47 protein-coding genes (2 of these 47 only partly in view) are annotated in these 57,671 nt (G+C 61.9%); 26 read left to right on the forward strand and 21 right to left on the reverse strand.

Annotated elements, in window-relative coordinates; all coding sequences use genetic code 11:
* The 3 genes from QMG46_RS05835 to QMG46_RS05845 form a co-directional block, all read right to left on the reverse strand.
* Positions 1–302: the beginning of an ATP-binding cassette domain-containing protein gene (locus QMG46_RS05835; RefSeq protein ID WP_281851545.1), read on the reverse strand. 502 nt of this gene lie to the left of the window's left edge; only the first 302 of its 804 coding nucleotides appear in the window; the start codon lies at positions 300–302; the stop codon falls past the left edge of the window.
* Positions 303–311: 9 nt separating this feature from the next.
* Positions 312–1,454 (reverse strand): ABC transporter permease, encoded by a 1,143-nt coding sequence (locus QMG46_RS05840; protein ID WP_281851546.1) that lies wholly within the window; start codon positions 1,452–1,454, stop codon positions 312–314.
* A gap of 69 nt (positions 1,455–1,523) precedes the next feature.
* Positions 1,524–2,570 carry a sugar ABC transporter substrate-binding protein gene (locus QMG46_RS05845; RefSeq protein WP_281851547.1) on the reverse strand — a complete coding sequence of 349 codons (1,047 nt, stop codon included), beginning with the start codon at positions 2,568–2,570 and terminating at the stop codon, positions 1,524–1,526.
* Positions 2,571–2,832: 262 nt separating this feature from the next.
* Here QMG46_RS05845 and QMG46_RS05850 point away from each other — a divergent pair, with 262 nt between their 5' ends.
* The 3 genes from QMG46_RS05850 (at position 2,833) to QMG46_RS05860 (ending at position 5,965) form a co-directional block, all read left to right on the forward strand.
* Positions 2,833–3,699, forward strand: coding sequence for a MurR/RpiR family transcriptional regulator (locus tag QMG46_RS05850; protein ID WP_281851548.1), 867 nt, complete (start codon positions 2,833–2,835; stop codon positions 3,697–3,699).
* Positions 3,692–4,693 (forward strand): inositol 2-dehydrogenase, encoded by a 1,002-nt coding sequence (iolG, locus tag QMG46_RS05855; RefSeq protein WP_281851549.1) that lies wholly within the window; start codon positions 3,692–3,694, stop codon positions 4,691–4,693. Before QMG46_RS05850 ends, iolG begins: the two co-directional genes overlap by 8 nt.
* A gap of 249 nt (positions 4,694–4,942) precedes the next feature.
* Complete coding sequence (locus QMG46_RS05860) at positions 4,943–5,965, forward strand: Gfo/Idh/MocA family oxidoreductase (RefSeq protein WP_281851550.1); 1,023 nt, start codon at positions 4,943–4,945, stop codon at positions 5,963–5,965.
* A 48-nt stretch (positions 5,966–6,013) separates the two neighbouring features.
* Here the strand turns inward: QMG46_RS05860 and dbpA are convergent, their stop codons facing one another.
* The 6 genes from dbpA to QMG46_RS05890 all read right to left on the reverse strand — a co-directional run bounded on the left by dbpA (position 6,014) and on the right by QMG46_RS05890 (position 11,890).
* A complete protein-coding gene (dbpA, locus tag QMG46_RS05865) occupies positions 6,014–7,390 on the reverse strand; it encodes an ATP-dependent RNA helicase DbpA (protein WP_281851551.1) in 1,377 nt (458 codons plus the stop codon).
* A gap of 45 nt (positions 7,391–7,435) precedes the next feature.
* A complete protein-coding gene (locus QMG46_RS05870) occupies positions 7,436–8,830 on the reverse strand; it encodes a DUF2867 domain-containing protein (RefSeq protein WP_281851552.1) in 1,395 nt (464 codons plus the stop codon).
* A 20-nt stretch (positions 8,831–8,850) separates the two neighbouring features.
* Positions 8,851–9,171, reverse strand: coding sequence for a metalloregulator ArsR/SmtB family transcription factor (locus tag QMG46_RS05875; protein ID WP_281851553.1), 321 nt, complete (start codon positions 9,169–9,171; stop codon positions 8,851–8,853).
* Between the two features lie 265 nt (positions 9,172–9,436).
* Positions 9,437–10,156, reverse strand: coding sequence for a pseudouridine synthase (locus QMG46_RS05880; RefSeq protein ID WP_281851554.1), 720 nt, complete (start codon positions 10,154–10,156; stop codon positions 9,437–9,439).
* Positions 10,157–10,163: 7 nt separating this feature from the next.
* Positions 10,164–10,937 (reverse strand): ABC transporter permease, encoded by a 774-nt coding sequence (locus QMG46_RS05885; RefSeq protein WP_281851555.1) that lies wholly within the window; start codon positions 10,935–10,937, stop codon positions 10,164–10,166.
* Positions 10,934–11,890 carry an ABC transporter ATP-binding protein gene (locus QMG46_RS05890; RefSeq protein WP_281851556.1) on the reverse strand — a complete coding sequence of 319 codons (957 nt, stop codon included), beginning with the start codon at positions 11,888–11,890 and terminating at the stop codon, positions 10,934–10,936. Before QMG46_RS05890 ends, QMG46_RS05885 begins: the two co-directional genes overlap by 4 nt.
* A gap of 89 nt (positions 11,891–11,979) precedes the next feature.
* Between QMG46_RS05890 and QMG46_RS05895 the strand changes: the two genes are divergently transcribed.
* Positions 11,980–12,726 (forward strand): FAD-binding oxidoreductase, encoded by a 747-nt coding sequence (locus QMG46_RS05895; protein WP_281851557.1) that lies wholly within the window; start codon positions 11,980–11,982, stop codon positions 12,724–12,726.
* Between the two features lie 284 nt (positions 12,727–13,010).
* Complete coding sequence (locus QMG46_RS05900; protein WP_281851558.1) at positions 13,011–13,346, forward strand: hypothetical protein; 336 nt, start codon at positions 13,011–13,013, stop codon at positions 13,344–13,346.
* A 10-nt stretch (positions 13,347–13,356) separates the two neighbouring features.
* Here QMG46_RS05900 and QMG46_RS05905 read toward each other — a convergent pair whose 3' ends face one another.
* The 4 genes from QMG46_RS05905 to QMG46_RS05920 all read right to left on the reverse strand — a co-directional run bounded on the left by QMG46_RS05905 (position 13,357) and on the right by QMG46_RS05920 (position 18,440).
* Positions 13,357–14,313, reverse strand: a complete 957-nt coding sequence (locus QMG46_RS05905) for a fimbrial protein (protein WP_281851559.1) — start codon at positions 14,311–14,313, stop codon at positions 13,357–13,359.
* Complete coding sequence (locus QMG46_RS05910; protein ID WP_281851560.1) at positions 14,310–17,084, reverse strand: fimbria/pilus outer membrane usher protein; 2,775 nt, start codon at positions 17,082–17,084, stop codon at positions 14,310–14,312. Before QMG46_RS05910 ends, QMG46_RS05905 begins: the two co-directional genes overlap by 4 nt.
* A complete protein-coding gene (locus QMG46_RS05915) occupies positions 17,081–17,809 on the reverse strand; it encodes a fimbrial biogenesis chaperone (protein WP_281851561.1) in 729 nt (242 codons plus the stop codon). Before QMG46_RS05915 ends, QMG46_RS05910 begins: the two co-directional genes overlap by 4 nt.
* Before the next feature lie 85 nt (positions 17,810–17,894).
* Complete coding sequence (locus QMG46_RS05920) at positions 17,895–18,440, reverse strand: fimbrial protein (protein WP_281851562.1); 546 nt, start codon at positions 18,438–18,440, stop codon at positions 17,895–17,897.
* A gap of 285 nt (positions 18,441–18,725) precedes the next feature.
* Here QMG46_RS05920 and QMG46_RS05925 point away from each other — a divergent pair, with 285 nt between their 5' ends.
* The 7 genes from QMG46_RS05925 to QMG46_RS05955 all read left to right on the forward strand — a co-directional run bounded on the left by QMG46_RS05925 (position 18,726) and on the right by QMG46_RS05955 (position 25,974).
* Positions 18,726–19,388 carry a hypothetical protein gene (locus tag QMG46_RS05925; protein WP_281851563.1) on the forward strand — a complete coding sequence of 221 codons (663 nt, stop codon included), beginning with the start codon at positions 18,726–18,728 and terminating at the stop codon, positions 19,386–19,388.
* A gap of 19 nt (positions 19,389–19,407) precedes the next feature.
* Positions 19,408–19,605 (forward strand): type II toxin-antitoxin system RelB family anti-toxin, encoded by a 198-nt coding sequence (locus QMG46_RS05930; RefSeq protein ID WP_281851564.1) that lies wholly within the window; start codon positions 19,408–19,410, stop codon positions 19,603–19,605.
* A 7-nt stretch (positions 19,606–19,612) separates the two neighbouring features.
* The gene (locus QMG46_RS05935) at positions 19,613–21,208 is read left to right on the forward strand and encodes an alpha/beta hydrolase (protein ID WP_281851565.1); all 1,596 of its coding nucleotides are present in this window, start codon (positions 19,613–19,615) and stop codon (positions 21,206–21,208) included.
* Positions 21,205–21,939 carry an ABC transporter ATP-binding protein gene (locus QMG46_RS05940; RefSeq protein WP_281851566.1) on the forward strand — a complete coding sequence of 245 codons (735 nt, stop codon included), beginning with the start codon at positions 21,205–21,207 and terminating at the stop codon, positions 21,937–21,939. Before QMG46_RS05935 ends, QMG46_RS05940 begins: the two co-directional genes overlap by 4 nt.
* A complete protein-coding gene (locus tag QMG46_RS05945; RefSeq protein WP_281851567.1) occupies positions 21,936–23,141 on the forward strand; it encodes an ABC transporter permease in 1,206 nt (401 codons plus the stop codon). The genes QMG46_RS05940 and QMG46_RS05945 overlap by 4 nt, the downstream gene beginning before the upstream one ends.
* Positions 23,142–23,331: 190 nt before the next feature.
* On the forward strand, positions 23,332–25,035 hold the full coding sequence (locus QMG46_RS05950; RefSeq protein ID WP_281851568.1) for a DUF8614 domain-containing protein: 1,704 nt from the start codon (positions 23,332–23,334) through the stop codon (positions 25,033–25,035).
* Between the two features lie 162 nt (positions 25,036–25,197).
* The gene (locus QMG46_RS05955) at positions 25,198–25,974 is read left to right on the forward strand and encodes a hypothetical protein (RefSeq protein WP_281851569.1); all 777 of its coding nucleotides are present in this window, start codon (positions 25,198–25,200) and stop codon (positions 25,972–25,974) included.
* On the opposite strand, the gene QMG46_RS05960 is transcribed toward QMG46_RS05955, so the two are convergent.
* Both QMG46_RS05960 and hemH read right to left on the reverse strand, forming a co-directional pair.
* Positions 25,971–26,843, reverse strand: a complete 873-nt coding sequence (locus QMG46_RS05960) for an alpha/beta fold hydrolase (protein ID WP_281851570.1) — start codon at positions 26,841–26,843, stop codon at positions 25,971–25,973. The two genes, QMG46_RS05955 and QMG46_RS05960, sit on opposite strands and share 4 nt — an antisense overlap.
* Positions 26,827–27,945, reverse strand: coding sequence for a ferrochelatase (gene hemH, locus QMG46_RS05965; protein ID WP_281851571.1), 1,119 nt, complete (start codon positions 27,943–27,945; stop codon positions 26,827–26,829). The genes QMG46_RS05960 and hemH overlap by 17 nt, the downstream gene beginning before the upstream one ends.
* A 129-nt stretch (positions 27,946–28,074) precedes the next feature.
* On the opposite strand from hemH, the gene QMG46_RS05970 reads away from it, so the two are divergent.
* From QMG46_RS05970 to tatC, 4 genes are all read left to right on the forward strand, one after another.
* Positions 28,075–28,761, forward strand: a complete 687-nt coding sequence (locus QMG46_RS05970; RefSeq protein WP_281851572.1) for a lipid-binding SYLF domain-containing protein — start codon at positions 28,075–28,077, stop codon at positions 28,759–28,761.
* A gap of 83 nt (positions 28,762–28,844) precedes the next feature.
* On the forward strand, positions 28,845–29,075 hold the full coding sequence (tatA, locus tag QMG46_RS05975; protein WP_281851573.1) for a Sec-independent protein translocase subunit TatA: 231 nt from the start codon (positions 28,845–28,847) through the stop codon (positions 29,073–29,075).
* Between the two features lie 16 nt (positions 29,076–29,091).
* Positions 29,092–29,490, forward strand: coding sequence for a Sec-independent protein translocase protein TatB (gene tatB, locus QMG46_RS05980; RefSeq protein WP_281851574.1), 399 nt, complete (start codon positions 29,092–29,094; stop codon positions 29,488–29,490).
* Positions 29,477–30,238: a twin-arginine translocase subunit TatC gene (gene tatC, locus QMG46_RS05985; RefSeq protein ID WP_281851575.1), complete on the forward strand. Its 762-nt coding sequence runs from the start codon at positions 29,477–29,479 to the stop codon at positions 30,236–30,238. Before tatB ends, tatC begins: the two co-directional genes overlap by 14 nt.
* A 199-nt stretch (positions 30,239–30,437) precedes the next feature.
* On the opposite strand, the gene QMG46_RS05990 is transcribed toward tatC, so the two are convergent.
* Both QMG46_RS05990 and QMG46_RS05995 read right to left on the reverse strand, forming a co-directional pair.
* Positions 30,438–31,781: a S41 family peptidase gene (locus tag QMG46_RS05990; protein ID WP_281851576.1), complete on the reverse strand. Its 1,344-nt coding sequence runs from the start codon at positions 31,779–31,781 to the stop codon at positions 30,438–30,440.
* A 104-nt stretch (positions 31,782–31,885) separates the two neighbouring features.
* Positions 31,886–33,076 (reverse strand): murein hydrolase activator EnvC family protein, encoded by a 1,191-nt coding sequence (locus QMG46_RS05995; RefSeq protein ID WP_281851577.1) that lies wholly within the window; start codon positions 33,074–33,076, stop codon positions 31,886–31,888.
* 95 nt (positions 33,077–33,171) lie between these two features.
* On the opposite strand from QMG46_RS05995, the gene QMG46_RS06000 reads away from it, so the two are divergent.
* The 4 genes from QMG46_RS06000 to QMG46_RS06015 all read left to right on the forward strand — a co-directional run bounded on the left by QMG46_RS06000 (position 33,172) and on the right by QMG46_RS06015 (position 44,842).
* The gene (locus tag QMG46_RS06000) at positions 33,172–35,310 is read left to right on the forward strand and encodes a TonB-dependent receptor family protein (protein ID WP_281851578.1); all 2,139 of its coding nucleotides are present in this window, start codon (positions 33,172–33,174) and stop codon (positions 35,308–35,310) included.
* A gap of 492 nt (positions 35,311–35,802) precedes the next feature.
* The gene (locus QMG46_RS06005; RefSeq protein WP_281851579.1) at positions 35,803–38,589 is read left to right on the forward strand and encodes a TonB-dependent receptor plug domain-containing protein; all 2,787 of its coding nucleotides are present in this window, start codon (positions 35,803–35,805) and stop codon (positions 38,587–38,589) included.
* Between the two features lie 268 nt (positions 38,590–38,857).
* Entirely contained in the window at positions 38,858–43,300 is a 4,443-nt protein-coding gene (gltB, locus tag QMG46_RS06010) for a glutamate synthase large subunit (protein WP_281851580.1), read from the forward strand.
* Positions 43,301–43,429: 129 nt separating this feature from the next.
* Positions 43,430–44,842 (forward strand): glutamate synthase small subunit GltD family protein, encoded by a 1,413-nt coding sequence (locus QMG46_RS06015; protein WP_281851581.1) that lies wholly within the window; start codon positions 43,430–43,432, stop codon positions 44,840–44,842.
* A 206-nt stretch (positions 44,843–45,048) separates the two neighbouring features.
* Here QMG46_RS06015 and QMG46_RS06020 read toward each other — a convergent pair whose 3' ends face one another.
* On the reverse strand, positions 45,049–45,711 hold the full coding sequence (locus QMG46_RS06020) for a hypothetical protein (protein WP_281851582.1): 663 nt from the start codon (positions 45,709–45,711) through the stop codon (positions 45,049–45,051).
* Positions 45,712–46,255: 544 nt separating this feature from the next.
* Here QMG46_RS06020 and QMG46_RS06025 point away from each other — a divergent pair.
* From QMG46_RS06025 to ligB, 3 genes are all read left to right on the forward strand, one after another.
* Positions 46,256–47,131: a methylglyoxal synthase gene (locus QMG46_RS06025; protein ID WP_281851584.1), complete on the forward strand. Its 876-nt coding sequence runs from the start codon at positions 46,256–46,258 to the stop codon at positions 47,129–47,131.
* 10 nt (positions 47,132–47,141) lie between these two features.
* Positions 47,142–47,918 carry an NRDE family protein gene (locus tag QMG46_RS06030; protein WP_281851585.1) on the forward strand — a complete coding sequence of 259 codons (777 nt, stop codon included), beginning with the start codon at positions 47,142–47,144 and terminating at the stop codon, positions 47,916–47,918.
* 91 nt (positions 47,919–48,009) lie between these two features.
* Entirely contained in the window at positions 48,010–49,683 is a 1,674-nt protein-coding gene (ligB, locus tag QMG46_RS06035) for an NAD-dependent DNA ligase LigB (protein WP_281851586.1), read from the forward strand.
* Positions 49,684–49,685: 2 nt separating this feature from the next.
* Here the strand turns inward: ligB and QMG46_RS06040 are convergent, their stop codons facing one another.
* Positions 49,686–50,084, reverse strand: coding sequence for a YchJ family protein (locus QMG46_RS06040; RefSeq protein ID WP_281851587.1), 399 nt, complete (start codon positions 50,082–50,084; stop codon positions 49,686–49,688).
* A 195-nt stretch (positions 50,085–50,279) separates the two neighbouring features.
* Between QMG46_RS06040 and QMG46_RS06045 the strand changes: the two genes are divergently transcribed.
* Positions 50,280–52,202: a CocE/NonD family hydrolase gene (locus tag QMG46_RS06045; protein WP_281851588.1), complete on the forward strand. Its 1,923-nt coding sequence runs from the start codon at positions 50,280–50,282 to the stop codon at positions 52,200–52,202.
* Positions 52,203–52,374: 172 nt separating this feature from the next.
* The gene (locus tag QMG46_RS06050) at positions 52,375–53,325 is read left to right on the forward strand and encodes a hypothetical protein (protein ID WP_281851590.1); all 951 of its coding nucleotides are present in this window, start codon (positions 52,375–52,377) and stop codon (positions 53,323–53,325) included.
* 60 nt (positions 53,326–53,385) lie between these two features.
* Here QMG46_RS06050 and QMG46_RS06055 read toward each other — a convergent pair whose 3' ends face one another.
* Positions 53,386–53,583, reverse strand: a complete 198-nt coding sequence (locus tag QMG46_RS06055; RefSeq protein WP_281851591.1) for a hypothetical protein — start codon at positions 53,581–53,583, stop codon at positions 53,386–53,388.
* A 178-nt stretch (positions 53,584–53,761) separates the two neighbouring features.
* Positions 53,762–56,965 (reverse strand): bifunctional proline dehydrogenase/L-glutamate gamma-semialdehyde dehydrogenase PutA, encoded by a 3,204-nt coding sequence (putA, locus tag QMG46_RS06060; RefSeq protein WP_281851592.1) that lies wholly within the window; start codon positions 56,963–56,965, stop codon positions 53,762–53,764.
* 423 nt (positions 56,966–57,388) lie between these two features.
* Here putA and QMG46_RS06065 point away from each other — a divergent pair, with 423 nt between their 5' ends.
* Positions 57,389–57,671: the 5' portion of a DUF2244 domain-containing protein gene (locus QMG46_RS06065; RefSeq protein ID WP_345781787.1), read on the forward strand. The gene runs 203 nt beyond the window's last position; the window shows 283 of its 486 coding nt (coding positions 1–283); it begins with the start codon at positions 57,389–57,391; its stop codon lies beyond the right edge, outside the window.

Here is a 57,671-nt window from a genome sequence, read left to right on the forward strand (position 1 = left end):
CTCATCAGCGGGACCAGGGCGAGATCCTGGTAGACCGTGGCAATGCCTTTGTCGAGTGCCTCGCGCGGCGAGGTGAAATGGACATCTTCGCCTTCGACCAGATAACGGCCCTTGTTCGGCTTGTGCACGCCGGCCAGCGTCTTGATCAGGGTGGACTTGCCCGCGCCGTTGTCGCCGAGCAGGCAATGCACTTCGCCGCGACGCAGGCGCAGGGTGACGTCCTGCAGCGAGATCACCGTGCCGAAGTACTTGCTGATGTTTTCCAGCTGCAGGATGTAGTCGTCTTTCGTTTCAGTCGTCATGGCCAGTCCCTATTTGCCGGTCGTTGCGCGCGAGCGGATGTAGTGATTGAACAGCACGGCCAGCAACAACATGCCGCCGAGGAACACGCGATACCAATCCGAATCGAAGTTGGTGTACGAAATGCCGATCTGCACCACGCCGAAGATCAGCGCGCCGAAGCAGGCGCCAAGCACCGAACCGTAGCCGCCGGTCAGCAGGGCGCCGCCGATGACCGCCGCGATGATGGCTTCGAATTCCTTCTGCAAGCCGCGATCGGCCGCGGCCGAACCCACGTCGGCCACCTGCAGCACGCCGAACAGGCAGGCGCAAAACGCGGTGAACACGAACAGGCTGATCTTGACGCGACGCACGGGTACGCCCACGTTCTGCGCCGCGTTGCTGTCGCCGCCGACCATGAAGATCCAGTTGCCGAAGCGCGTGCGCGACAGGATAAAACCGGCCACCAACGCCACGCCCAGCCACCACAGCAGCACCTTGGGCAGGCCGCCGACGACCGGTTCGCCATTGGGAAGTTTCTCGATCAGGCCGATGTTGCCCAGCCAGCCGAACAGGCCATGCAGCGTGGTGCCCTGGAACAGGGTATGCACGACCGGGTCGGCGCTGAGCTTGTCGCCTACGCCGCTGACGATGGTGCTGTTGGAGAAATGCGTGGACAGCACCAGGGTGAGACCACGCAGGATGAACATGAAAGCCAGCGTGACGATGAAGCTCGGCAGTTTCGTGCGCACGACCAGGTAGCCGTTGAGCCAGCCCAGCGCCATGCAACCGGCGAAGGCGAACAGCATCGATGCCCACATCGGCCAGCCGAGGAACATCGCGGGAACCGCCATCATCATGCCGGCGAAGCCGATCATCGAGCCGATCGACAGGTCGAATTCGCCTGAGATCATCAGCACGCATGCGCCGACGGCAATGATGCCCAGGTAGGCGGCGACGGTGGACCAGTTCATCACGCCGTCGAGATTGAACATGCCCGAGTCGCCGGCAAACACGCCGAACAGGATGAAGATCAATACGGTGCCGGCGATCGAGCCGAATTCGGGGCGGTTGAGCAGGGCGCGCCAGGGCGAGATGCGACGGATGCGTTCGTCGGCCTTGGCTGCCGGGTTCTTGCCGATGCTTTGGGTCATGGAGGGAGTTATCGCACTCATGAGTTACCTGCTTTCCAAACTTGCGACTGCGCAGCCAGGCGATGCGTGCTGCATCGCCCGGCCACGGGTTTAGCGGTACTGACCGGCGTATTTCTCGACGGTCGCGACGTTGTCCTTGGTCACGAAGGCAGGACCCGACCGTACGCCGTCAGCGGTGTAGATGGGCTCAAGACCGTAGGTCTTCAGGCGCTGCTGGAACTTCGGATTGGCCTTCAGCTTGGCGATGATCGCGGCCGGATCCTTGGTCTTGTCTTCATAGGCGATGACCGCGGCGGCGACCGACATATAGCCCTGCAGATACGGCTGCTGATCGATGGCGAAATTCAACTCGCCTTTCTTGACCGCGTCGATGATCGCCGGTGACAAGTCGAACGTGCCGAAGTAGAGCTTGCCGGCCTTGCCCATGCGTTCGAGCACCTGGATGGTCGGCTCGGCCGAGTTCGGGCCCAGTGCCAGCACAGCGCCGGTATCCGGATGGCTGCGCAGATACGCGCCGACCTTGCTTGCCACCACCGTCGGGTCGACGCCGGTATCAATCATCGAACCGCGGTAATCCACGCCGATCGCATCGCCGAAGCCCTTGCAGCGCTGCAGCGAGGCGACGTTGGTGGCGTAGTGGTTGACGCAGACGAAGGACTTCACGCCAGCGGCCTTGGCGCGCTCGCCTGCGGCCTTGCCGGCATCGTATTCAGGCTGGCCGATATGCAGGATCGCGCCGAGTTTCTTGCTTTCCTCGTCGGTGCCCGAGTTGAGCGTCACCACCGGGATGCCCTTGGCAGTGATGCGCATGGCCGGCTTGGACAGCACGTCGTAGTCGGCAATATCGAAGGCGACGCCGTTGTAGTTGCGCGCGGCCGCCTGCTCGAGCAGGCGCGCCATGTCCGCAAGGTCGCCGTTGGGCGGATTGCGGTAGTCGACCTGCACGCCGAAATCCTCGCCGGCCTGCTTGATCGAGTTCTTGATGGTGTTCCACCAGGAATCCGAATCGGGCGCATGGCTGATCAGGACGTACCGCTCGTTCGCGTGTGGGCCGTCGGCGGCGATGCTGGCCGCCGGCAACGCCATGGCTCCTGCCATAAGGGTTGCGAGCCACAACGAAATCTTCCGAACGCGCATATCAAGCCTCCGCTGAATGTGCCGGCCTGCTGGTGGGCCGGCTTGGGTTACGGGAGACGCCACGAAGGGACGTGGGCGTCGATGAGGGCTGGACGAGCATAGGTACGCCGCAACGGATTTTGCAATTTGCATTGCACAATAAAAAAAACTGGAAGAAAAATTCCATGTGGTGCATAACATCCCTCGCCGCGGGTCGAATGGCCCGCCTTTGGAACGGCAACGCTTGGATGGCATGGCTTCCCTAAAGACCCATGGAGCACCTATGAGCAAACGGAGCGCGGTCGACGATTTGCTGCAACGCATTGCCAGCGAATTCGACGCCTTGCCCCGCCAATTACAAGGCGTGGCGACCTATCTTGAACAGCAGCGCGCCAACATAATGGTGCAGCGCATCAATGAGATTGCTGACGGCAGCGGGGTCCATCCGTCGGCCGTGGTGCGGTTTGCCCAGCGCTTTGGCTACTCCGGCTTTACGGAAATGCAGGCGGTATTCCGCAGTGACTACACCGAGGCCACCACGCCGGCCCGCAGCTACCAGCAGCGCATTCGCAAGGTCATTGCGGACGAAAGCGCGCCCATCAGTACCGCCCAGATGGCGTTGCGCTTTATCGATGCCAGCCGCGTGGGCCTGGACGAGCTGGCCGGGGAGTTCGATGCGGCCCAGTTCGAGGCGGCCGTCGATCTGTTGATGAAGGCGGACAACATCTACGTGGTCGCCGTACGTCGCACTTTCAGCATCGCCAGCTATATCGCCTATGCGTTGCAGCACACGCAAAAGCGCGTGCATCTGGTCAGTGGCCTGGGTGGCATGTTCCGCGAGCAAATCCGCAGCATTGGTCCGAACGACGCGATGATCGCGATCAGCTTTCCGCCCTACGGCAAGGAAACGCTGTATTGCGCACGTGTCGCCCATCAGCACAAGGCGAAAGTGCTCGCCATCACCGATAGCGCGCTCGGCCCGCTGGCGCGCGATTCCACCGTGGCCCTGAAAGTTAACGAAGGCAGCGCGTTCGCCTTTCGCGCGCTCACCAGCACCATCTGTCTATGCCAGGCGCTGTTTGTCGCGCTGGCCTACAAGCTCGAATTGAAAGTCGAAGAAACCGCACATCCTGGAGAATACGATGACTAAGCAGATCGAAGTGGCCATGTTCGGCGCCGGCCGCATCGGTAACATCCATGCAGGCAACGTGGCGCGGCACCCGGGCGCAAAGTTGCGCTACGTGGTCGACGTGCACGCGCCTTCGGCCGAAGCCCTGGCGGCAAAGCATGGCGCACGCGTTGCTTCCGTCGAAGAAGCGCTGGCCGATAAAGAAGTCGGTGCGGTAGTGATCGGTTCGAGTACCGACACGCATGCCGATCTGATCAAGCGCGCGGCGGCGGCAGGCAAGGCGATCTTCTGCGAGAAGCCGGTCGATCTCGACGTCGAGCGCGCACGCGCTTGCGCCAAGGCCGTCAAGGATGCCGGCGTGACCTGCATGATCGGTTTTCAGCGTCGTTTCGATCCGACCTTTGCCGCATTGAAGTCGCGCCTTGAAGCGGGCGAGATCGGCGAAGCGGAAGTATTGATCGTTACCAGCCGTGACCCGGCACCGCCGCCGGCGTCGTACATCGCCCATTCGGGTGGTGTGTTCAAGGACATGCTGATCCACGACTTCGATATCTTCCGCTGGATTCTCGGCGGCGAGGCGGTCAGCGTGCATGCCACGGGTGGTTGTCCCGGGTTGCCGGAAGTTGCTGCGGCAGGCGATATCTCCCATGCCGCCGTCACCTTGCGCACGCGCAGCGGCGCGTTGTGCCAGATCAACACCTCGCGCCGCTCCGCCTACGGTTACGACCAGCGCTTCGAAGTGCTGGGCAGCAAGGGGCTGCTGCAAGCAGGCAATGTGCGGCCGACGCAGGTGGTCGCGTGGAACGAGCACAACATCAGCAGCGACAAGCCGGAAGCATTCTTCCTCGAGCGTTACCGCGATGCCTATGCACTGGAGATCGCGCACTTCTTCGATGCGCTGGTCAACGGTACGCCGGTGCGTACCACGATCGAAGACGGCATCAAGGCATTGGAGCTGGCCGAGCTGGCGACGCAGTCGTGGCGCGAGGGCAAAGCGTTGGAGTGTTCGATCTAAGCCTGAGTCCAGCCTTCCTGTGAGAGCGACTTCAAGGAACCTCGAATAACCACCTTCTCGTCATTCCGGCGTAGGCCGGAACCCAGTGGCTTTGCAATCGGTTGTCGCAAGAGCCTGCAAAGTCAGCTCTATCGCAAAAAATGAAAACCGATGCCACCGCCGGGAAGACGATAGGAAAAACCGAGGTCATTCGAGGTTCCCTGAGGTCGGTCCCACAAAAATCCTCATCTATTGGTATGTGAGATCGCCATGAGCAACCCCACCCTCCGCATCGGCCTCGCCGGCCTGGGCCGACTTGGCCGCCGTTATGCCGAAAACCTTGCGCGCACGGTCCCGCGTGCCAGCCTCGACGCCGTATGCAGTCCGGTCGACGAAGAAGTCGCCTGGGCGCGCGACACCCTCGGTGTATCGCGCCACTACAGTGACTACCGCGCCATGCTGGCCGATCCTGCGCTCGATGCCGTGTTCCTGGTCACGCCGACCTCATTGCACGCCGAGCAGATCGAGCAAGCGCTGGATGCCGGCAAGCACGTCTTCTGCGAGAAGCCGCTATCGCTCGATCTGGCCACCTGCCTGCATACCGTCGAACACGCCAAGCGCTATCCGCAGTTGCGTGCGATGGTGGGCTTCGTGCGCCACTTCGACGCCAGCTATCGCGATGCCAAGGCGCGTATCGAAGCCGGAGGCATCGGCAGGCCGTTCATGGTGTACTCGCAAACTGCCGACAAGCTCGACCCAACCGGCGCCTTCGTCAAGTTCGCGCCAACCAGCGGCGGCCTGTTTCTCGATTGCTCCGTACATGACATCGACCTCGCCCGCTGGCTGCTCGGTCGACCCGCCGTCAAGCGCGTCTACGCCATCGGCACCGCGGCGATGTATCCGGAACTGGAACCGATCGGCGACATCGATAACGGCGCCGCCGTTTGCGAGTTCGTCGACGGCAGCATGGCCATGTTCTACGCCTCGCGCACGCAGGCGCACGGGCACGACACACATACCGACATCATCGGCACGGCGGGTAAATTGAGTGTGGGTCGCAACCCAAGAGCGGACCGCGTAGAGATCGCCGACGCCTATGGCGTGCGCAGCTTGTCCGTACCGAGCTTCTTCGAGCGTTTCGAGGAAGCCTTCCAGGCGCAGTGCGTTCACTTTATCGACGCGGTGCTCGACAACAAGCCATTCGATCTCACGCTCGAAGATGCCGCTGAAGCCACGCGTATTGCAGTGGCACTACGTGAGTCGCGTCAATCGGGAAAGCCGATCGACCTCTAAGTACACGGCACCATCGCCCCGGCGAAGGCCGGGGCCCAGCGACGTCATTCAGCCAAGCGGACGCACGCGGAAATTACGCCCCTTGATCTTGCCCGCACGCAACCGCTCGAGCGCCTTGTTGGCAAGCGGCCTGCGAATGGCGACATAAGCGCGTGTCGCATACACATCGATCTTGCCGACATCGTCCGCGCCAAGCCCGGCATCGCCGGTGAGCGCGCCGAGGATGTCGCCGGGTCGCAGCTTGTCCTGGCGGCCAGCGTCGATGACCAGGGTCTTCATGGGAGCGAGGTGCAAGGTCTTGCCTTTAGGTGGCGCGATCTTCAAGGGTCGCCACGGGATGGGCTGGCCGTGGGTTTCCTCGATATTGCTTGCCTTGGGCAATTCGCGCGGCGTGACCAGTGTGATTGCATGGCCGCTCTGGCCGGCGCGACCGGTGCGACCGATGCGATGCGTGTGTGTTTCCGGATCGTGGGCGATGTCGTAGCTGATTACCAGCGGCAGCGAAACGATATCCAGCCCGCGTGCGGCGACGTCCGTGGCGACCAGTACCGAGCAACTGCGATTGGCGAACTGCACGAGTACTTCATCGCGATCGCGCTGTTCCATATCGCCATGCAGGGGCAGTGCGGAAAAGCCGCGCTTGTCCAGCTCGGCAGTCACGCTGTCGACGTCGCGGCGCATATTGCAGAACACCAGCGCGTGCTCGGCGTGCTCGCCGGCCAGGAGCTGGGCCAGTGCATCGAGCTTCTGCGCGGGATCGACTTCGTGAAACCGCTGCTCGATGGTGGTCTCTTCGTGCGGCGCCTCTACCGTCACTTCCACCGGGTCGCGTTGCAGCCGGCGGCTGACGTCGCGGATCTCTTCCGGATAGGTGGCCGAGAACAGCAGCGTCTGGTGATGCTTGGCGATCCGCCCGACGATGTCGTCGATCGCTTCGGAGAAGCCCATGTCCAGCATACGGTCGGCTTCGTCCAGGACCAGCACCTTGATGCCGCCACCGTGCAGGCTGCCGCGCTTCAGATGCTCCTGAATGCGGCCAGGCGTGCCGACCACGATATGCGGGTCGTGGGTGAGCGATGCGAGCTGCGGCCCAAGCGGCATGCCGCCGCACAAGGTCAACAGCTTGATATTGGGAATCGATGCGGCGAGCTTGCGGATCGCCTTGCTCACCTGATCGGCCAGCTCGCGGGTGGGGCACAGCACCAGCGCCTGCAGTCGAATCGTATCGACGTCCAGGCTGTGCAGCAGGCTGAGCCCGAAGGCGGCGGTCTTGCCACTGCCGGTCTTGGCCTGCGCAATCACATCGCGGCCCTGGAGCATCGGTGGCAGGCTCTGAGCCTGTACCGGTGTCATTTCGCTATAGCCGAGCGTTTCCACGCTGGCGAGCAGGGCGGGTTTAAGGGGGAGGGTGCTGAAGTCGGTCATGTGGACATGATCGCATCATTGTGCGGCCAACGCGCTGACCCGGGCTTAACGAGCCTGGACGGCGGCGGGAAAGGCATGCTCGGTCGCCATGCGCAGCATGGTCGGGCTGACGTGGTGACGGTGCACCGATTCGATCATGGCCATATAGAAGTGGCCGAAGCGATTCTTGCATTGGACGCGAGTGCCGAGCGTGACCTCGACCTGGCCGTCCGCGAGGATGCGCACGCCGACACAGGAGCGGAAACGCAGATGTTTGTCATCGGCGCCAAGGATGACCTGCGCGTGGCGGTCACGTTCATCGACCGTTTGAGCGAGCACGGGGTATTTTCGATTGAAAACCTGCCCATCCGGTCGCGATAGCAGCGAGGATGCGGGGCATCCCAATCGGGACGTTCGCAGCCCCCATGGCCGCACCAAGGCATTTCGGACGGCCATCATGCGCGACACGCTGGACGGTGGATTCTCCACGAAGCCGTCGAGCACTCGACTGAGCCATTGCGTGGCCGAAGCATCGGGCGTGTCTATCCTGCCGAGCTGGATGCAGAAGCTGTCCTGATGATGGAGTCCATCGCTCAGCTGCGTGAGTAGTAAAGAGTCCGCTGCGGGCGTGGTCTCGGCCGTTACGCAAAGCGTGCCGCCGGTGGCAGAGAGAAAGCCGTTGCTGTGTTGCAGCCGAACGGCTTGATAGCGAAAGCCGCCCAACATGGCGCGTACCCGGCTGCAAAAACGACTGAGCAAGGACTCGGGTGCAGCATCAAGCGCAAGACGCGTCGTCGGAACATGGCGCCGGTGCATGGGCATGGCGTCCATGAGCGCGATCACTTCCTGCGGCAATAGCTCGGTCAGGGCAGGGATCGATGCGTCGCCGCGCTGGATCTGATCGTAAACTTTCGGGGACAGTGCCCCACCGAGTTCGTTCGTGTGGCACGAGAGCGCAAAAAAAGCGGGATGTCCCGCGTTCTCTTTAAGCGGCACGAACTGATGCCAGGTGTCGCCGCCGAACCTCACCGTGAACAGGCAATCGGGTGGAATGTCGACAAAGTGCAGCGTGCGGAAAAACAGCGAAGGGTCGCTGACTAGCTGCTCATGGGGTGCCGTGGAAAAGCGCAGCTGTGCACCGCTGCTTCCGGAGATGGCGGTAAAGACGCGATGTCCCGCATGCCGGTGAAACGGATGCCCGCCCGGGCCCACGGTAAATGTATAGAGCGCGGTTGGATCCTGCCTGGAAAAATCGCTGGCACCCAGTCGGGTCGAGGGTTCATCCAACGCGTCGACAAACTCAGGGTGCGCGCGCTGTCTTGCGGCTACGCCGACGTAGAGCTGGTCACCGGCACCCGGTCCCAGTTGTGCGATCAGCGACACTTCGATCGGCAAGCCGTTGACCGACGAGGGAATGCTTACTGCGGGAAACGAAGCGACGAGGCGTGCGGGCTGACGCATGGAGCGAGCTCCTCAATGAGCTATCGCGTAGTCTTGCGAGTGGCGAGCTTGCGCGACTCGCGCTTCAGTGGACCGGCGGTGGGGCATATCTCGAAGGCAAAGCCGGTCAGCGTATTGACCAGACTGTCTCGATTGAGACGGTAGACAATGTATTGACCACGCCGCTCGCTGTTGACCAGGCCGGCGTTCTCCAGCAACGACAGATGGCGCGAAATGGCGGGCGCGCTCATTTCGAAACGGCTCGCGATCTCGCCTGCGGTCAGTTCCTGCGCGGAGAGGTAGGCAAGAATTTCGCGCCGTGGCTTGGAGGCCAGGGCTTCGAATACGAGATCGACGGCCATAGGTACTTAAGTAATTAAAGTATTAGTTAAGTATTTAGCGCCGAAACGATCTGGCAGTCAAGTGTTTGGAGCTCTCCCGTGAGGAGATCCGAATAGCCACCTGCTCGTCATCCCGGCGTAGGCCGGGACCCAGTGGCTTCAGTTGTGGGTTCTCGCGAACAGCTCTTGCACTCTGACGCGACACCCGCCGATAACGTCACTGGGTCCCGGCCTGCGCCGGGATGACGAGTAGGAGAAGGTCAGGGATTTCGAGGCCGCGCAGCCGTTACCACTGCGTCCGATTAGGCAACAACCCCTTCAACTCCGCCTCGGTCAGATTGCGCCATTGCCCCGGCTTCAGATGAGCCAGCTTCACATTGACCACGCGCACGCGGCGCAACTGGGTCACGCGGTAACCAAACGCAGCCGCCATCAGGCGAATCTGGCGATTCAGGCCCTGGGTCAGCACGATGCCGAAGCCGAATTTGGCGATCTTGCGCGTGCGGCAGGGCTTGGTCATCTGGTTGTGGATGCGCACGCCGCGGGCCATGCCGGCGAGGAATTCATCAGTCACGGGCTTGTTCACCGCCACGAGATATTCTTTCTCGTGATTGTTTTCCGCGCGCAGGATTTCGTTGACGATATCGCCGTTGCTGGTCAGCAGGATCAGGCCTTCCGAATCCTTGTCCAAGCGGCCGATCGGAAAGATACGCTGCGGGTGATCCACGAAATCGACGATATTGCCGCTGACCGTCTGGTCGGTGGTGCAGGTGATGCCGACCGGCTTGTTCAGCGCGATGTAGACGGCTTTCTTTGCCGAGGGCGTCGATGCAAGCACACGCGCGCGAACGATTTCGCCATCCACGCGCACTTCGTCGCCTTCGAGCGCCTTCGCGCCCGTGGTGACGACTTCGCCATTGATGGTGACGCGGCCAGCCAGCAGCATCTCGTCCGCTTCGCGGCGGGAGCACAGGCCGGCTTCGCTGATGTATTTGTTTACGCGCATGACTTGATTACGAACGCATGCCCACGCCGCGCTTGAGCAACACCAGTGCGACCGCCGACAAACCAATCACGAAGGCAATCATCACCACGAAAGCCACGCCGATCTGCACGTCGCTGACGCCAAGTACGCCGTAGCGGAACGCGTTGACCATGTAGAGAATCGGATTGACCAGCGAGATGCTGCGCCAGGGCTGGCCGAGCAGGTCAATCGAGTAGAACACGCCGCCCAGATAGGTCAGTGGGGTCAGCACGAAGGTCGGCACCAGGGCGATATCGTCGAACTTCTTGGCGAACACCGCATTGACGAAACCGGCCAGCGAGAACACCGTGGAGCCGAGCAGCACGGCAAGAATCGTGATGATCGGATGCACCAGGTGCAGGTCGGTGAAGAACAGCGCAATAAGCAGTACCAGCGCGCCGACAACGATGCCGCGCGTGACCGCACCGGTGACGTAGCCGAGCAGGATCACCCAGTTGGGCATCGGCGATACCAGCATTTCTTCCACCGCGCGGCTGAACTTGGCGCCGAAGAACGAGCTGGAGATATTGCCGTAGCAGTTGGTGATGATGCTCATCATGACCAGGCCGGGCACGATGTACTGCATGTAGGTAAAGCCATGCATGTCGCCAATACGGCTGCCGACCAGCTTGCCGAAGATGACGAAGTAGAGCGTCATGGTGATTGCAGGCGGGATCAGCGTCTGCGTCCAGATACGCATGATGCGTACGATTTCGCGACGAACGATGGTACCCAGTGCAACGAGATTGGCCGAGGTGCTCATGCGGCCTTCTCCTGGTTGCCGTTGCGGCCTTGCTCGACCAGACGTACGAACAGCTCTTCGAGGCGGTTGGTCTTGTTGCGCATGGAGGTGACGGTGACGCCGTTGCTTGAAAGGGCCGAGAACAAGGAGTTGAGATCGTGCGCGCGCGACATCTCCGCTTCCAGCGTGTGCGCATCGACCTGTCGCAAGGTGATGCCGGGCAGCGCGGGCAGTTCGGCCGGCAGCGTGCTGGTGTCGAACACGAAGGTTTCCACATCCATCGTTGCCAGCAGGCCTTTCATCGTGGTGTTCTCCACGATCGTGCCGTGGTCGATGATGGCGATGTTGCGGCAGAGCTGTTCGGCTTCTTCCAGATAGTGCGTGGTGAGGATCACCGTGGTGCCGGCCGCGTTGATGCCGCTGACGAACTGCCACATCGAGCGACGGATTTCGATGTCCACGCCGGCGGTGGGTTCGTCGAGGATCAGCAGCTTGGGCTCGTTCATCATCGCGCGGGCGATCATCAGGCGGCGCTTCATGCCGCCGGACAGCATGCGTGCCTGGTCCTGCGCCTTGTCCCACAAGCGCAGTTCCTTGAGATATTTCTCGGCGCGCTCGGCGGCGATCTTGCGGGGAATGCCGTAGAAGCCGGCCTGGTTCACGCAGATGTCGAACGGCTTCTCGAACTGGTTGAAGTTGATTTCCTGCGGTACCAGGCCGATCAGGCGCATGGCGGCGCTGCGCTGCTTGTTGACCGATACGCCGAATACGCGCGCATCGCCATCGCTGGCGTTGACGAGCGAGGAAAGAATACCGATCAGGGTGGACTTGCCGGCGCCGTTGGGACCGAGCAGGGCGAAGAAATCGCCGGGTTCTACCGTGAGATTGATGCCTTTGAGTGCCTGTACGCCGTTGCCGTAGGTCTTGCGTAAGTTCTCGACGACGAGCGCGGGGGCGGAGGAAGTGGACGTCATGGGCTGCACCGAGGGGGCTAGCCCTCTATTATAGCCGGCTGGCCCGGCATCCCTGACGGGACGCACCGTTCCGTAAACGAGCATTTTCCATGGCAGATCACTTCACTCTCCGTCTTGTCGATAGCTACATGCTGGCGCCGACCGTGCGCCACCTGATCTTCGAACGGGCGGACGGGCAGCCCTTGAGCTTCGTGCCGGGGCAGTTCCTGCAGGTGCATTTTCAGTACGACGACGGCACCGCCACCAAGCGCAGCTATTCGGTGGGCACGGTCGGGGACGGCAGCTCGCCGGCGCAACGGATCGAGATTGCGGTCAGCTATGTCGACGGCGGCGCGGCCACCAAGTTATTGGGTGGGCTGGAAAATGGGCAGACCATCGAGGCCAGCGGGCCTTACGGCCGGTTCTGCCTGCAGGATGCCGACCTGCATCCACGCTACCTGCTGCTGGCGACCGGCACGGGCGTTACGCCTTATCGCGCCATGCTGCCGCTGTTTGAAAAGCTGTTGGCCAAGGGCGGGCGGGAAGTGGTGCTGCTCTACGGTGCCCGCAACGAGACCGAACTGCTCTATGGCGAGGAATTCGAAGCCTTTGCGCAGCGGGTGCCCGGTTTCACTTTCCATGGCTGCCTGAGCCGCGAACCTCGCGCGGTGCCGCGGCCCAGCGACCGCAACGGTCACGTGCAGAGCGTGCTGGCCGAGCTGGCGCCAAGCGCCGAGCGCGATATCGCCTATCTCTGCGGCAACCCGAACATGGTCGATGCCGCCTTTGCAGCCCTGAAGGATTTCGGTCTGCCGGTGCCGCAGATCCGTCGCGAGAAATATGTTTCGTCACGCTGACAGGTTATTTATCAGCCGCTTACCCGTGTTTGTGCAGGCTTGAGGTGAAGTTTCCTTAACGGAAGTTAAGTTTTCCGCTCAAGTCTGCCGAAATGTGCCGTTATATGGAGACATCCTCTCCATCCATCTGTCCTTGTACGAGCTTCCCCGAATCCGATTGGCCTATAAAGTGTGATTCGCATCACAAATCGGATCGTCTGCGCGAAACATTCACTCAAGCAGGGGTAACACACGCCGACAGAGCCTAAAGCCGCCCAATTTTTAAACTGGGCGCGGGAGGCTGTATGCGTGGCGTGATTCGAAAGATTCTTCTGGCCGGCATGGTGGTTGCCGGTAGCAGCGCGCACGCCAGTGGGGGCGTGATTGCCTTTTCCGGTGCCGTCGTCGAGCCAACCTGTTCGGTCGGAACGCAGCGCATTGTCGCGGCCGAAGCCGTCGGCACGTCCCAACGTTATCGCTGCTCGGAGCAGGTTGGCGCTGCCTCGGCACAGGTCGCGCAATCGTATGCGCTTTCGGTAACCGAGCTGACCGGCACGCCGCTAGGCTCTGACCGTTTAATCGTCTACTTCGCCAATTACTTGAGCGCGCAGCCGAAGCTGGTCACGCAGGTCTACGATTGAAAGCCCTGAATCACTGATAGCTGAGCGTGAATGTCGCAGTTGTGCTGACGGTGCCGGCGGCCGGTGACGCAGCGGTCTGATAGTAGCGAGCGTAATAGGTCAGATTGTACGGACCATTCGGCGTGGCACCGACGACGGCTGGCGTGCCGAAAGTGATCGGTACGAAACTCTGATCGATCAGCTGCACACCCACATTTTTCGCTCGCCCCGAGCCCGTGCTGTTGGCGATGACGCTGTTGGCTACGCTGGCGGGATTGGACGTGTCGAATTCGATCGCCAGCGTGCTGCCCGCGGAGCAGCTGAGCGAGATGTTGAAAGCGGTCGCGCCGGCGGTGGTCCCTATGCCATTGAATGCGGTGGTCGAGATGGTCGGCAATACGACGTTGATGGCGTTGTTATTGACCGTGCACGACGGATAAGTGAAGGTCACCGAGCCGACGAGGTTGAAGTTTTCCGCGCGGAGAAGGCCGAAGAAGCCATCGTAGCGCCAATAACCGAGCGTACCCGCGTTCAACACGGCGCCATTGGCGATCGGGCCGGTCTTGACCAGCTCGAAGCCCGAGGTCACCGACAGTTCGTACGTACCCGAAGCGACCGAGTCGCCGCCGTAGGGCACCAGATAATTGCTGGTATCCGGATGGGTAATGCGATAACCCACGCCGCTGGTTCCGGTCGGGAAGATCGTCGTGCTGGTGCCGGGCTGGCTGCCAACGAGATTGACGACGCCGATACGTGTCGTGCCTGAGCACGACAGTTCGGATGTCGGCGAGGGCGCGAACTGCGACGAGCTCGCCAGCACCGTACCGACCGGTGCATTGGCATTGATGGTAACTACCGAGTTCGGCATCGAGATATTGACGTTCGACGTATTGCCGCTGCTGAAGGAACACGAGGCGCGCGCCGCGATCGGCAGGGTCGAGAGTAACGCCATGAACAGCAGGACGATGGTGTGACGAACGGGGTTCATGAGTCGCTCCGGCCGGTGGCGACGACAGCATGGCAGGTTGCCTCAAGCTGTTCGTAGGCGTTCTGGCTTTGACCCGCCTTCAATTGATAGGGGAAGCTGCAGCGCATGCCCGGCTCACCGTCGGTCGACCATTGCACGGTGAGCTGGCCCTGGTCGTTGGCGCCGCGCACCAGTGCGCGGCCGGCCTGGCCAACCACGCCGACTACCTGTGCCTTTTCATCGATGACCTCGGCGCCGAACGGCACCGGCTTACCGTCATCGCGGCGGATGCGCGCAATGATCGAGCGACCGTTCTCGGTCTTGAACGCCAGCATGACAACCGCGCCCGCGTGCGGTGCGACTTGGGCACTGGTCGCATCCAGCTGCACGGTCAGCGGCAGGCCCTTCGGGTCGATCTGGATGTTGTTGAGGTTGTACGGCGTCAGATAAGGCACCAGCGCGTAGCCGTTGTTATCGATGCGCACACCCGATGCATTGATGACGCGCGCACCCTTGGCGCCCGGCGCGGAGATGATCGCCACGGTATCGCCCATCGGCTGGCCGAAGGTGATGCCGCCCGGATGCACCACGACCGCGCCGGCCACACTCAGCGAGCCCTGCGAATAACCCTTGCCCGAGCCGTAGCTGGCATTGAACTGTGCGTACGGGCTGCGATAACCGCCGTACACCGTACCGGCATCGCCCGCGCTGCCGCCGCCACCCTGGCCGTTGTCGTGCGATGCGGTCGCGCCGTAGCTCCACGCATTGTCCGCGCCGGCAGTGCCGCTCAGCGTAGCCTGCTCGAGCATGTGGCCGGAGCTGTCGCGGTTGGCGCTGACGCCGAACATCGGCGCGTGCGCGCTGTCGCCCAGCGGTAGCGTGAAGCTGGCAAAGAACTGATTGGTGTAGCGCGAAAACGCATCGCGCACCCGCGTTGCCGACAGGTTGTAGCTCAGTCGGTGGAAGGTGTTGTTGTAGCCGACCTGGAACTGCAGATCGGTGCCGTTGCGGTTCCAGTAGTCGACGGCCGAACCGGTGACGTACAGGGAGCCGCCGCGATCGCCCAGGCGCTGGTTGATGTTGACGTCGAAGCGACTGCGCTGACGGTCCAGCTGATTGGTGTAGGCGGTAAAGTTGTTCGACGCGTTGTTGCCAGCCAGCGCCTGGCGCTGTTCTGGCGTCAGCACGTTGGGAATGGTGATGCCGTCGATGGTGTTGACCGTGGTCGGGTCGACATAGCGGAAACCATGTGCGATGTCGCGCAAGGTCATCGCATCGCGCAGGCCCAGGTAGCCGCTGGTGGAATAGCGGTACGTCGCTACGCTGATCGAGGTGTCGCTATCGGGCAGGATCTTGCTGTAGCCCACGCGCACGCTCTGGCCGCTGTGGGTCGACTGGCCAGGAATATCCGCGCGCGCGGTGGTGATGTCGAGGGCCAATGCGCCGTAGTTGGTATTCAACGCACTGCCGACCTGCAAGGCACCGTAGCCGTTCGAGCCGACCACGCCGGCATAGCCGGTCAGCAGGTTGGTGAAGCCGTGCTGGATCGTGCCCTGCACGATGGCCGGATGCGAATGCAGCGCTGCATCGTGCAGTTCGCCGGCGGCCGCCGAAAAGCGCGTGACGCCGGGGCGCAGCAACTGCGGCACCGATGCATAGGGCACCGAGAACGTACGCAGGCGGCCATCGGCCTCGGTCACCGTCACGTTCAAATCGCCGCCGTAACCGGTGGAGTACAGGTCGGAGATGGTGAACGGACCCGGCGCCACCGTGGTTTCGTACAAGGTCACGCCGTTCTGGCGCACTGTGACCTTGGCGTTGGTTTCGGCAACGCCACGCACCGTCGGCGCGTAGCCGCGCATGGAATCAGGGAGCATGCGATCGTCGGTGGCAATCTGGACGCCGCGAATGCTCACGCTGTCGAACAGCTCGCCGTTGGTGTACGAGTCGCCCAAGGTCATCTGTGCGCGCAGCGACGGCAGGTCGCGGCGCACGTAAGTGTCGAGGTTCTGCCAGTGACGCGTCGACGGCGAACCGGCCGCGCCCGACTGCATCACCAGGGTGGAGTCGTTGCGCAGCTGCCAGCCGGCGAGGTTCACGCCGGTGTTCAGGCCCAGGAACGAGGACGTCTGGCTGATGCCGTTGCTGCGGCTGCGATAGCTGTTGAAGTTGTAATTGAGCAGTGCTGCGTTGACGCCACGGTCCCAGCTTTCCGGGCTGACATAACCGCGTGCGCGCGTGCCCAGCCAGGCCTGCGGAATGCTCACGTCCAGGCGCAGGTTGGCCTGGTCGAAGGTCATCGTTGCGGCGGGAATCAGGCTGCCGATGTTTACGCAGCCTTGCGCATCGGCGAGCTGCGCCTGCTGCTCGGCGGAGAACTTGGTCAACGGCAGGCCGATCTTGTCGACCATCGCGCGGGTCAGGCAGGGGATGGCATTGTCGTTCGGCGTCGGCGAGGCGAAACGCACGTCGTTGCGGCCGACCCAGGTGCCATTGAGAAAGATATCGGTGCGGTAGATGCCCGGCACGATCACGGCGCCGCGCTCGAAGCGCGACAGGTCGCCCGTGTTGCGCCCGGCGCCCGGCAGCAAATCGCGGTCGAAGCTCGCATCGGCCGTAGCAGCGGCGGCATCGGGTGTTGCGGTGGCGCCATTGGCGGCGGCCGCGGCGGCGAAGGCGCCGACGCTCCAACTGGTCAGTACGCCTGCGATCACCCAGCCCAGCAAGGCACGACGACAAACGGCATAACCGTTCGTCTCGTACTTGCCATGGCGGGTGCGCAGGTTTTTCACGGAGCGACGGCTCCCGTGAAGTCGGCGGCGGCGCCGTAGTCGTTGATGGCGGTGAAGTGGATCGTGCCGGCGGCCGGCTTCTGTGCCGCGTCATGCAGCGGCATGCGCAGATCCGACAGCGGCGCGACCATGCCGGTATCGGCGGCGGTGGTGTTGAGCGTCGCCGCGGTGACGGTGACGTAGTAAGGCGTCGGGTTGTGCGCTTCGAGCGCATAGCCCTTGCCGTCCGCGACCACTTTCCAGGTCAGCTGGGACGGTGCCTTCAGCGGGTCGCCCTGCAAACCAGCCGGGCGATAAAAAAGCTTCAGGCGCGAACGCAGCGCCAGTTGCAGCAGATTCTGCCCTTCGACCTGCGGACCGGTCGGCTTCGGCGGGACTTCGAGCACATTGAGCCAGAACAGCGATTCGCGATCGGCCGGCAGCTGGTCGTGGGTGTAGACGATGCGCAGGCTCTGCTCTTTCTGAGCGTCCATGCGGAACAGCGGCGGCGTGATCAGGAAGGGCGCGTCGACCGACTCGGGCGTCGAATGCACGTCGCCACGATCGATCCACGATTCGATCAGCACCGGGTGATCGTTTTCATTGGTCAGGCGCACCGTGACTTCGCCGTCTTTTGCAGGAAAGACGACGCGGGTGCCACCGATCAGCACATTGGCGTGCGCTTGCGGAGCGACGAGACACAAAGCTAGCAGGCCTGCGCTGATGGCGCCGACAAACTTCCACATGGGGGATTACCTCGTTGAATCGTGATGCCGCCTTCGCCAGCGGCATGGCGCCGGAACACCGTGTTCCGGCGCCATGATTTGCGACTTACTGATAGATCATCGAGAACTGCACGCTGGTCGACACCGAACCGGCGCCGGCGGCGGCCGTGGCGAAGTACTGGGCGTAGTAGTTCAGCGTGCCGGCGCCGCTGGCCAGGGTCACCGACTGCGAGCTCTGCGCACTGGCAGCGCCGTTCAGGGCGATTGCGCTGAAGTCGTTGTTGAGCAGCTGCACTTCGACGCCGGTGGCGGTGCCGGTGGCGTTCTTCAGGTTGCCGTCGGCCATCACGGTCGGGCCCGGCTCGAAGAAGGTGGTGGCCTTGGTCAGCGCACCGCAGCCGGTCAGGGCGATGTTGAAAGCGGTACGGCCAGCGACCGAACCGGCGGCGTTCAGCGCGGTGGTCGACACGGTCGGCAGCGCGACGGCGATGGTGGCCGGGCTGTTGGCGCCATTGATCTTGCAGGTGGAGCTATTGATGGTGCCGGTGATGTTGATGGTGCCATCGACGGCGCGGGCGGCCTGCGGAGCGACAGCTGCAACAGCAAAAGCAGCGATCAGTGCGGAGGTCAGAAGCGACTTGTTGAGCAGCATGGGTGAATCTCCAGGTTGGTTGTGTGTTGTTACGAGATCGTCAAATGCAACCCGCATGCCAAACCGCCACAAATGGCTTTGTGGCGCGGTTTGCGAGGTATTTGGTGCTACGGAGGGGGTGTTTCAGAAGGGCCGAATCGGAGCCTCCCCAGGGTCCGATGGGCCAAAAATTGCCAATTGCGTCACAAATTCTGACCCATGTCCTAAAGTTTTGGCTAGGGGTGCCGAGCAGATTTCATCAAGTGTCAAGGACGCTTGACAGCAGGGCGGGGCGAGGCTAGCCTCATGTCAAGTCAGCTTGACACCTGGGGGAGTTCGATGACCAAGACCATGCTTCCGATGCGCGGTATCTACCGTCGCTATTACCGGGAGTTCGTCCCGGCGATGCTGGCCTACGTGGTGATCATGCTGTTCGGCTGGCCTTACCTGCACCACGTCGACCAACCCCTGCTCAAGGCCGTGCTGGCCCTGCTTCCGGTGGTTCCGATCGCGTTGGTGATTCGCGCGATGGTGCGTCTGGTGCTGGGCAGCGACGAGCTGGAGCAGCGCACCCATCTGGTCGGCCTGGCAGTGGCCACTGCCGTAGTGGCCGTGCTCAGCCTCGCCGGCGGCTTTCTCGCCGCGGCGCATGTGGTGGACCTGGACGGCACCATCCTGATCTGGGTGTTTCCGATTCTGATGCTGACGTATTCCGCTGGGCGTAGCTGGGCCAATCGTCGCTACGGTGTGGACGGTTTCTGTATCGAAGAGACGCGCATACGCGAATGGCATTTCCTGCTCGCGGGCGGCGTGATGCTGCTGGTGGCATGGCTGGGTGACGGGCATATGAAGGATTACCAGATCGGGATGCTGGTAGGCATGGGGACCACCTTTGTCGCCGTGGCCGTGGCGTTCGGCGTGATGCGTTGGCGTCGAGCCAGGCGCCGCTCGCCTGGGGATGGCGATTGAGGCCTAAGGAACCAGGCAGATGAATAACCACGTACGCCAGTTGCGCAGCGAACTGGGCTGGTCGCAGGCCGATCTGGCCCAGCGTCTGGACGTGTCGCGACAAACGATCAATGCGATCGAAACCGGCAAATACGATCCGAGCCTGCCCTTGGCTTTCAAGTTGGCACGCTTGTTCGGCCGAGCGATCGAGACGATATTCGAACCGGGAGAGGAGTGAGGGGAGCATGGCGATCAAGGGACGTACCGCATTACGCATCGGCGTGGTGCTTATCGGTTTGGGCGCACTGGGATGGAAACATTTCCAGCACGCGCCGGAAGCCATCGACTCGACCGCGGCCGATAGCCCGCAACCGGCACCTGCGATGGCGTCGAGTGCCAGCCAGGTTCCTGGGACGGGTGGCGACACGACATGGAAAGTCGGCACGCTGACGTTTACGTCATGCGAGCTGGAACAGCCCAATAGCGGCCTTTCCACGGCGGCGTGGTGCGCGCCATTCGAAGTCCCGGAAAACCGCGACGATCCGGCCAGCCGCAAGATCAAGCTGAAACTTGCCTTGCTGCGCGCTGCCGCGCAGGTGCCAAAGCGCGATGTGGTGGTACTGCTCGCAGGCGGCCCCGGCCAAGCGGCGACCGAGTCCTGGAGCGGTGTCGCCGGTGCGCTGCAACCGCTGCTGGCGCAACGCAACGTGTTGCTGCTCGATCAGCGCGGTACCGGTGGCTCCAATCCGCTCGACTGCAAGCCACCGGCTGAAACGGCGGCCAAGCACGACGAGGGCGCGTTCGATCCGGCCAAGCTGCGCGACGAAGTCACGCAATGTCTCAAGCAGCTCGAAGGCAAGGCCGATCCGCGCTACTACACCACCACCGTTGCCGCGCAGGATCTGGAAGATGTACGCAAGGCGCTGGGCTCGCCAACGTTCGACCTGGTCGGCGTGTCGTACGGCACGCGTATGGCCCAGCAATATGCCGGGCACTATCCGCAGGCCGTGCGCAGCATCGTGCTCGATGGCGTGGTGCCCAATGGACTGGTGCTCGGCGAAGACTTTGCGCAGAACCTGGACGCTGCGCTCAAAGCCCAGTTCGCCCGTTGTGCGGCAGACAACGCGTGCAAGCAGCATTTTGGCGATCCCTACCAGACTCTTTATCAGTTGCGTGATGCGCTGCGAGCGAACCCGCACGAAGTGAGCTTTCGCGACCCGCAGTCGTATCAAACCGTCAAGCGCACGCTGGACGAATATTCGCTCGCCAGCGTCGTGCGCATGTTTGCCTATACGCCGCTGACCTCGGCGCTGTTGCCGCTGTCGATCGATGCCGCGGCGCACGGCGATGTGGGACCGCTGCTCGGTCAGGCGAAACTCCTCTCCGGCGATCTGGCCGACACGATGAACGGCGGCATGCAGTCGTCGGTCATCTGCAGCGAAGACGCCGATCTGCTCACGCCGCGCCCACAGGATGCGCAGACCATTCTGGGCACGCGCATGATCGATGCCTTGCAGGCGGTGTGCTCGGTCTGGCCCAAGGGCACGCGTCCGGCCGACTTCCATCAGCCCTTCAAGTCGGACAAGCCGGTGCTGTTGTTCTCCGGCCAGTTCGATCCAGTCACGCCGCCAAGCTATGGCGAGGATGTGCTCAAGGGCTTGAGCAATGCCCGCCATCTGGTGCTCAACGGGCAGGGACATAACGTGATCAATACCGGCTGCGCGCCGCAACTACTCAAGCGTTTTATCGAAGAGGTCCACCCCAAGGACCTGGACGCGAAGTGCCTGGATCGGCTGCAAGCCACGCCGATGTTTATCGATTTCAACGGAGCTGCGCCATGATCGAGGTCAACGACCTGCATAAGGCCTTCGGCGATGTCAAAGCCGTCGACGGCGTGACGTTCAAGGCGCGCGACGGCGAAATCACCGGCCTGCTCGGTCCCAATGGCGCTGGCAAGACCACCACATTGCGCATGCTCTACACCTTGATGAAGCCCGATCGTGGGCAGGTACTCGTCGACGGCGTGGATGCCGCAGTCGATCCGCTGGCGGTGCGTCGTGAGCTGGGCGTGCTGCCGGACGCACGTGGGCTGTACAAGCGGCTGAGCGCGCGCGAGAACATCGACTATTTCGGTCGCTTGCATGGTCTCTCCGAAGACCAGCTCAAGACGCGTCGCGAGGCGCTGATCCAGACCCTGGAAATGCAGGACATCGGCGATCGTCGTACCGAGGGCTTTTCGCAAGGGCAGCGCGTGAAGACGGCCATCGCCCGCGCACTGATTCACGATCCCCGCAACGTGCTTCTCGACGAGCCGACCAACGGCCTCGATGTGATGGCCACGCGCGCGCTGCGTCAGTTCATGCGCCAGTTGAAGGACGAAGGGCGCTGCGTGCTGTTCTCCAGTCACATCATGCAGGAGGTCGCGGCACTGTGCGATCGCATCGTGGTGATTGCCCATGGCAGGGTGGTCGCCGATGAATCGCCGCAGGCGCTGCGCGAACAAACCGGTGAGGCGAACCTGGAAGACGCCTTCGTCAAGATCATCGGCAGCGAAGAGGGACTGGCCGCATGAACAACGTTGCCAATGCATCACAAAAGGCAAGCGCATTCCTTACCGTTTATCTCAAGGAAGTGCGCGAGAACCTGCGTGACCGCCGTACCATCATGACCGCCTTGATCACCGGCCCGCTGCTGGCGCCGCTGTTGTTCGTCATGATGCTCAACATCGGCTTGAGTCGTGAACTGGACAAGGCGGAAAAGCCGCTTACGGTGCCGGTCATCGGCCAGCAGTACGCGCACAATCTGTTCGAGTCGCTCAAGGCCGGTGGCATCATTCCCGGTCCGGCAATCGCCAATCCCGAGCAGGCGGTGCGCAAGCAGGAGGCGGACGTCGTCATCCGTGTCGCGCCGGACTACCCGGCGTCGTGGCGCAAGGGCGAAGCGGTACAGGTCGAGGTGATCTACGACTCCTCGCAGCGCGATGCGAGTACGGCGATCGAACGCGTCAGTGGTCTGATCGAGAGTTATGCGCGCCAACAGGGCGCGATGCGGCTGGTGGCACGCGGCCTTTCGCCCAGTACCGCCTGGCCGGTGTCGGTGGCGCGGCGCGATCAGGCGACGGCCCAGGCGCGCGGCGTGTTGATCTTCGGTCTGCTGCCTTATTTCTTTGTGATCACCATGTTCATGGGCGGCATGTATCTGGCGATCGACCTCACCGCCGGCGAGCGCGAACGTCAATCGCTGGAACCGTTGTTTGCCAATCCGGTGGCACGTTGGAAGATCTTTGCCGGCAAGTTGGCGGCGATCTGTACATTCTCGGCGACCAGTCTGTTGATCAGCCTGATTGCGTTTTCGGTGGTCGGGCATTTCCTGCCGGTCGACAAGCTCGGCATGGAGCTGGAACTGGGCGTGCGCTTTGCGCTGACGGTGCTGGTGATGGCGCTGCCGCTGATCGTGCTGCTGGCCGCGTTGCAATCGATGGTGGCGGCGTTTGCCAAGAGTTATCGCGAGGCGCAGACCTATCTTTCCTTGTTGATGCTGGTGCCGGCGCTGCCCAGCGTGTTGTTGATGGCCTTGCCGGTGAAGCCGCAGGAATGGATGTATGCGGTGCCCTTGCTGGGGCAGCACCTTGGGGTGATGCAGGTGTTGCGCGGGGATGGTGTGACCATGCACCAGATGCTGTTCTGTCTTGGCGGGAGTGCGTTGGCGGCGTTGGTGGCGGTGGCGGTGACGGCGCAGTTGTACCGGTCGGAGAGGTTGGCGATTTCCAGCTGAGGCGCCGCCCCCCTCACCGCAACCCTCTCCCCCGGCGAAGCCAGGGGAGAGGGAGCTAAAAGCGCGCAAGGTTCAAACTTGCCTCAGTGTGCCCCCTCTCCCCTGGCTTTGCCGGGAGAGGGTTGGGGTGAGGGGGCTCCACTCCCAGCAAGCGAGTTACCATGTTTCCTCGCTCAACAGGAAACGCCCCATGCACCGTCGCCTTCTCGTCGTCAGTCTGATCGCCGCTCTTTCGGCCTGTGGTCCGTCGCAGCAACAAACATCCACGCCGCCTGCCGCATCGACGACACCAGCGCCAGCCACCACGGCGGCCGCGCAGCCGGAAGCATCCACTGATGCCGACCTTGCACAGAAGGGCTTGGCCAGCTACGCAAGCGTCAAGCTTTCGGCCGATCTTTCCGCATTCGATGCCAGGCAGAAGCAGATGATCGCGCTATTGATCGAAGCGGCTGATGTCACCAACAGCATCTACTGGCAGCAAGGCTGGGGCGACAAGGCCGCGTTGATGCAGCGCATTGGGGACGCGTCCACTAAGCAATATGCCGAGATCAACTACGGTCCCTGGGATCGGTTGAACAACGACCAGCCTTTTGTCGCCGGTGTCGGTGCTCGCCCGCCGGGTGCGCAGTTCTATCCGGCCGATATGACCAAGGACGAGTTCGAGAAGTCGTCGCTGAAGGACAAGGCGTCGCTCTATACCGTGTTGCGTCGCGATGCGCAGAATCAGCTGGTGACGGTGCCTTATCACCTGGCCTATCAAGCTGATCTGCAGAAGGCGGCCGGCCTGCTGCGCGATGCGGCCAAGTTGTCCGATGACAAGGATTTCGCGAAGTATCTGAAGATGCGCGCCGATGCCTTGCTGGACGACAACTATCAGCCCAGCGACTTCGCCTGGATGTCGATGAAGAACAATCCGGTCGATATCGTGATCGGCCCGATCGAAACCTACGAAGACCAGTTGTTCGGTTACAAGGCGAGCTTCGAGAGCTACGTGCTGGTCAAGGATCAGGCCTGGAGCACCAAGCTGGCGCGGTTCGCCAAGTACCTGCCCGAACTGCAGACGCAGTTGCCGGTGGATGCGAAGTACAAGCAGGAGAAGCCGGGCTCGGATGCCGATCTCAATGCCTATTTCGCGGTCTACTATGCAGGCGATGCGAACGTCGGCGCGAAGACGATCGCAATCAACTTGCCCAACGACGAAGAAGTGCAACTGAAGAAGGGGACGCGCCGACTGCAGCTTGAAAACGTGATGCGCGCGAAGTTCGACACCATCATGTTGCCGATCGCCAAGGAGTTGATTGCTGACGATCAGCAGGCCCACCTCACCTTCGATGCCTTCTTCGAGAACACCATGTTCCATGAGGTTGCCCATGGTCTCGGCATCAAGCAGACGGTGGACGACAAGGGCATGGTGCGTACGGCCTTGAAAGACCAGGCATCGAGTTTCGAGGAAGGCAAGGCGGACATTCTTGGCTTGTATATGGTGACCAAGCTGGCCGACAAGGGCGAGCTGGACAAGGCCAAGCTGATGGATAACTACGTGACCTTTCTGGCCGGCATCCTGCGCTCGGTGCGTTTTGGTGCCAGCGATGCGCATGCCAAGGCGAACATGGTGCGCTTCAATTTCTTCAAGCAGCAGGGCGCGTTCTCACGCGACGAGAAAACCGGGCGCTACCGCGTCGATTTCGACAAGATGACCGCGGCGATGAATGCGCTGTCGGCTAAGTTGCTGACGATCCAGGGCGATGGCGACTACGCGGCGGCCAAGCAGTTGACCGATACGATGGGCAATGTCGATGCCCAGCTTGCCGGTGATCTGAAGCGGCTGGAGCAGGCGAAGATTCCGGTCGACATTATTTTTGAGCAAGGCACGCAGGTTCTGGGTTTGCAGTAATAGCAACTGGAAATAATCGAACATTCAGTAGGGATCCGCATAATCAGCTCCCTGGGCAAGGTTGCCGTGAAGTATTTCAAGGAGAGTTGAATGTTTGGTCGGAGAAAAAAATCTGCATCGGGTAGCGATGGCCCTTGCTGGAACTATTTGCCAAGCAAGTGCATGGAAGACGTCGATGCATTGCTTCGCAAAGCTCCTATGACCCTGAGTCTACCCCTGGATGCTGGTCAACAGCCGAGTCACCCAGCGCCAGATTTTTATTGCGTTGCGGAAGTTCGCGCGAAGATGCCAAATGGCGATCGAGAGAAAATATTGGTCGTAGAGCCCTACGAATCAGCAGTTCGGCATTCAAGAGAGCGTGGCGTAGATAAGAGCCAGATTGATGCTGCGGCCTTCGAGGCATTTATTGTGCCGATGCAGCACCGGACGGAAGTACCTAAGGTCCCGAAGCCGGGGCAGGCGCGCATAGTACTGACCGCTGATTTTTCAGGTTGCACGTTTAGTGCTATCGAAGGTCCTCGCTATGAGGGGAAAAGCGATAAGCTCGTATTCGGCCACTTGGTCGGAGGCCAGACGGCGTCGGGATTGCGCGACATGTCCGAGGGCCGCAGCTACTCGGGAAACGCATCGGATCCGAAAGAGCAGATTACTCTAAGCAAATCGATCACCCATGTGGCATATCCAGAATATGGAGGGCAATCCAGTAATTGCGCGTTCATGGTCGCACATCACACAGACAATAAATGGCATATCAGTGTCCAGAGCCGGGTCTTGATGGCTAATGTAAAGGCGGGCGATGTAACTGCCAGCGCAAGACAGGAAGGGCTGGTAATGACCCACGCCGTACCTGACTACGACCGTCAGAAGCTTCCTGAGCGCTTGGCTCCCATGCAGCGAAAGCTGGATAGCGAACAAGGACGTAAGTCACGAAAGATCTAGTCGCTGGAGGCAGGCAAAATCAGATGCTTCAAGAGCCACTGGGCAACTGGCTCGGATTGCTCCAGGTGCAAATGGTGCCCGCCCTCCATATGGGTCACTGCGATGTCACCGACGCAAGCCGCACGTGCGGACATCTGCGTCGGCGGCAGATAAGGCGTATGCGGCGCCGAAAGGAGCAGGGCCGTAGGCGCTTCGATCCCATGCAGCAATGCCATGATCTGCGTCTCGGCCAGGCGCAGCGGCGTAGCGCGATTCAAGCGTGGGTCGCTGCGCCAATGCCAGCCATCAGTGATTTCCATCAGGCCGCGCTCGATGATCGGGCGCGCGAGTTCGGCGCTCAATCCACTGGCAATGGCACGGGCGCTGGCGGCCTGTTCGATATCGCGAAACACGCGCAGGCCACGGCGACTACTCTTCGTGGGAGCCAGGGTCAGCGCATCGCGGAAGCGTTGCAGGGTGTGCGAGCCATCGTCGCCGATCGGGCCCAGTCCTTCGATCAGGGCCAGATGCTCGATCGAAGCGGGTGCAGCTGCTGCGATCAGCGAAGCGATACCGGCTCCCATCGAATGCCCCAGCAGGCTGTAGTGTTCGAGGCCTAGCGCATCGACGGCGCCAAGCACGCAACGCACATAGTCGACGTAGTGATAGAGCGCGCCTTCGGGCAGATGATCGCTGTGGCCGTGGCCGGGCAGGTCCAGTGCGATTACCTGCCAGCGATCGGCCAGCAAGGGCGCGAGCGTGGCGAAACTGGCGGCGTTGTCCAGCCAGCCATGCAAGGCCAGCAGCGCTGGCAAGGCATTGCTGCCCCAGACCTGCGCACGCAGGGTCAGGTGCGGCAGGGCGATGGATCGTTCAACCGGCGCGTGCACGCTCGGCCCGCTCGCGTGCGGCCTGCTGGCGTTGTGCTGCCGCCTGCGCATCGTAGTCTGGAGAAAACTCATCCCAGCCCTGGGTGTGCCTGAGCACCAGCTGCGCCAAGCTGTCGATCTGCGCGGCGCTGTCGTTGAGGCACGGGATGTAGCGCAGTTCGCTGCCACCGGCTTCGACAAAGAAATCGCGGTTCTGCATGGCGATTTCTTCCAGGGTTTCCAGGCAGTCGACCGCGAAACCCGGACAGACGACGTCGAGCTTCCTGATGCCGGCACCCGCCAGTTCGCGCACGGTGGCATCGGTGTACGGATGCAGCCAGCGCTCGCGCCCCACGCGCGATTGGAAGCTCACGACCAGTTGTGAGGCATCGAGCTTGAGGCGCTCGCGCAGCAATCGTGCCGTCGCCTTGCACTGGCAGTAGTAGGGGTCGCCTGCTTGCAGATAGCGCTCGGGAATGCCATGGAAGGAAAGCAGCAGCTTTTCGCCGCGGCCGTTCGTCGCCCACCATTGCTCGATGCTTTGCGCCAGCGCTTCGATATGCGCGGGATCGTCGTGATAGTCGTTGACGATGCGCAACTCCGGGGGCCAGCGAAGTTTTTTCAGGCTGTCGGCTACGGCATCGAGCACCGATCCGGTCGAGGTAGCCGAGTATTGCGGATACATCGGCAGCACCAGCAGGCGACGTACGCCTTCGCCTTGCAGCCGCTCGATCTGCGCGGCGACCGAGGGTTGGCCATAACGCATGGCCAGCCCGACCACGACCGGCCCGGGCCGCAAGGCCGCCAATCGCTGCTGCAAACCTCTGGCCACGGCCTCGCTGCCGGTACGCAACGGAGAGCCTTCCGGTGTCCAGATGCGTGCGTACGCGTGTGCCGAGCGTGCCGGTCGGATGCGCAGAATGACGCCGTGCAGGATCAGCTTCCAGAGCCAGCGCGGGTATTCGATGACACGAGGATCGCCAAGAAACTCAGCGAGATAGGGGCGTACGGCTTTGGCCGTAGGTGCCTCGGGTGTGCCAAGGTTCACGAGTAGTACGCCAGCCTTCATCGGCCGGTCATGGGAATAACCGGCCAGGCCGGTATAGTCATTGGTTGAAGGCATCGCGTCGCCGTGACTATCGAGTCAGGGCAACGAGTCTGCCATAAGCCGCCCCGTCCGCCGCGTGGCAAGGTTGTCGCAGCGCGCGCCGGGTCGGCTGACAAAGATCCGATTCAACGTAAGGAGTCCTCCATGTCGTTCACATCGCTGCGCCGCTGCTTGTTCCTCGTACTGCTGATGTTGCCCGCGCTTGCCGTCCACGCCGAAGACCCGCCGCTCAAGCGCGCCGAGAACGCCGTGCGCGTGATGCGCGAGATCATGGAGGCGCCGGACAAGTCGATTCCTACCGATCTGCTCAAGGAAGCGCACGCCATCGCCGTCATTCCGGATATGGTCAAGGCCGGCCTGATCTTTGGCGGCCGCCGGGGTGAAGGCCTGATTTCGGTCAAGAGCCCGGACGGCACCTGGTCCAACCCCAGTTTCGTCACGTTGACCGGCGGCAGCATCGGTTTCCAGGCGGGCGTGTCCTCGACCGACGTGATCCTCGTGTTCCGCACCCAGCGCGGCGTGGATTCGATCGTCAACGGCAAATTTACCCTCGGCGCCGATGCCTCGGCCGCGGCCGGTCCGGTGGGTCGCACCGCCACCGCCGCGACCGACAGCCAGCTCAAGGCCGAGATCTACTCCTACTCGCGCTCGCGCGGCCTGTTCGCGGGTGTGGCGCTGGATGGCTCGGCACTGCGTATCGACTATGATGCAAATGCGGCCATTTATGGCTCGGGTGTCACTCCCAGGCGCATTTTCGAAGGCGGCGTAACCAACGTTCCCGGCCCGGTCGTCGATTTCCGCGACCGCCTGGAGGAGTACACTCAGCGCTGAATCGGAAAGACCGGGCGCCCCAGCAGCCTCATCCTGGGGCGATACGTTTTCCGGATTGATTCCGTTTTCCAAGGTCATCTTTCATGAGCATTTGGCATCTCATCATTCTGTTGGTCGTCGTCGTGCTGCTGTTTGGCACCAGCAAGTTGCGCAATATCGGTTCGGATCTCGGTGGCGCCGTACGCGATTTCAAAAAGGGCCTGGATGGCGACGAAGCCGCCAAGGCCAAGGCTGCCGAAGAGCGCCTGAAGGCCGACCCGCCGGTCGAGACCACGCAGACCCAGCGCGAACGCGACACGTCCGACACCAAGTAAAGCGGATCGCAGTCTTATGATCGAGATCAGCTTCGGCAAGCTGGTGCTGCTCGCGCTTGTCGCGCTGATCGTGCTTGGACCGGAAAAACTCCCTCACGCGGCGCGTACGGCAGGCACGCTGTTGCGTCGTGTGCGTGCGGGCTGGGACAGCGTACGCGCCGAGGTCGAGCGCGAGCTGCAGGTCGAGGAAATCAAGCGCCAGGCGCGCGAGGCCGCCGCGAAGGCGGAAGCCGCACAGGCCGAACTCGATGCCACCTTGAAGAAGGTGCGCGACATCGGAGCGGAGATTCCGCCCAAGGCACCTGTCGAAGAGAAACCGGCCAGCGAACCGGTGGCATCGGTGACCCACGAGACGCCGAGTGAAACCCATACCGGCATCGAGCCGGGCAAGGACTCCCCGCATGGCAGCACCTGAGCTACCCGGGCCGGAACTGGAAGGTCTGCAAGAAGGCCTGTTCTCGCACCTGATCGAGCTGCGCTCGCGCCTGCTCAAGGCGGTCGTGACCGTATTGCTGGTGCTGCTGGCGTTGGTGCCGTTCGCCAATCACCTGTATTCGGAGCTGGCCGCGCCCCTGGTCGCGCGACTCCCGCAAGGCGCGCACCTGATCGCCACCGAGGTCGCCAGTCCGTTCGTGACGCCGCTGAAGCTGGCCTTTTATACGGCGCTGTTCATCTGCATGCCGATGATCCTGTATCAGCTGTGGGCGTTCGTCAGCCCCGGTCTCTACAAGCATGAAAAGCGTCTTGCACGGCCCTTGCTGGTGGCGGCGCTGTTCCTGTTCTATCTCGGCTGCGCGTTCGCTTATTTCCTGGTCCTGCCCGCCGCGTTCCGCTTCCTCACCGCGGTGACCCCCGCAGGCGTGGAGATGATGACGGACATCACGCACTACCTCGATTTCGTGATGCTGATGTTCTTCGCCTTCGGGTTCTGCTTTGAAGTACCGGTGGCAGTAGTGATCCTGGCCGCGATCGGCCTGGTAAACATCGAGAAACTCAAGGGTGCGCGCCGCTACGCGGTAGTCGGTGCGTTTGCGATCGCGGCCTTCATCACGCCGCCGGACATCGCCTCGATGATCATGCTGGCGGTGCCGATGTGCCTGTTGTACGAGCTTGGGATATTGGCCGTGCGGTGGTTGGTGCCGGCGAAAGAGGCGGCTCCGTAGGAGCAGGTGAAGATGAGTGAGAAGAGCGTGGTATCCACGGTTTTACCTCAACTCTTCTTACATCGTCATTCCGGCGCAGGCCGGAATCCATCCCTCAAGGTAGCCGCTTGCTAAAGGCTGCCTGACGAGCGATCACTGAGGGATGGATCCCGGCCTTCGCCGGGATGACGAGTAGTTAGGGGCGTCTAAAAATCCGACCTCAATGCTTGCTCGGCACAGCCCCAGCCGCAGGATTCCTGAGCGAAAGCCCCTTCAACACATTCAACGCCTGCGACAGGGCATAGTCTTCCGTCGCCAGCTTGGCGTTCTCGGCGCTGCCGTCGTTGTCGATGTCCTTGCTGGCATCGGCGTTTTCGTTGGCCAGATGATTGTGCAGGTCGGCTTCGGAACCGATCAGCACCGGCGCACTGTCGGCCTTGTTGACCGCCAGATCGGCCAGGGCGATGTCCGGCTTGATGCCTTCGGCCTGAATCGACGTGCCGGCCGGGGTGTAGTAGCGCGCAGTGGTGATCTTGACGGCATGATCGGCATCGAGCGGCAGCACGGTCTGCACCACGCCCTTGCCGAACGTGCGACGTCCGATGATCAGCGCGCGGTGGTTGTCCTTCAGTGCGCCGGAGACGATTTCGGCGGCCGATGCCGTGCCGTTGTCGACCAGCACCACCATCGGCGCGCCGTTGATCAGGTCGCCCGGATGCGCGGTGAAGTTGAGGTTGGAATCCTGCAGGCGGCCACGCGTGGTGACGATGGTGCCCGAATCGAGGAAATCATCGCTGACACCGACGGCGGCGGTGAGCAGGCCGCCCGGGTTCGAGCGCAGATCGAGTACCGCGCCTTTTTGTGCGCCGTTCTTCTTGATCAGTTCGCCAAGCTTCTTTTCGAGGTCGGGCGCAGTGTCGTCCTGGAACTGGCTGATGCGGATATAGGCGTAGCCGGGCTCCAACTGCTTGACCTTTACGCTCGCGACGGAAATCTTTTCGCGCGTCAGCGGCACGTCGATGGGCTTATCGGATTTCTCGTGAAGAATGGTCAGCACGACCTTGCTGCCGGGATCGCCGCGCAGCTTCTTGAACATGTCGTCGATGTTTTCCGAATCGACCACTTTGCCGTCGATCTTGACGATGATGTCGCCCGGCTTGATGCCGGCACGGGCCGCCGGCGTATCGTCGATCGGTGCGACGATGCGCAGCGTGCCGTCGACCTGCAGTACTTCGATCCCTAAGCCGCTGTACTGGCCGGTGGTGTCTTCGCTCAGCTCGGCCAGGCCGTCCTTGTCCAGGTATTCGCTGTGCGGATCCAGGCCGGTGAGCATGCCGCTGATGGCCGCTTTCATCAGGGTCTTGTTATCGACTTTTTCCACATAGGCCTGGCGCACGATTTCGTAGACGCGGCTGAACATGCGCACGTCGTCGACGTCGATGCGATCGGGTACGGCGGTTGTCGCAGCCTTGGCCGGGCCGTCGCTGTCGGCGGGGGCGGTCTGTGCGTGGAGCACGGGCGCCGCGAGCAGCAGGGCAAGCAGGCTTTTGGGAGGAAACCGCATGGATGACTCCAGGTTACAAAGGGTGCCGAATAAGGAGCATACGCTCCCGGGGTGAGATGAAAGACCGCATGATGCCGCCGAAATTCACCCGAATCACGAGTCTATCAGCGCTGCCGGCTCAGCCAGCTGCGCGGGTCGACTGGCTTGTTGTTCTGCCTCAGCTCGAAATAGACGCCGGTGTTCACGCCGGTGGGCGCGGAGGCCGTGCCCACGGCCTGGCCGGCATCGACCTCATCGCCGACGCCGCGGAGCAAGGTCTCATTGTTGCCATACATGCTCATGATGCCGCCGCCATGGTTGAGGATCAGCAGCATGCCGTAGCCGCGTAGAAAGGCCGCGTATATGACGCGACCGCGCGCGACGGCGCGCACTTCGCTGCCGCCATTGGCCTTGATCAGCACGCCGTTACCGTAGGTGTTGACCACGCCGCTGGCCGGCCACGGCAAGTTTCCGCGTATGTTGGCCGTGCCCTTGCCTGAAGGTGTCGGCGCGATCGGGTTGGCGCGTGCGGCCCGCTCGGCTTCGCGCGCGGCATCGTCGATGGCCTTTTGCAGCTTGGCGACCAGATCGTTGAGCGACTGTTCGTTCTGCTTGAGCGCCGCGAGCTTTTGCGCCTGGTCCTTGTATTGCGCATCGGTCTGCGCGACCAGTTTTTGCTGTTCGCTGCGTTGCTGCTGCAATTGTTTGGCTTGCTGTTCGCGTTGCGAACGGGTGTCCTTCAATGCCTGCTGCTCGGTCTGGATCGAGGCCTCCAGATCCTGCAGCTTGGCCAGGTCGCCCATCAAGGTCTGCACGCGCTGGAGCCGGTCCTCCTGGAAATACTGCGAATAGACCAGCGCTTGCGCGATCCGCGCGATGTCCTGGTCGCCCAGCAGCAGGCGCATGTCCGAGCCACGGCCCAACGTATAAGTGGCACGCAGCAGGTCGGCGATCGCGGCCTTCTGGTTGTCCAGGTTCTTTTTCAGTTCGGCGCGTTGCTGTTCGAGCTGGTCGAGTTGTTTCTGCTTATCGGCCAGCGCCTGATCGGTTTCGCGCACAGCACGGGCAGCGCTTGCCACCGCATTGGCACGCTTGGCCAATTCGGCATTGGCACTGTCGCGCTTGGATGCGGTGTCTGCTTGTTCCTTGGCCAGCGCCTCCATCTTGGCGCGGATATCCGCAAGTTTTTTCTGCGCGTCCGCCTGTTCGCTCTTGCTCTTTTCCTGTGCGGCAAAAGCTGGCGTCACGATGACGAGGCTCGCCACGATGGCAAGCGGCGAGAGAAGTCGAAAGATCGAACGGGCAAGGTCGCGCATGGGGGGATTATCTCCGAGCCGTGACCCAAGCGGGGAGACGTCCGGGTATTCGGGGGGTAACATCGGGCGACCCACTCCCCTAAGGACAGTGCAGGATGAGTCGACGCATCGGCCTGGGCATCCCGTGTCTGGCCAGTTCGGCCTGGATGCTCGCCTTGTTGGCGGGTAATGCGCATGCCGACGACCCGGTGACCACCTCGACCCTGCCGGCCGTGCAGGTCAATGCGATACGCCTGGGAATTCCGCCGTTCGATGTACCCGCGTCGATCAGCGAGATCGACGTCTCCCCCGGTCATGCCGGCAAACCCGGCGTGAATCTGTCCGAAGCACTGGTCGGGGTGCCCGGTGTGCTGGCGCGTGACCGGCAGAATTATGCGCAGGACGAACAGATCTCGATCCGCGGCTTTGGTGCGCGTTCCACCTTTGGCGTGCGTGGCGTGCGGGTTTATTCCGATGGCATTCCCGGCACCATGCCTGACGGTCAGGGGCAGGTCTCGCATTTCAGCATGGACTCGGCCGATCGCGTCGACGTGCTGCGCGGGCCGTTTTCGGCGCTCTACGGCAATTCGTCCGGTGGCGTGGTGCAGATGTGGAGCGCGGACGGCACCGATCCGGCGCAGACCCGGTTCGGCGTATTCGGGGGCAGCAACGATACCTATCGCGTTGGCGCCTCGACCCGTGGCATCGACGGGCCGATGAACTACAACGTGGCCGTGTCGCACTTCCAGACCAACGGCTACCGCGACCACAGCAAGGCCGAGCGCGAATCGGGCAATGCCAAGCTGGGCTTCGATCTGGGCGCGGGGCGCAAGCTCACCTTAGTGGTCAATACGGTGTCGTTGCCCAGTGCGCAGGATCCGCTCGGCCTGACCAAGGCGCAGTTCGAGGCCGATCCGCGCCAGGCCATTGCATCGGCGTACCAGTTCAACACGCGCAAGAGCGTCCATCAGGTACAGGGCGGCGCCATCTACGAGCAGTCGCTGGGCGAAAACGATCAGCTGCGTGCCATGGGCTACTACGGCAACCGCGATGTGCAGCAGGTGCTGTCGATTCCTCAGTCGGCGCAGATCAACCCACTGAGCGCCGGTGGCGTGGTCGATCTTTCCGGCAACTACGGCGGTGTCGATACGCGCTGGACACATCGCGGCGAGCTGGCAGGGCGCCCGTTGGAGTTCGTGCTCGGCGTCAATTACGACGCGCAGGATCAGCATCGCCAGGGTTTCAACAATTTTGTCGGCAATATCCTGGGCGTCACTGGGGCACTGCGCCGCAACGAAGACGATAAGGTATGGAACCTGGATCAATACGCTCAGGTGTATTGGCAGATCGCCGAACGCTGGTCGTTGCTGCTGGGCTTGCGTCATAGCGTGGTGCACTTCATCTCGCAGGACCGCTTTATCACGCCCACCAATCCGGACGACAGCGGCAGCGCGCGCTACACCGCCACTACGCCGGTGGGCGGCGTGGAGTTCCGGCCTGCAGATAACCTGCGCGTCTACGCCAGTTTCGGCCGCGGCTTCGAAACCCCGACCTTCAACGAACTGGGCTATCGCGCCGACGGCGGCTCCGGCCTTGCCTTCAATCTGCAGCCCTCGAAAAGCCGCAACAGTGAGCTGGGCATGAAGTGGCAGGCGACCCAGGGCCTTGCTCTGGAGGCCGCGGTTTTCCGCGCCGATTCCCGCAATGAGTTGGCGGTGGTACGCAACGTCGGGGGTCGCTCCAGCTATCAGAACATTGGCCGCAGCCGGCGCCAGGGCGAGGAGCTTTCGCTGCACGGTGACCTGGGCAAAGGCTGGCGCATGATGCTTGGCATGACGCATGTGCAGGCGACGTTCCGCACACCTTTCATGACCTGCGTCACCAGCGGCTGCACAATACCCAATACGCCGGTGCGCGCCGGCGCGCGTATCCCTGGCGTGCCGGAAAACTACGGCTCGCTGCGCGTCGAGCGTGGCGGTGACATGGGGTGGACCTATGGCGCGGAAGTGACAGGCGTAGGGAGCGTCACCGTCGATGACATCAATAGCGGCCAGGCGCCGGGCTACATGCTGCTGGGGGCGGACGTGGGCTACGGCCTGCCGGTGGGCAGTTCGAAGCTGCATCTGAGCGCACGGGTCGACAACCTGCTCAACCATCGCTATGCGGGCTCGGTGATCGTCAACGAAAGCAATGGGCGCTTCTATGAACCGGGCCCGAGTCGAGGCTTCATGTTGGGCGCACAGCTCGAACTTTGAGCGCTGAATGTTGCCTTGGGGTTAAGAGAAAGCCGTCCCGAAAGGCGAGTTCAACCCCGAGCAAACAGCTCCTAACGATCTGTTCAGGACTGTTGCGTCGCAGCGTCAACAAATAAATCGTAAGTAATTACGAATTGGGCAAGGCAAAAATGATGCTTTGCCGCGAAACGGTGCGATTATTGGAACGATCCAATTGACTGTTAGCACGTGATTAATTCCACACTGCATTGCGACTTTGGTCATTCATGGTGCAAGTGCGCGCAAACCTTTACATCGATCGTCGAGAGATGTTGCGCGAAGGTTTTGTGAATTCGAATTTAATTACGCCCATCAGCTACTTAGGTCGAAAGTAATGGACTTGTGAGCTGAGCATTAAAGTGGAAGACTCAGGCTGCACTTGTCCGGCGTTTAGCTGTTCTTAATCCCCATTAAGAGCCGGACAAGCCCCCAGGGGCGAGCAGATCGCTCTACAAATAAAGAGAGGACATTTCCATGAAGCGCAACAAGCTCGCCTTGGCGCTGGCTGGGCTTTTACTAGCCCCCGTGGCCAGCACCGCATTCGCACAGTCTGCACAGACCTCCGACAACGCTGATCAGCAGTCGGCCAAGCAGTTGCAGACCATTACGGTGACCGGCTCGGCCGTTCCGCGCATCGACGTGGAAACGCCCTCTCCGGTGACCGTGCTGACCGCGCAGCAGATTCAGCGCAGCGGCCTGACCACCCTCGCCGACGTCGTTCGCTCGATCTCGGCCGACAACAGCGGCTCGATCCCGAACGCGTTTGCTGCCGGCTTCGCGGCCGGTTCGTCGGGCGTCGCCCTGCGCGGCCTGACCGTGAACTCGACCCTGGTGCTGATCGACGGTCATCGCAACGCCAGTTACGCCGTGTCCGATGACGGTCAGCGCAGCTTCGTCGACCTGAACACCATTCCGCTTGCTGCCGTCGAGCGCATCGAAGTGCTGAAGGACGGCGCCTCGTCGCTGTACGGCGCCGATGCAATCGCCGGCGTGGTCAACGTCATCCTGAAGCCTAGCTTCAAGGGCGCCGAAGGCACCTTCGACGTCGGTACCTCGCAGCACGGCGGCGGCCTGACCCGTAAGGCCACGCTGTTGTTCGGTGGCGGTGATCTGGATAAGGACGGCCACAACGCCTATGTCGCCATCCAGTACCAGAAGGACAATCCGATCTATCTGCGTGATCGCGGTTTCCCGTTCAACACGTCCGACACCAGTCGTATTGGTGGCCCGGATAACCGCATCGGCAATCCGGCGAACTTCCAAGGTTCCACCGTCGGCTCGGTGACGCCGGCTACGCTCGGCACGCCGGGCGACCTGACCTCGGGTCAAGCCATTCCGGGTGCGCTATCGCAGCCGCTGCGTGCCTGCGCCAGCAATACCGTCGCTGCCAGCGACCCGGCCGTGGGCAACTACTGCCTGCAGGATCAGGCCAATCAGTACGGCCAGGCGACGTATGCGATGGAGCAGGGCGGCATTTATGGCCGCTTTACTGTCAAGCTCAACGACACCACGCGCGCTTACCTGTCGGCCAGCTATTTCGAGACCAAGACGAATGCGCCGGGTGCCAACCCTTCGCAGGTTGAAGTCAGCACGCCGAACAACACCAACAACATCGCGCTGCCACCGACACTCACCAACGGCCAGTTGAATCCGAACAATCCGTTCGCTGCGGCCGGCCAGTACGCTCTGCTGAATTATGCGTTTGGCGACATTCCGGTCGGTAACAACTACGACAACCACAACGTCCGCCTCGTTGGCAACGTAAATGGCTCCCTGGGTGACTGGGGCTATGACGTCACCACCGTAATCAATCACACCTGGCTGAACACCGACCAGTTTGGTTTGATCAACTACCAGAGTCTGCTCACCGCGATCAACACCGGTAGCTACAACTTCGTCAATCCGTCGCTCAATACCGAGGCAGTGCGTAAATCGATTGCCCCGGGGTACTCGAAGACCTCCACTTCGGATCTCGATTCGTTGGATATCGGTGTCAACCGTACCTTCGGTCAGCTCGATGGCGGCCCGATCGGCTTTGCTGCCGGCCTGCAGGCACGCCATGAGGCACAGGACGACCCGACGCTTAACCCGAACTTCGAGTTCCTGGGCCTGGGCAATGCTCAGACCCAAGGTACGCGTAATGTGACGGGTGCTTATGTCGAATTCGACGCGCCGCTGTTCCAGACGTTGGAAGTCGACGTTTCGGGTCGCTACGACCATTACACCGATATCGGTAACGGTTTTACGCCGAAGATCGGCATGAAGTGGAAGCCGGTGGATTGGTTTGCGCTGCGCGGCACCTACTCGAAGGGCCTGCGTGCTCCGTCGTTCGCTGAGAACGGTTCGAGCTCGAGCCAGGGCTTCACCACGTACCAGGTGCCGAAGTCGGTAGCGGCGGCATACGGTGGCAGTGCTTACGTCACCAACCCTTACTCGCTGGCTCTGCAGACCAATGCCAATCCGAACATCAAGCCGGAAAAGGCCACCAACTTCACGCTTGGCGTGGTGTTGCAGCCGACCAGCTGGCTGAATGCTTCGCTTGACTACTACAACATCGAGAAGAAGAACGTCATCACCTCGCCCGATGTGGGCTCGGCGTTGGCGGCCTACTATCAGGGTCAGACGATTCCGGGCGTCACGGTTATCGGCGATAAGCCCGATCCGGCGAACCCGGGTTTGCTGGCGCGTCCGGCTGAAGTGATTGGCGAGTACATCAACGCCAACTCGCTCAAGACCACCGGTCTCGACCTTGATATCCAGGCACATTTCGACTTCGGCAACAACTGGCATTACATCAGTGAGCTGAGCGGCACCCAGATCTTCAACTGGGCGCTGACTCTTCCCGATGGCACGCGCCAGCAGTTCGTCGGCACGCACGGTCCGTATGCCTTGTCCTCGGGTGCCGGCACGCCGCGCACGCGCGGGTCCTTCGCCAATACAGTGATCTGGGACAAGCTGACCGGTACGTTGACCATGTACTACGTCAGTGGTCTGGCCAACTATGCGCAGGATCAGAGTGGTTTCGATCTGCTGAGCGATCTCCCGCTGAGTGGCCGCATTGGTTCGTTCACCTACTTTGACCTGACCGGCAGCTACGACATCACTGATCACATCTCGATCACCGGTTCGGTACAGAACCTGTTCGACCGCAAGGCCCCGATCGATCCGGCCAACTACGCGGCCAACAACTACAACCCGACCTACGATCTGGCCGGCATCATCGGTCGCTTCTACAACGTCGGTGTGAAGGTCAAGCTGTAATTGGTGCCTGTCGCCGAGTTCGCTCGGCGATAGTCTCAAGTGAAACCATTAAGGCGCGTCGGGCAACCGGCGCGCTTTTTTTTGTCCACAGGACAGGGAAAGAAAAATTTCGTTGCCAAAACGTTTGGACGTCCAGAGGCCTAAACGACCCGACTTTGACGCGACGCAGCAAGTGTGGTGTAGTCGGAGCCATACTCGCATGGGGCTTCGGTGCTTTTCGCACCGAGGCCTTCTGCGCCCAGCAAATGCACGAGCCGGGGAGGCTTAGATGGCAGAGCCAGGCAACACGCTGTACGACGCAGCCTTCGAACACGATAGCTGTGGTTTTGGACTGGTCGCCCAGATCGATGGGCGCGCCAGCAAAAAACTCGTCGATATGGCCTTTGTCGCTCTCGCCAAACTTTCCCATCGTGGCGGCGTCAACGCCGATGGCGTCAGCGGCGATGGCTGCGGCGTCCTGATTCATCGACCGCAGCCTTGGCTGTCGGCGCTGGCGGCTGAAGCCGGTCTGGCGCTCGAAGAGCGCTTCGCTGCGGGTCTGGTATTTCTGGACCCTGAGGGCGGTGACGCTGCCGCGCAATTGCTCGAAGCGCGCCTGCGCGAAGAAGGCCTGCGTGTTGCCGGCTGGCGCGATGTGGCAGTCGATCCGCTGGCGTGTGGCCCCTTGGCCGCGTCGGCGCGTCCGCGCGTGCGACAGATTTTCGTGCATGCGGCCGAAGGCAGCGACGACGCGACGTTCGAGCGTGCCTTATTTCGCGCACGTCGGCGCGCCGAGACGGCCCTGAGCGACGATCCGCACTTCTATGTGGTCACGCTGTCCGCTCAGGTCATCGGCTACAAGGCCATGGCTGCGCCCGGTCGCCTGCGCGATGTGTTTGCAGATCTCTCGCATCCGGCGCTGGTATCGGATGCGGTGGTGTTCCATCAGCGTTTCTCCACCAACACCACACCGCAATGGCGGTTGGCGCAGCCGTTTCGCATGCTGGCGCATAACGGCGAGATCAATACGATCCGCGCCAATCGCCGCTGGATGCAGTCGCGCGAGTCGATCCTGCGCTCGCCTCTGCTTGACCTGTCGGACATTGGTCCGCTGGTACGCCAGACCGGTTCGGATTCGGAAAGCCTGGATAACGCGCTGGAAGTGCTGCTCGCCGGTGGCATGGACCTGCTCGCGGCGATGCGCATGCTGGTGCCGCCGGCATTTGCCGCGCGCGAAGGCATCGACGAAGATCTGGCCGGTTTCTACGAGTACTACGCGCTGCATAGCGAACCGTGGGACGGCCCCGCGGGCCTGGTGATGTGCGACGGCCACTACGCCGCGTGCACGCTGGATCGCAACGGCCTGCGCCCGGCGCGCTGGGCCTTGTCGGACGACAATCATCTGATCGTGGCATCCGAAGCTGGATTGTGGGACGTACCCTCGTCGCGCGTGATCGCCAAGGGCCGGCTTGCCCCCGGCGAAATGATCGCGGTCGATTTCGCCAACAAGCGCCTGCTGCGCGACGCCGACATCGACGATATCAATCGTCGTCGTGCGCCGTTCCGCGACTGGTTGCGTGCGGGTGTCAGCTATCTGGAATCGGACCTGATCGATCCATCGCTGGCTGCCGAGCCGTTGCCGGCCGAGCAGCTGCGCTGTTATCAGAAGCTCTACGGCCTGTCGCGCGAGGAGCGCGAGACAGTGCTGAAGGCCCTGGTCGAGCTGGAGATGGAGGCGACCGGTTCGATGGGCGACGACACGCCGATCGCCGCGATGTCGCGCCAGGTGCGGCCGTTGTTCGATCGTTTCCGCCAGGCGTTCGCACAGGTCACCAATCCGCCGATCGACCCGTTGCGCGAAAAGCTGGTGATGTCGCTGGTGACGCAGATCGGGCCCGAAGGCAACGTCTTCGACCTGCAGGCGGAAAACGCCAGGCAGATCCTGATCAACTCGCCGATTCTCTCCCAACGCAAATTGCGCCAGCTGCTGGCGATGCCGCAATTCGTCAGCACGCCGCGCTTCGATCTGATGTATGCGCCGGAGCAAGGCCTGGAAGCGGCGCTGCGTCGCTTGTGCGAAGAGACCGCCGAAGCCGTGCGCGGTGGTTGCTCGCTGGTCTTCCTCAGCGACCGCTATCCCGAGCGCGGTCTGCTGCCGATTCATTCGCTGCTTGCGGTCGGCGCGGTGCACGCGCACCTGATCGATCAAGGCTTGCGCTGCCAATGCAATATCCTGGTCGAGACGGCGACGCCGCGTGACCCGCATCAGTTCGCCTGTTTGATCGGCTTCGGCGCGACGGCGATTTATCCCTGGTTGGCCTATCAGAGTCTGTTCGAGCTAGGTCGTGAAGGACATATTGCCAACGACCGTATGGAAATCGGCCGTAGTTATCGCCGCGGTGTGCGCAAGGGCTTGTTGAAGATCCTGTCCAAGATGGGCATCTCGACGGTCGCCGGTTATCGCGGCGCCCAGCTGTTCGAGATCGTCGGCCTGGCGCCGGAAGTGGTGGAGCTGTGTTTCCCCGGAACGCCTTCGCGTATCGGTGGCGCGGGTTTCGCCGAGCTGGAACACGATCAGCGTCTGCTGGCTGCCGAGGCCTGGAACGAGGCGCTGCCGCTGCGCGCCGGTGGCCTCTACAAGTACGTGCACGGCGGCGAGTACCACATGTACAACCCGGATGTGATCGCCGCGCTGCAAAAGGCGGTGCGTACGGGCAATGCGGTCGACTATCGCGCCTATGCGGATTTTGTCGATCACCGGCCGCCGTCGGCGCTGCGCGATCTGCTGGCGCCAAGGGCCGCGTCGAGCGCGGTGCCGTTGACCGAGGTCGAACCGGTAGACGACATTCTGCGTCGCTTCGACTCCGCCGGCATGTCGCTGGGCGCGTTGTCACCCGAAGCGCACGAAGCTCTGGCGATCGCGATGAATCGCCTGGGTGCGCGCAGCAATTCCGGCGAAGGCGGCGAAGACCCGGTGCGCTACGGCACCGAGAAGATGTCCAAGATCAAGCAGGTCGCCTCGGGTCGCTTTGGCGTGACGCCGGCGTATCTGGTCAATGCGGAAGTGTTGCAGATCAAGATCGCCCAGGGCGCCAAGCCGGGCGAGGGCGGTCAGCTGCCGGGCCACAAGGTCGACGCGACGATTGCGCGCCTGCGTTACGCCAAGCCCGGCATCGGCCTGATCTCGCCGCCGCCGCATCACGATATCTATTCCATCGAAGATCTCGCCGAGTTGATCCATGACCTCAAGGAGGTCAATCCTCAGGCGCTGGTGTCGGTCAAGCTGGTAAGCCATGCCGGCGTCGGTACGGTCGCTGCTGGTGTGGTGAAGGCTGGTGCGGATTTGATCACCGTCAGCGGTCACGACGGCGGCACCGGTGCCAGCCCGCTGACCTCGATCAAGTATGCAGGCACACCGTGGGAACTGGGTCTGGCCGAGACGCAGCAGACATTGCGACGTAACGACCTGCGCGGGCGCGTGCGCCTGCAGACCGACGGTGGTCTGAAGACCGGCCTGGATGTGATCAAAGCGGCGATGCTCGGTGCGGAGAGTTTTGGTTTCGGCACCGGTCCGATGGTCGCATTGGGCTGCAAATATCTGCGCATCTGCCATCTCAACAATTGCGCGACCGGTGTAGCGACACAGCATGCGGTGCTGCGCAAGGAGCACTTTATCGGCCTGCCGGAAATGGTGATGAACTATTTCCGTTTTGTCGCCGAAGACGTGCGCGCGCATCTGGCGCGGCTTGGCGTGCGCTCGCTGGCCGAAGTGATCGGCCGCAGCGACCTGCTTGAACAGCTCGAAGGCGCCACGCCGGTGCAGCACAAGCTGGACCTGCGCCCGCTGATTGATGGCGACAGCCTGGGTTCGAACGTCGACTTTGCCTGTACCTTGGCGCGCAATCCGATGCGCGACGAAGCAGCGCTGGCCACGCGTATTGCGACGGATACCGCCGCCATCGTGGCGGCGGGTACGGGCGGCGAATTCGCCTACGACATCGTCAATACCGACCGCGCCATCGGTGCGCGCCTCTCCGGTGAGATCGCGCGAGTGCATGGCGACCACGGCATGGACGAGTCGCCCATCATCCTGAGGTTGAACGGCGCGGCCGGGCAAAGCCTCGGTGCCTGGAATGCCGGCGGCGTGCATATCGATCTCACCGGCGAAGCGAACGACGGCGTCGGCAAGGGCATGGCCGGTGGCCGCATCGTGGTTCGCCCGCCGCTCGATTCGCCGTTTGCCAGCCAGGACGCCGCCATCATCGGCAACACCTGCCTGTATGGCGCCACCGACGGCGAGCTGTTCGCCGCCGGCCGCGCCGGTGAGCGTTTTGCCGTACGCAACTCCGGCGCGCTGGCCGTGGTGGAAGGCGCCGGCGACCACTGCTGCGAATACATGACCGGCGGCGTAGTCGCCGTGCTGGGCAAGGTGGGCCTGAACTTCGGCGCGGGCATGACCGGTGGTTTTGCGTACGTGCTCGATTTGCAGCGCGACTTTGTCGACTGCTACAACCACGAGCTGGTCGACATCCTGCGTATCTCGCCCGAAGGCATGGAGCATTACATGCAACACCTGCGCGGCCTGGTCGAGCGTCATGTCGCGTTGACCGGTAGTGATTGGGGTCGACAGATCCTGCGCGACTTCCGCGGCTTGCAGTACAAGTTCTGGCTGGTCAAGCCGAAGGCGGCGAGCCTGTCGGCGTTGGCAGAAGAGCTGAGGAGCGCCGCATGATGAAGCAGAAGATAGTGGAGAGGAGTAAGGAGAGAGTGAGAGCGAAAAAGCCGGCTTCTTTGCGAAAACGCTGATCGCCCGCTTTCTCTAACTCCTCACTCCTATTCACTCACTCCTTTCGCGCCCCTCATGACCGACAAAGCCTTCCAGTTCCTCGACCTCCCGCGACAAACGCCGCGCACCGTTCCCGTGCAGGTACGCGTCATGGGCTACGGCGAAATCGCCGGCGAGTTCGCCCTGCCGCAGGCTTCCGGCCAGGCCGGGCGCTGTATCGATTGCGGCAATCCGTATTGCGAACACGCCTGTCCGGTCCATAACTACATTCCCAATTGGCTCAAGCTGGTACAGGACGGCCGTATTCTCGAGGCCGCGACGCTGATGCACGAGACCAATCCCTTGCCGGAAATCTGCGGGCGCGTCTGTCCCCAGGATCGTCTGTGCGAAGGCGCCTGTACGCTGGAGCAGACGGCGTTCGGCTCGGTCACCATCGGCAGCATCGAACGCTGGGTGACCGATGAGGCCTTGCGTCAAGGCTGGCGGCCGGACCTTTCGCGCGTGCGCGAGACCGGCAAGCGCGTAGCGATCATCGGCGCCGGTCCGGCCGGGTTGGCCTGCGCGGATCGTTTGCGCCGTGCCGGTATCGCAGCGGATGTCTACGATCGTCAACGTGAAATCGGCGGCCTGCTGACCTTCGGCATTCCGCCGTTCAAGCTCGACAAGGACATTGTGCGTACGCGTCGCGACGTGCTTGAAGGCATGGGTGTGCGTTTCCTGCTCGGTCACGAGATCGGTCGCGATATCGAGTTCGGTCAGCTGCTCGACGATTACGATGCCGTGTTCGTAGGTACCGGTGCCTACACCTATGTCGATGCGCAGCTGCCGGGCCGTCAACTGCATGGCGTGCACGATGCGTTGCCGTTCCTGATCGGCAATACCGAACGCCTGATGCGTGACGATCCGGTCGCGCATGCCTTCGATTTTCATGGCAAGCGCGTAGTCGTGCTCGGCGGCGGCGATACCGGTATGGACTGCAATCGCACCGCCATTCGCCTGGGCGCCAAGTCGGTGACCTGCGTCTACCGCCGTGACGAGGCGAACATGCCCGGCTCCGCCCGCGAAGTGGGCTATAGCCGCGAAGAGGGCGTGGAATTCCTGTTCCATCGTCAGCCGCTGGAAATTCTTGGCGACGATCAAGGCCGGGTGCGTGCGGTCCGCGTGGTGGAGACCGAGCTGGTCGACACGGGCGATGGCCGACAGCGTCCACAGAACATCGCGGGCAGCGAGCACGAGATCGATGCCGATGTGGTGATCCAGGCCTTCGGCTTTCTGCCGAGCCCGCCCGACTGGCTGCGTTCGCATGGGGTGGAATTGGAAGCCTCGGGGCGCATTGCGACAGGCGTAGATGGTGCGTTGCCGCTACAGACCAGTCATGCGCGTATCTTTGCGGGTGGCGACAATGTGCGTGGTGCTGATCTGGTGGTGCGCGCGGTCTATGACGGGCGTGAAGCGGCTGGCTCTATTGCCCGGATGTTGTTGGTCTGAAGATCGGGCAATCTTTTACAAGAGCGCCAAGGAGCCTAAAAAACCTTCTTCATCGTCATCCAGGCCTTGCTGAAATGACGATGAAGACAGGGCGCTTTATAGAAAACTGAGATGACGCGGGCAAAAATACAAAACGCCATCTAGTTCTTGCGTTGGCGAAGCGATGAAGAAGTGAGCCACTCCGTAAAATCTCGGCTCAAGTAGCATCAAATCGATGGTGGAATGAACATCTTTATCTGTAGATTTGGACTAGTGTATTCGCCTGGGTATATGGATTGTGGCTCAATGGGTTGAGTGCCGGCCAAGGGGTTGGTGGGGTCGAAGTTCTGTTGAAGTGTGATGATCGAGCCGTTTGAGTAGACAAATTGATAAGTCGAAGGGCTAAGCGAGTACATGTTCGGGTTATTATCAGTCGTAGTATATTCGCCGAGCAGTTTATCCGCCGAGCTATAGACGTCTAACTGCTCGCTTATGCTCAGAACCGCAGCCGTTTGCTTGTCCACAGTCTCAGTTGTAAAGAGTCCGAATGACTGCTTGCTAGTTGAATCCTCGAAAGCGGACGACATTGTTATGGTGTAACTGGTGCCGTTGTCCTGCAGCTTAAATACAGGCATGACAGAGGTTGATCCGCCGGCCTGGACCAATCCCTTTCCTGGATCGTTTGCGTCGAATGGTATGGCGCCCACTCTGGGAGTTCCAGCGTGATCAGGCTGTAACCCACATAAGCCGCAGCCAACCAGAATCAAAGACCAGACAGTAGTGTTGTCCGGACCTCCTGGAGCTACGCAGCTTACACAATTGGCCATGGCTTCGCCGGAAATAAGCGAAAATGCCAAAGACGCGGCGGCCACTACTTTCAGTATCTTCATGTCAACGTCCTTCGATGTCTGAGTCGAGATAATAATAATTTTGCGGACTAGTTTTTTGCCTGACCACCTCCTAATCTTTATTTAATAATGTATTTATTGGATTTTTAATTTTCAACGGCAGATAATTTCGATTTGTTGGATCATAAACTTTTATTTAAAGATTGGTTCTAACTTAAAGTAGTCTAATCATCTATTTGACCTTGCGACGCGCGGAGGAATTTTCGAACTGTAGGTTTTCCTTTACAGAGATAAGTGGCGATCACCTACGTGACGCCCTGATAGCCGGTTTTCTACCACCGTCTCCAGGAATGACAGCGAAGCGAGTAATGCCATCAGGTGAGGAGTTATCAAAGGACGGTATGGGGAGGAGTCTGTTAGCGTTTCCAGCACATCGAGAACGGAGCCGGGCGCTGTGGCGTTAAGTTTGCATCGCGCGACTACTGGTGTTGGCGGATTTTCGATATTTCCTAAGCTGCTTCTGTAGTTCACATCTGTCAAAAGCACGCAGGTACACTATCCACTATCGAAAGGTCCAGGGGCCGACATGCGGGTAGGGCTTGCCGCCAATCAACTGCACCACAGCCAGCCTGATGCGGCCTTGTTCCGTTGGCTGCATGCCTGCGGCAAAGGCATCAGTGAGCTCGATCTCACGCTATGCGCCGTCGGCCGCACCTACGATGCCATTGTGGCCGACGACCGTTTCGACGACTACGCTGGCCTACGGCGTTATCCGAACGGCCGCGAAGGCGGCCTCATGAAACTGGTGGCCGAGGTCGTCGGTTTGCCCGAATCCGAACGGGTACTCGACGGCGCCATCTACCTGATCGATCCGGTCGATCCGTCGTCGATCTTTCCGGAAGCGATCGCACTCAAGCGCCAATGCGTCATCCATCACAAGCCGTTTATTTCGACGGTGGCGTCCGCGCGTGACTGGATCGAAGTCGAGCGCATTCATGCGAATCTGACGCCTGACCACGGCGCAGATGATTTGTATGCGTTGGAAAACCACACGCTCGCGCTGATCGCGCACGATGCCATGAAAGAACAGATGCTCGCCTACGCGGCGGCGCATTTCGATGTGCTGTCGCGATTCAAGCGCCGTGTTGCCACGGGTACGACCGGGCATCGCCTCAATGAGATGGCGTGGCGCCTGGGTTGGCCTGCGGACAAGCCCTGGGCCGATCGTTATCAGAGCGGCCCTTTGGGTGGCGATGCACAGATCGCCGATCTGGTGCTGGAGCGTCGATGTCAGCGTGCGATCTTTTTCGAAGACCCGCACGTGGCGCGCCAGCACGAAGCCGATATCCAGTTGCTGGAGCGCGCCGTTACGACCGTAACCGACGAAGCCGCCTGCATGACGTCGCCACGTGTCGCCGCACGCTGGGCCGAGGCGGTACGTAAACGCGTGGCGCTGCGTTGAGGAAGTCACGATGTGCCTGATTGCATTCGCCTGGAACGCCCATCCGCACTGGCGGCTGGTGCTGGCCGGTAATCGCGATGAGTTTCATGCACGCCCCAGTGCTGAACTGGCACGTTGGCAGGACAAGCCAATCATCGGGGGACGCGACCTGGAGGCCGGAGGTACGTGGCTGGGCGTCACCGACGACGGCCGCTGCAGTGTTGTCACCAACGTGCGCGATCCACGAGATCCGCAACTTGGTCGTTCGCGTGGGCTGCTTGCACTGGATTATCTGAGCGGTACGGCCGATGCAACCGCGCATGCATCGCAGTTGGTCAACGAGGCTGCGGCTTATCGACCTTTCAATCTGCTGACTTTCGATACGCGCAGTGCGTTCTATCTGGGCAATCGTCCCGAGCCCCGCAAGCAGGCGATCGACCATGGTGTGCACGGTCTGTCCAATGCGGATTTCAATACGCCTTGGCCGAAGACCCGTCAGCTGATGCGTCGCTTGAATGCCTGGTTGCAGGCCGAGCATGCGGACGATTTCTCCGAACTGTTTGACGCGCTGGCCGATGAGCAAGTCGCCCCAGATGACGATCTGCCCGATACCGGTGTGGGTCTCGATCGTGAGCGCTGGTTGTCGGCGGCCTTCATCCGTGGCGAGCTGTACGGAACGCGAGCCAGCACGATCGTGGCGATTTCCCATGCGGGCGAAGGCGTCATTGTCGAACGCCGTTTTGGCCCCAATGCCCGCCATGACGGCGAAACGAAGTTGCGCTTCGGCCTCGCCTCTGGAGATCGTTGATCGGTCCCTACAATCGATCGAGATGAGCCCTGCTGTATCCGCTGCATAGGATCCGCATCCTGCTAGGCCGAGCTATGGCCAGGGGAAGACGATGCTTCGCAGTGCAATGGGGTTGTTCTTGTTCCTGTCTCTGACGTTGGCACACGCCGCTTGTCCCGACAAGACAGCAGAGCAAGCCAAGCCGGAGCTCGATGCATGGCGCAAGCAACTGAACGAATGGAATCGCGTGTACCGCGCCGGGGGGCGTTCTCCGGTCGATGACGATATCTATGATCAGCTGCTGCAGCGGTATGAGTCACTGCGTGCGTGTTTTCCCGGCTTGGCGAGCAAGTCCGAGCAAAGGGGTAACGCCGGAGCCATACGCGCGGCGGTCGCGCAAACGGGGCTGGGCAAGCTGGCGGATGTCGATGCTGTCGCCGAATGGATGCGAGTGCGTGACAAAGACGACCTATGGGTCCAGCCGAAAGCCGATGGCGTTGCGCTGACCTTGCTTTATATCGATGGCGAGCTGCAGTCGGCGACGAGTCGCGGCGACGGTGTGCACGGCAGCGATTGGACGCAGCAGATTCGACGCATGCCAACTGTGCCTACGCGCCTGCGGCAGGCTCCCGCCCGTGTCGTATTGCAGGGTGAACTGATATGGCGGTTCCCTGGGCACAGGCAGGCGGACAAGGGCGGCGTTGGGGCGCGATCCAAAGTGGCCGGTGCGCTGGCGCGCGAAGCACTGGACTCGGATACGGCTGCCCGGATCGGACTGTTCGTCTGGGACTGGCCTGACGGCCCGGACGATATGCAGGCACGCCTGGATGGCCTTGTAGCCATGGGGTTTGGCGATAGCGTCGCCCTGACTCAACGCGTGCATGCCCCACAGGACGTGGCGAGATGGCGAGAGCATTGGTACCGCACGGAGCTGCCTTTTTCGACCGATGGCATCGTCATACGCCAAGGGCGCCGCCCACCGGCATCGACATGGGCGGCTACGCCGCCAGCATGGGCTGCCGCATGGAAGTATCCGCCGGCCAAGGTGGTGGCCACGGTCACTGGCGTGGATTTTCGGCACGGCCGCAGCGGTCGCATGGATGCGGTGCTACAGCTCGAACCGATTGCTCTGGGCGATCGCACCGTGCGACGCGTGCTGCTGGGTTCGTTATCGCGCTGGAAAGCTCTCGATGTCCGGCCAGGCGATCAGGTAGCGGTGGCGCTGGCCGGCCTGACGATTCCGCGTTTCGACGGTGTCGTATTGCGTGCACCTCAACGCGTCGATGTGTCCATGCCGCCATCGCGGCCCGACGATGCGCTGGCTTGCTGGGAGCCGATGCCAGGTTGCGAGAAACAGTTTCTCGCGCGTCTGGTGTGGTTGAGCGGCAAGAAGGGTCTGATGATCGATGGGATGGGCGAGCACAACTGGCGGATGTTGATCGACGCCGGACTCATCCGCGGCGTGCTCGATTGGATCAGCTTGACGCCCTCGCAGTTGCGGGCAGTCTCTGGGGTTGGCCCCACGCGTGCCTCTGCATGGTCTGCTGCATTCAAACAGGCGAAGCAGCGTGATTTCGCGACATGGCTACGTTCGCTAGGCATGCCGCCAGCCGGTGCTATCGGTTTGTCGGACTGGAAAGCCGGTGCCGCGATGACGGAGCAGGCGTGGCAACAGCACCCGGGCGTGGGGCCGGCACGTGCGCGCAAGCTGAAAGCGTTCTTTGAACATCCCCAGGTGCAATCACTTGCGAAACAGCTGCACGAGGCAGGCGTAGATGGGTTCTAGAATCAGCTCTTGATCTCGCCGTCGATATAAAACCAGCGCCCGTCCTCGCGCACGAAGCGGCTGATCTCGTGCATGCGCTGCGCGCTGCCGCCGCCGTAGCGCAGGCGCGCCACGAATTCGACGATGGCGTGGTCACCATGGTTTTCATGGCGTTTCACATTCAGGCCCAGCCAGGTAGGCGGGGGTTGCTGCGTGGCCAGCTTCAGGTGTGCCGGGCGCGTGCTCGCATGCCAGGTGGCAAGCAGATAGTCCTCCAGTTTCAGCACATAAGCGCTGTAACGCGAACGCATGAGCGCCTCAGCGCTGGCAGCCACCGCGCCCTGATGCAGGAGCTGGCAGCAACGTGTGTAGCCATCGGGATTGCCGCAGGGGCAGGGTGTCAGGGTATCGATGGCTTGCACGGGCCGCAGGTCGCTCGCTGGAGGGTTGTCCGGTCATCCTTGGACGAATGCCCACAAAAATCAAATCGATCGACCGACTAGGCAAGAAGTCATGGTAGGACCGGCGCCCAGCCTCGCTTACAGTCGACAGCTCGCGCCATGGCGCTACTGCATTTCGTCACGGCTACCTCCCCTGGGTGGCCCTCAGGAGGTTGCATGACCACCGCACGTCACATGCTTTCCCTTGCCGTACTCGCCGCCGCCCTGAGCGCCGGCATGGCCGGTGCCCAGACCGCGCCGCTGACGCCCGACATCCCGGCCAAGTTCACCGCCCCCACGGAAAGCCTCGACTACGTCAAGCGCGAGGTGATGATCCCGATGCGCGATGGCGTGAAGCTGCACACCGTGATCGTGATTCCCAAGGGCGCCAAGCATGCGCCGATCCTGCTGACGCGCACGCCCTACAACGCCAGCGGCCGCGCCATGCGCCTGGAATCGCCGAAGATGATCAACGAGTTGCCGCAGGGCGACGAGGTATTCGTCAAGGGCGGCTATATCCGTGTGTTCCAGGACGTGCGCGGCAAATACGGCTCCGAAGGCGAGTACGTGATGACGCGCCCGCTGCGTGGGCCGCTCAACAGCAGCGAAGTCGATCACTCCACCGACGCCTACGACACCATCGACTGGCTGGTGAAGAACACGCCCGAATCGAATGGCAAGGTCGGCATGCTCGGCTCGTCGTACGAAGGCTTCACTGTTGTGATGGCGTTGATCCATCCGCACCCGGCGCTGAAGGTGGCCGCACCCGAAAGCCCGATGGTCGATGGCTGGATGGGCGACGACTGGTTCCACTACGGCGCGTATCGACAGACCAACTTCGACTACATCCTCGGCCAGACGGCGCAGAAGGGTAAGGGCGAGGGCATCCCGCGTGCCGGCTACGACGACTACACCAATTTCCTCGAAGCAGGCTCGGCCGGTGACTACGCGCGCGCGGCAGGTCTCGACCAGCTGCCGTTCTGGCGCAAGCTCGAAGAGCATCCGGCCTACGATGGCTTCTGGCAGGGCCAGGCGCTCGACAAGATCATGGGTCAGCAGCCGCTGACCGTGCCCACGATGTGGCTTCAAGGCCTGTGGGACCAGGAAGACATGTGGGGCGCGATCCATAGCTACGATCAGGTCGAGCCTAAAGACAAGAACAACGACAAGAATTACCTGGTGATGGGCCCCTGGCGCCACAGCCAGGTGAACTACGACGGCACCTCGCTTGGGCCGATGAAGTGGGACGGCGACACCGCGCTGCAGTTCCGCCGCGATGTGCTCAAGCCATTCTTCGATCAATACCTCGTCGATGGCGCACCGAAGGCCAATACGCCGCCGGTATTGATCTACAACACCGGCGAAAACCACTGGGATCGTTATAAGTCCTGGCCGCTCAGCTGCGACAAGGGCTGCGCCAGCAAGCCGCAACCGCTATATCTAGAGGCCGACGGCAAGCTGGCTTTCCAGGCACCGGACGCTGCCGCGGCCAAGTACGACGAATACGTATCCGATCCGGCCAAGCCGGTGCCGTATCAGCCGCGGCCTGTGCACTTTGCCGACCATGACGCGTGGACGCGCTGGCTGCTCAACGATCAGCGCTTCGTGGATGGACGTCCAGACGTCCTTACCTATGTCAGCCAGCCGTTGACCGAGCCGTTGCATATCGGTGGTGCGCCGGTGGTCAATATGTACGCGTCCACCAGCGGCACGGACAGCGACTGGGTGGTGAAGCTGATCGACGTCTATCCCGATACGGTTGCTTCGGATCCGGGCATGGGCGGTTACGAGTTGCCAATCTCGCTGGATATTTTCCGCGGCCGTTATCGCACCAGTTTCGAGCATCCGCAGGCGATCGAGTCGAACCAGCCGCTGCTCTATACCTTCGGGTTGCCGACCACGAACCATGTGTTCCAGCCGGGCCATCGCATCATGGTGCAGGTGCAGTCGACGCTGTTCCCGCTTTACGATCGCAATCCGCAGACGTTCGTGCCGAATATCTTCGACGCCAAGGCGGGCGATTATCAGAAGGCGACGCAGCGTGTATGGCATACGCCGGGTACGGCGAGCTTTATCAGCCTGCCCGTAGTATCCAAATAGGCCTTGGCCGACCGCAGCCTGAGCATGGGGCGGCGGTCAGTTTTCTTCTGATGCCTGCGCGGCATCGAGAGTCGCGCACATATCGTCGAGCCAATCGACGATAGTTACCGTCTCGGCGAGCAGTAAAATTACTCCTGCGTGGCAAGGACGCCATGTTATCTAGAGGGATCTTATGAAAAAGATTGTCGTCTCCATGCTGTGCACATTCGGATTCTCCAGTCTGGCGCTGCATGTTTCTGCCGAGCAGGCGCAGCCGGCACAGCTGGTGGCCGATACCGTCAATCGCCTCTACAACACGATTACCAGCTCTTGCCAGGAGCCAGATACGCTGGCTCCTCGGGGACACTATTACTGCAGCGGATTGCTAGTGCGCGCAGTCTCCGACGGAGACTACCTTCCCTGGCTCTATGGCCCAGATGCTATCCGGTTGGGAGCATCTTCCTATTCCTGGATTCGTGGCGACCTGAATACAACGCAGTTGCTTCGCCCGGCAGGATTTATCCTGCGCAATCCCTGGTACGGCATCACGGAAGGCTTGCCTGTGCTGGATCAGGGCTTTATGTGCCTGTTCGCGTTTGATGGAAGTACCAGTGGCTCGGGGAATCACTACGGGTGTGGTCATCCGAAGCAAGCGTTGCCGACGCGCTTCCCTCAGCCCTCAGCACAACATCGCAACGTCGATTTTGCCTGGGGCCAATGCGAAGCTGCCGGCATCTTGTCGCATGCGCAATGGGTCGCTTTCCACGAAGAGAATCCACAGCTTCCGTACGATTGGCGGCAGTGTTCCTGGAATGTCGATCGCCCCTTGGCTTGGGACAACGCCCTCCTGGAGCACAGCATTTATGGCGACCGTGGTCACGGAGGCCACTTCTATGTGTGGAACGAGCTTCTACTGAAGATCACCGATGACGAATCGCTCCTGAAAGAGAGGATCGCGGCATTCTTTTATGATCCGAACCACAGCAGTAGCGGTACGAATCCCCCGCTAGAGGCAGCACAGAATTTCCAACGAAAGCTCGATGGTCATGGCTATCAAGTCCCCGTGCTGCGTATCGATTTCAATGCGCCCGCTTCGCAGCGGGTCACCTACAGGCCGGAAGATCAGGTCATTCAGCTTAATTGACACGGTATTTGTCGTTGCCGCCCGAACTCATGACAAGCCAGCATGGTTCGGGCGGTTGGCTTACCCTGGCCGAGCGCCGAGGATGCGAGCAGGCAGAAACAACACGGCCTTGAGTAGCGAGAACACTGCATCGACTGTGATGCCGATCAGTCGAAACGGCAGCAGCAACAACCACACGATTGGATAGAGCACCAGCGCAAGCAGCGCCAGCGGCCAGCAGAACACCAGCAATAACAGCCACATCAGGAAACCGACCATGACCGGCCTCGCGGTTCGTTTCGATGGCGGCCACTTTAGTCCTGGCCGGTCGGGGTGGCTAGATGACTGGTGACACCCTTGATGCGGGACGTTAGAAAAGCCTCAGTTCTCCCTGTCGTCATCCCGGCCTGCGCCGGGATGACGAGCAGGAAAGGGTTTTTCGAGATCGCAGCCGCCCTTATTCCCCGATCGTCAGCAACGACGCATTGCCGCCCGCGGCCGTCGTGTTGATCGTCAAGGTGCGTTCGCCCGCAAAGCGCAGCAGATAGTGCGGGCCACCGGCTTTCGGGCCGGTGCCCGACAGGCCTTCGCCACCGAACGGTTGCACACCGACCACCGCGCCGATCTGGTTGCGATTGACGTAGCAGTTGCCTACGCGTGCGCGGCTCTGGATGTATTCGATGGTGTCGTCGATGCGGCTGTGAATGCCCAGCGTCAGGCCGTAGCCGGTGGCGTTGATCTGCGCGACCACCTTGTCCAGCTCGTCGCCCTTCCAGCGGATCACGTGAAGCACCGGCCCGAACACTTCGCGGGTCAGCGTAGCCAGCGACGGAATTTCATAGGCGCGCGGTGCGAAGAACGTGCCGTTGCCGGTATTCGTCGCGTCGAGCTGCACTTCGCCGATCTTCTTGGCCTCTTTGTCCATGCGTGCAGCATGGTCGACCAGAATCTTCTTCGCGTCCTCGTCGATCACCGGGCCGACGTCGGTCGACAGCTGCCCCGGATCGCCGACCTTCAGTTCGGCCATGGCGCCCGCTAGCATCGCGCTGACCTTGTCGGCGATGTCTTCCTGCACGAACAGCACGCGCGCGGCCGAGCAACGCTGGCCGGCGGACTGGAAAGCGGAGGAAATCACGTCCTTGACGATCTGTTCCGGCAGTGCGGAGGAGTCGGCGATCATCGCGTTCTGGCCGCCGGTTTCGGCGATCAGCGCGGCGATCGGTGCATTGCGTGCGGCCAGGGCGCGATTGATCGCCCAGGCGGTTTCGGTCGAGCCGGTGAAGGCGACGCCGGCAACGCGCGGGTCTTTGGTCAGTGCGGCGCCGACGACGGCGCCATCGCCTGGCAGGTACTGCAGCACGTCAGCCGGAACGCCTGCGTCGTGCAACAACTGCACCGCGACAAAGCCGATCAGGCTGGTCTGTTCGGCCGGTTTGGCTATCACGGCGTTGCCGGCAGCGAGCGCGGCCGACACCTGGCCCAGGAAAATCGCCAGAGGGAAATTCCACGGGCTGATGCAGACGAACACGCCGCGGCCGTTCAAGAACAACTGATTGCTTTCGCCCGTCGGGCCAGGCAACTGCTCCGGGTGACCGAACAGGCGGCGTGCCATCGTGGCGTAGTAGCGCAGGAAGTCGGCCGCTTCGCGGATTTCGGCGATGGCGTCGGGCAGGCTCTTGCCCGCTTCGCGCACGCACAGGGCGATGAATTCGCCGCGGCGCGCTTCGAGCTGATCGGCGGCGTGCTCCAGGATCGCCGCACGGCTGGCGGCCGGCATGCGATCCCAGGCGGGCTGTGCGGCAACCGCGTTGGCGAGCGCCTTGTCGACCGTGGCGGCGTCGGCGCTGACGTAGCTACCCACACGCTGGCGACGATCGGCCGGGTTGGTCACCTCGACCGTGGCCGCACCGACTTGCGCGCCGGGAACCAGCGGGGTGGCATTCCAGCGGCCGGTGGTGCCGGGCGGGCAGGCGGCGTTGACCGCGTCGGCCAGGGCCTTCAGTTCGTTGTCGTTTGCGAAGTTCATGCCCATGGAATTCTTCCTGGTTACAAAATTTGCATTCTGCGCAAGCGCAGAATGGTCACCATACAGATTGACCGGCAGCGGGATGCGCGGGTGGGGAATGGAGGCGAAAGCGCGTACGGTCTCGCACGGATCGGCCACCAGTTCGCGTACCGGCACGCTTTCGTCCACGACGCGGTTGACGAAGCTGGTGTTGGCGCCATTTTCCAGCAGGCGGCGCACGAGGTACGGCAGCAGGTCTTCATGGCTGCCTACCGGCGCATACACACGGCACGGCACGTTCAAGTTCTGCGCGCCGATCACTTCGGCGTAGAGGTCCGTACCCATGCCGTGCAGGCGCTGGTATTCGTAGGGACGGCCCTGTGCGATGTGATGGACCGCGGCGATGGTGTGCGCGTTGTGCGTGGCGAACTGCGGGTAGATCAGCTCCGCGCCGGCATTGAACAGACGATGCGCGCAGGCCAGATACGACACGTCGGTATTGGGCTTGCGCGTATAGACCGGGTAACCGGCCAGGCCGTTTTCCTGCGCGCGCTTGACCTCGGCGTCCCAATACGCACCCTTGACCAGGCGCACGTACCAGCGGCGGTTGGCCTGGCGCGCGGTCTCGACCAGCCAGTCGATCACGAACGGCGTGCGCTTGCCGTAGGCCTGCACGACGATGCCCAGGCCGTTCCAGCCTTGCAGCGACGGGTGTGCGAACACGTCGCCGATGATGTCCAGCGACAGTTCGAGGCGGTCGGCTTCTTCGGCGTCGACCGATAGCGCGATGCCTTGCTTCATCGCCAGCTGCGACAGTTCCAGCAACTTGGCGATGAGGTCGCGGCGCGCATGTTCGCGGTTGGCGACCTCGTAGCGCGGATGCAGCGCGGAGAGCTTCACCGAGATCGACGGCGCGTCCGTGTGATTGGCGAACGGGCCGCGCGAACCGATTGCGGCAATCGCGTTGCGGTAATCCTGCTGATAACGCTCGGCGGTTTCGCTGGTGAGCGCCGATTCGCCGAGCATGTCGTAGGAATAGCGATACATCGCGTATTCCTTCTTGGCGCAGCGGTCCAGCGCTTCGTCGATGGTGCGGCCCATCACGAACTGGTGGCCCATGATGCGCATCGCCTGACGCACCGCCAGGCGGATCGCCGGCTCGCCGGCGCGGCCGACCAGACGGCGCAATGCGCTGGCGAAGTCGTGGCGGGTTTCCTCGGCCAGATTGACCAGCTTGCCGGTGAGCATCAGGCCCCAGGTCGAGGCGTTGACGAAGACCGACTCACTCTGGCCCAGGTGCTTCTTCCAGTTGGCATCGCCGAGCTTGTCGCGGATCAGCTTGTCGGCGGTTGCCTTGTCCGGAATGCGCAGCAGCGCTTCGGCCACGCACATCAACAGCACGCCTTCCTCGCTGGAAAGGTCGTACTGGCGCATGAACGATTCCACCGCGCTCTGATCCTTGGCGCGTGCACGTACGCGCGTCACCAGATCGGCGGCGAGATCGATCACCTTCTCGCGCTCGGCGGGCGGCAGCGAGGCCTGCGCCAGCAGATCGTTGACCGCTTCGGTTTCGTCGCGGAGCCATGCCGCGGTGATGCGGGCACGAGCGGCGCTGGCGCCGGGCGGGAGTTCGGGGCTGAGGATGGGCTGGGTCACGGTACGGCTGGGTGGGGGAAAGGGTGAATTGTAGGGGTGGGGCGGGGGGGAACGCATCCGTATGGGGCATATAGACGCCTCCAATTGCCCCGGTTCTTACGTCGTCATCCCGGCGCAGGCCGGGACCCAGTGGCTCCGGGTTCCGATTTCGCGATAGAGCTCAGGCTTGAACGCTCTGGCGACAATCAACCACAAAGTCACTGGGTCCCGGCCTGCGCCGGGATGACGAATAGGGAAGTTTCCGCAATCCCCGGAGACGCGCTTCCAACTCATTCCGCGTCCCTTCAAGCCAACATCACACCCAGCAAATACTTTCGCCATCGCGCACCAGTGCACGCTCCATATGTCAAGCCTGTGCGTCATTCTTGCCCCTACCCCCCGCCGCGGCCTATCATCCGAATGTTCCAGGCACGCCGGATCCCCATGATCGTGCTTCGACCAGCTACCGCCGGCCTGCCGTGCGTAACGATGTGGCTCAAGCCAAATCGTGCACTCAGCCGTCGCGACCTGCGTCGCTTGATCGGGGTATTGGCGGCGCTGGCGTTGACGACGGCCGGGTTGGGTGCGTGGCAGGGGAACGTCTTTGCTCCGTTATTCGCTCTGCTGGAGTCCTCCGCGGTGGCATTCGCGCTGGGCGTAGCCTGGCGAGCCGGTGACCGTAGCGAGCGCATCACCCTCGACGAAACGTCGCTGGAGGTGCAGTCGC

The sequence above is a fragment of the Dyella sp. GSA-30 genome, assembly GCF_027924605.1.
In the GTDB taxonomy this organism is placed as follows: domain Bacteria; phylum Pseudomonadota; class Gammaproteobacteria; order Xanthomonadales; family Rhodanobacteraceae; genus GSA-30.

What these genes read in the sequence shown, in the direction of transcription:
- QMG46_RS05840 (WP_281851546.1), bottom strand. Translation starts at nt 1,454, where the DNA reads ATGAGTGCGATAACTCCCTCCATGACCCAAAGCATCGGCAAGAACCCG.
- QMG46_RS05845 (WP_281851547.1), bottom strand. Translation starts at nt 2,570, where the DNA reads ATGCGCGTTCGGAAGATTTCGTTGTGGCTCGCAACCCTTATGGCAGGA.
- QMG46_RS05850 (WP_281851548.1), top strand. Translation starts at nt 2,833, where the DNA reads ATGAGCAAACGGAGCGCGGTCGACGATTTGCTGCAACGCATTGCCAGC.
- iolG (WP_281851549.1), top strand. Translation starts at nt 3,692, where the DNA reads ATGACTAAGCAGATCGAAGTGGCCATGTTCGGCGCCGGCCGCATCGGT.
- QMG46_RS05860 (WP_281851550.1), top strand. Translation starts at nt 4,943, where the DNA reads ATGAGCAACCCCACCCTCCGCATCGGCCTCGCCGGCCTGGGCCGACTT.
- dbpA (WP_281851551.1), bottom strand. Translation starts at nt 7,390, where the DNA reads ATGACCGACTTCAGCACCCTCCCCCTTAAACCCGCCCTGCTCGCCAGC.
- QMG46_RS05870 (WP_281851552.1), bottom strand. Translation starts at nt 8,830, where the DNA reads ATGCGTCAGCCCGCACGCCTCGTCGCTTCGTTTCCCGCAGTAAGCATT.
- QMG46_RS05875 (WP_281851553.1), bottom strand. Translation starts at nt 9,171, where the DNA reads ATGGCCGTCGATCTCGTATTCGAAGCCCTGGCCTCCAAGCCACGGCGC.
- QMG46_RS05880 (WP_281851554.1), bottom strand. Translation starts at nt 10,156, where the DNA reads ATGCGCGTAAACAAATACATCAGCGAAGCCGGCCTGTGCTCCCGCCGC.
- QMG46_RS05885 (WP_281851555.1), bottom strand. Translation starts at nt 10,937, where the DNA reads ATGAGCACCTCGGCCAATCTCGTTGCACTGGGTACCATCGTTCGTCGC.
- QMG46_RS05890 (WP_281851556.1), bottom strand. Translation starts at nt 11,890, where the DNA reads ATGACGTCCACTTCCTCCGCCCCCGCGCTCGTCGTCGAGAACTTACGC.
- QMG46_RS05895 (WP_281851557.1), top strand. Translation starts at nt 11,980, where the DNA reads ATGGCAGATCACTTCACTCTCCGTCTTGTCGATAGCTACATGCTGGCG.
- QMG46_RS05900 (WP_281851558.1), top strand. Translation starts at nt 13,011, where the DNA reads ATGCGTGGCGTGATTCGAAAGATTCTTCTGGCCGGCATGGTGGTTGCC.
- QMG46_RS05905 (WP_281851559.1), bottom strand. Translation starts at nt 14,313, where the DNA reads ATGAACCCCGTTCGTCACACCATCGTCCTGCTGTTCATGGCGTTACTC.
- QMG46_RS05915 (WP_281851561.1), bottom strand. Translation starts at nt 17,809, where the DNA reads ATGTGGAAGTTTGTCGGCGCCATCAGCGCAGGCCTGCTAGCTTTGTGT.
- QMG46_RS05920 (WP_281851562.1), bottom strand. Translation starts at nt 18,440, where the DNA reads ATGCTGCTCAACAAGTCGCTTCTGACCTCCGCACTGATCGCTGCTTTT.
- QMG46_RS05925 (WP_281851563.1), top strand. Translation starts at nt 18,726, where the DNA reads ATGTCAAGTCAGCTTGACACCTGGGGGAGTTCGATGACCAAGACCATG.
- QMG46_RS05930 (WP_281851564.1), top strand. Translation starts at nt 19,408, where the DNA reads ATGAATAACCACGTACGCCAGTTGCGCAGCGAACTGGGCTGGTCGCAG.
- QMG46_RS05935 (WP_281851565.1), top strand. Translation starts at nt 19,613, where the DNA reads ATGGCGATCAAGGGACGTACCGCATTACGCATCGGCGTGGTGCTTATC.
- QMG46_RS05940 (WP_281851566.1), top strand. Translation starts at nt 21,205, where the DNA reads ATGATCGAGGTCAACGACCTGCATAAGGCCTTCGGCGATGTCAAAGCC.
- QMG46_RS05945 (WP_281851567.1), top strand. Translation starts at nt 21,936, where the DNA reads ATGAACAACGTTGCCAATGCATCACAAAAGGCAAGCGCATTCCTTACC.
- QMG46_RS05950 (WP_281851568.1), top strand. Translation starts at nt 23,332, where the DNA reads ATGCACCGTCGCCTTCTCGTCGTCAGTCTGATCGCCGCTCTTTCGGCC.
- QMG46_RS05955 (WP_281851569.1), top strand. Translation starts at nt 25,198, where the DNA reads ATGGAAGACGTCGATGCATTGCTTCGCAAAGCTCCTATGACCCTGAGT.
- hemH (WP_281851571.1), bottom strand. Translation starts at nt 27,945, where the DNA reads ATGCCTTCAACCAATGACTATACCGGCCTGGCCGGTTATTCCCATGAC.
- QMG46_RS05970 (WP_281851572.1), top strand. Translation starts at nt 28,075, where the DNA reads ATGTCGTTCACATCGCTGCGCCGCTGCTTGTTCCTCGTACTGCTGATG.
- tatA (WP_281851573.1), top strand. Translation starts at nt 28,845, where the DNA reads ATGAGCATTTGGCATCTCATCATTCTGTTGGTCGTCGTCGTGCTGCTG.
- tatB (WP_281851574.1), top strand. Translation starts at nt 29,092, where the DNA reads ATGATCGAGATCAGCTTCGGCAAGCTGGTGCTGCTCGCGCTTGTCGCG.
- tatC (WP_281851575.1), top strand. Translation starts at nt 29,477, where the DNA reads ATGGCAGCACCTGAGCTACCCGGGCCGGAACTGGAAGGTCTGCAAGAA.
- QMG46_RS05990 (WP_281851576.1), bottom strand. Translation starts at nt 31,781, where the DNA reads ATGCGGTTTCCTCCCAAAAGCCTGCTTGCCCTGCTGCTCGCGGCGCCC.
- QMG46_RS05995 (WP_281851577.1), bottom strand. Translation starts at nt 33,076, where the DNA reads ATGCGCGACCTTGCCCGTTCGATCTTTCGACTTCTCTCGCCGCTTGCC.
- QMG46_RS06000 (WP_281851578.1), top strand. Translation starts at nt 33,172, where the DNA reads ATGAGTCGACGCATCGGCCTGGGCATCCCGTGTCTGGCCAGTTCGGCC.
- QMG46_RS06005 (WP_281851579.1), top strand. Translation starts at nt 35,803, where the DNA reads ATGAAGCGCAACAAGCTCGCCTTGGCGCTGGCTGGGCTTTTACTAGCC.
- gltB (WP_281851580.1), top strand. Translation starts at nt 38,858, where the DNA reads ATGGCAGAGCCAGGCAACACGCTGTACGACGCAGCCTTCGAACACGAT.
- QMG46_RS06015 (WP_281851581.1), top strand. Translation starts at nt 43,430, where the DNA reads ATGACCGACAAAGCCTTCCAGTTCCTCGACCTCCCGCGACAAACGCCG.
- QMG46_RS06020 (WP_281851582.1), bottom strand. Translation starts at nt 45,711, where the DNA reads ATGAAGATACTGAAAGTAGTGGCCGCCGCGTCTTTGGCATTTTCGCTT.
- QMG46_RS06025 (WP_281851584.1), top strand. Translation starts at nt 46,256, where the DNA reads ATGCGGGTAGGGCTTGCCGCCAATCAACTGCACCACAGCCAGCCTGAT.
- QMG46_RS06030 (WP_281851585.1), top strand. Translation starts at nt 47,142, where the DNA reads ATGTGCCTGATTGCATTCGCCTGGAACGCCCATCCGCACTGGCGGCTG.
- ligB (WP_281851586.1), top strand. Translation starts at nt 48,010, where the DNA reads ATGCTTCGCAGTGCAATGGGGTTGTTCTTGTTCCTGTCTCTGACGTTG.
- QMG46_RS06045 (WP_281851588.1), top strand. Translation starts at nt 50,280, where the DNA reads ATGACCACCGCACGTCACATGCTTTCCCTTGCCGTACTCGCCGCCGCC.
- QMG46_RS06050 (WP_281851590.1), top strand. Translation starts at nt 52,375, where the DNA reads ATGAAAAAGATTGTCGTCTCCATGCTGTGCACATTCGGATTCTCCAGT.
- QMG46_RS06055 (WP_281851591.1), bottom strand. Translation starts at nt 53,583, where the DNA reads ATGGTCGGTTTCCTGATGTGGCTGTTATTGCTGGTGTTCTGCTGGCCG.